Source organism: uncultured Planktomarina sp. (assembly GCA_943788425.1).
Classification (GTDB): Bacteria; Pseudomonadota; Alphaproteobacteria; order Rhodobacterales; family Rhodobacteraceae; genus Planktomarina.
Genome location: CALSQF010000014.1, coordinates 1 through 41,847, shown reverse-complemented (window position 1 = coordinate 41,847; position 41,847 = coordinate 1). Strand labels below are relative to the sequence as shown.

Sequence of the window (41,847 nt, the reverse complement as noted above, 5' to 3'; positions counted from 1 at the left end):
ACAAGGGTTTTAAAATCTTACAGATAAATCTTGCAGCCAATAGGGCAGGTTTTGTACGGCCCAAACCTCAATCTGGTGATGCACACCAAATAAAATCATAGCGCCGACCAAAACGAAGACCGCCCCCAAAATAGGTCGCGCACGATTGGACAAAGCCCGCATCCACTGCACGCGACGTTGCAACAGGTTGCGCGCACCGTAAGCCAAAACACAGATGATCGTGGAAACGCCGAGAGCAAATCCTGTCATAATTGCCCCAGCCCAAAGAAGTGAGCCTCCACCGCTGGCCAGCGCAATCGCCCCGCCTAAAGTTGGACCAATGCAGGGTGACCACACCATTCCCAGCAACAGCCCGCCGATAAATTGCCCCGAGAGCCGGCCACTATCAACCTCATCCAGCTGCGCGTCCACTCGGACCGCAAATCCAGTGGTCAGGCGGGTGAAGACCGTGCCCAAGCCAGGTGACATCAGTGCAAAACCAAAAAGCACCATAACCCCGGCCGCAACCTGCGCCACCACCTGATCGTTGATCCCCAAGGCTGGACCAAAGGCGGCGATGCCGATGCCCAGCGCGATAAACATCACGCTCATCCCCGCCGCCAAGGCCAAAGGCCCCAATCTGCTGGCCAGCAAAGCCGAGGCCAGAACGATCGGCAGAACCGGCAAAACACAAGGGTTGATCAAGGTCAGCAAGCCCGCAAGATATGCAAAAACGATCTCCATTGAGTCTTTATGCGCCACCGCTCCGCCTATGTCACGAGTATATGAAGTCCGCTGCGATCACATTATCGTGCTGTTATTGCAATGTTTGCCGGGCCATTTGCACAGACAAAATGCCAACCATAATGATAACCACCCCAACAATATCCCAAACGCTCAGGGTCTCGCCCAACAACACCGCTGCAATCATCACGCCAAAAAATGGATTTAAAAAGTGGAAGGTTGCCGCCTTGACCGCTCCAATACGCTGAACCAGCCAAAACCAAATAAAGGTGGCCACAAGACCGGGCATCAAGACCGTATAGGAAAAGGCCAGCACCAGTTTCACAGACCATGTGACCACAGGTTGGTCGAACATAAGGCCCGGGATGACCAGAAAGCCCGCCCCCACCAGCATCTGCAAACCGACGATCATCAAAAGGTTGCCCCCCGATGATGCGCCGCGCACCATCAAAGTTGCGACGGTCAGCGAAGCCACCGCAATGAAACACAGAGCAATGCCATAAAAATCAGCCCCCGCCTGCATCCGCGCGCCCATGATGAGCGCAACCCCGCCCGCGCCAGCGCAAAGCCCCAAGACACCCAGCGCAGAAAGGCGCTCGCGAAAGATCACCCAGCCGGCCAAGCCCACCGCCAAAGGCATCGTAGACGCAATGATCGAGGCCAATGAGGCTTCCACCGTCTGCATTGCTACGAAATTCAACCCCAAATACAAAGCATTTTGGCAAAGCCCGAAAACAATGGTGGCGCGCCATTGCCCAGGTGTGAGGCACCATGTTTGCCCCAAAAACCGCGCAAGGGCGATGCCAATCAATCCTGAAATCAAAAATCTAAGGGAAAGAGACAGGATCGGCGGCGCATCTGCCACAATGATCCGCGCTGAGGTGAATGCAGAAGACCAGATCAGCGCGAATGCCAAGCCAGCCAGAATAGCGCGTATGTCCATGGGGTATGTTTCCTTAACTGACCGCAAGGAGCTTGACGCAGTACTGCACCCTGGGCAAGACCATTTTGCGCCAACCAGATCAGATGCACATGCAAAAGCCCGCACCGAGGATCCGGCACGGGCTTTCATAAAACATGTCGGTTTTTTAACCGTTTACGCTGTCTTTCAGCGCTTTTGCGATGGTCATTTTGACCACTTTATCCGCATCTTTCTTGAAGCTTTCACCCGTGGCTGGGTTACGCACCATCCGCTCTGGACGCTCACGGCAATAGATTTTGCCAACGCCTGGCAAAGTCACAGCACCGCCGCCGGAAACTTCGCTGGTAATCAACTCACAGATCGCATCCAATGAGGCTGCTGCGGATTTTTTATCCGTATCCATTTTCTCTGCCAACGCGGCGACCAATTGTGTTTTCGTCATAGGTTTCGACATATATTTTCTCCTAACAAGCCCAACACCTTGGGCACCAATTTCCACCAGTTAACTGCATATTGTAGCGAGACACAACAAATTGTATCGTATAAAATGAAAAAAAAGACCCAAAGTCTCATATTTATAGAAATGCTGTCTCTTCAAAACTCCTTAGTTTACGCGAATGTATTCTTTCAAGCGGCATTTCGCGCAAAAGCTCCATTGCGCGAATACCGATGCGCAGGTGACGAGACACCTGAGTCTTGTAAAAGCTTGTGGCCATACCGGGCAATTTTAACTCCCCATGCAACGGCTTGTCACTGACGCATAGCAAGGTGCCATAGGGCACGCGAAAGCGATACCCATTGGCCGCAATCGTCGCACTTTCCATATCAAGCGCAATGGCGCGCGATTGACTGAGCCGATGCACCGGGCCTGATTGATCGCGCAGCTCCCAGTTGCGATTATCGATGGTCGCCACCGTTCCCGTGCGCATGATCCGCTTCAGATCATACCCTTGTAGGGCTGTGATCTCAGCCACAGCCTGCTCCAGGCTGGTTTGTATTTCAGCCAAAGCAGGGATCGGCACCCAAACCGGCAAGTCATCATCCAACACATGATCTTCCCGCAAATACGCATGGGCCAGTACGAAGTCGCCAAGGCTTTGTGAGTTTCGCAGACCCGCGCAATGCCCCACCATAATCCAGGCATGCGGACGCAACACAGCGATATGATCGGTGGCGGTTTTGGCATTCGAAGGGCCAACGCCGATATTGACCAATGTGATACCACTGCCGTCTGCGCGGGTCAGGTGATAGGTCGGCATTTGCGGCATTTTTTGCGGTGCTTGAAGAGGAGCATCCGCGGCTGTGATATAGTGGTTGTCTGGGCCAACAAAGGTCAGATAACCGCTGTTTGGATCTGCCATTTGCTCACGGGCGAAGGCTTCAAATTCTTCGACATAGAATTGGTAGTTGGTAAATAAAACATGGTTCTGGAAATATTTTGGATCCGTCGCAGTGTAATGGCGCAAACGGGCCAAGGAATAATCCACCCGCTGCGCATCAAACAGGGCCAAGGGCTGACTTCCATCGGGCTGAGCGACATCGGTTCCGTTTACGATATTATCATTGGTCGTGGCCAAATCAGGCACGTCGAAAACATCACGCAACACAAAACCAGCGGCATCCGCCGGAACCACGAGGCTTGGATCATGCGCCACAGCAAAATGGACCGGGATGGGCGTGGTCGAATAGCCGACCTGCACCGCGCAGCCATGATTTGCAATCAACAGCTCCAACTGTTGCTCAAGATAGTTTCGGAACAACCTCGGTTGGGTGATGGTGGTCGAAAAGACGCCCGGCCCATAAACATGACCATAGGACAGGCGACTATCAACCGAGGCATAGCTCGAGGTTGTAATGCGCACCTCCGGGTAAAAAGCCCGATAGCGGGTGCTGCTGTCCCCTGATTCCAAGGCCGAAATAAATTTTTCGCATAAGAACCCAGACGCCCGTTCGTAAAGCGCGATCAAATGGGTAACGGCCTCAGCCGCCTGCGCAAAACTCTGCGGGGCAGCGTCATCGGGGAGGGTGAAAACAGGATCAGGCGTCGGCATCTTGCCCCTCCTTTCGCAGCACCGGCACAAGCTCAAATTTGCGCACATCGACCAGCCCAAGATCTGAAATTCGCAGCTCCGGAATCACCACAAGCGCCAAAAGGGAATGCTGCATATAGGCATTGTTCAAATGGCAGCCACAATCGGCCATGGCCTGCACCATGGCCACGGCCTTTGCCGCAACCTCTTCAGCCGGCGCATCGGACATGAGGCCGGCGATGGGCAATTCCACCAATGCCAGCTCCCGCCGGTCTTTCCAAACGCTTACACCGCCCCCCACCTCCGCCAGGCGATTGGCTGCCAGAGCCATATGCTCGGCGCAAGTGCCCACCACAATCATATGGTGGCTGTCATGGGCCACGGTCGAAGCGATGGCCATCTCGCCCTGATAGCCAAAACCCGACACGAAGCCATTGGTCACACTGCCCCTCGCCCGATGTCGCTCAACCAAAGCAATTCGGCAAATATCACCCTGCCCACAAATGCGCCCCCCGCGTACTGGAAGCTCGGCCTCCAGCGCCTGTGTCGGCGCTTGGTTTTCCACCACGCCAATCACACGCACCTTCACCGCCTCGACGCCATCATCCGGCGCAGAAATGACGAACTCCGCTGCAGATTTTTTTGCGCCTATATGTACCGTATTGCGCGCCTCAGCCGGCCAGTCGATGTGCGGGCACTCAGCCGTGATCTGCCCCGCCAGCGCCACGGTTTTGCCCCGCGCAATCACCCGTTCAATCGGCAGTTCTCGTAAATCAGAGGTGAAAATCACATCCGCCCGGCGGCCCGGCGCGATACTGCCCAATTCCCGCTCAAGACCGAAATGCGTTGCCGTGTTGATCGTGGCCATTTGCAGCGCAACCAACGGGTCACAGCCGCATGCAATGGCATGACGCACCACCCGGTTCATATGGCCGCCCTGCACCAGCGTTCCAGAGTGGCAATCATCGGTGCATAAAATGAAGTTGCGAGGATCCAGTCCTTTCTCAGTGATCGCGGTAACTTGCGTTTCGACATCATACCACGCACTGCCCAGGCGCATCATCGACCGCATTCCTTGACGCACCCGCATGACGGCGTCGGCCTCGCAGGTGCCTTCATGATCATCAGCCGGGCCACCTGCGGCATAGGCATGAAACGCCGGACCTAGATCAGAGCTGGCGTAATGGCCGCCAATGGTCTTGCCCGCGCGGGCTGTGGCCGCCATCTCGGCCAACATCTGCGGATCACCATTCAAAACACCGGGGAAATTCATCATCTCTCCCAGCCCGATGATCCCTGGCCACTGCATGGCCTCAGCCACATCCTCAGCGCCAATCTCGTAGCCGGTGGTCTCCAGACCCGGTGCCGATGGGGCGCAGCTTGGCATTTGAGTAAAAATATTCACGGGCTGCATCAATCCCTCGTCATGCATCAACTTCACCCCAGCCAACCCCATAACGTTGGCAATCTCATGAGGATCAGTGAACATCGTGGTGGTGCCATGAGGGATGACTGCACGGGCAAATTCCGCTGGGGTCAGCATGCCACTTTCCACATGCATATGCCCATCACAAAGGCCGGGGATCAGATAGCCACTCCAACGCAACACCTCTGTTTCAGGCCCGATGCAATGGCTGGCATCCGGGCCAACATAGGCAAAACGTCCCGCCACAACCGCGACATCCCATCGCAAGATTTCGCGTGTGTGCACATTGGCCAATTGGCCGCCTAAAATCACAAGATCTGCTGGCCGGCGTCCCGCAGCCACAGCCACCAGATCGGCAGCACAATCAGACCAAGCCCTTAATGCATTATCCATAAGGTAGATTTTCCGATCTAGACGGGCTGCGCAAGTCCCTATACTGTTTTTTCACGGTAAAATACCTCAAGGTAAAGGGTTTCGTATGAAGATTGTTATTTTCCACAACCCCGATTGCGGCACCTCTCGTAATGTGGTGCAGATTGTTAAAGATGCTGGATTCAGCCCAACTGTGGTTGAATATTTAGATACGGGCTGGACGAAACCACAACTTCAAAGCCTCTTCGCAACCGCAGGTATCAGCGCCCGGGACGCCTTGCGCACGACAAAATCTCCAGCCGAGGAGCTGGGGTTGATGGGCGGAGATGTTACCGAGGAGCACTTGCTCGACGCCATGGTTGCTCATCCCATCTTGGTGAATCGTCCCTTTGTCGCCTGCAAAGGGCACGTGCGCCTCTGCCGCCCATCGGGGCAAGTGCTCGAAATCTTGCCGCAATGGCCCGCCGCCCCCTATGCCAAAGAAGATGGCAGCCCGCTCATCACCGCCGAAGGCGCGGTGGTGCCTGGCGCCTAGACAGAGGCGGGTTATCTCAACAAAAAGCCGGTTTTCGAGCCGCAATGACAAAGGACACTCTCATGGCAGCCTCCAATCTGCGCCCCAATATGAACAATTGGCAGGAACGTGTCGATCTCGCCGCCGCCTTTCGCTGGACGGTGCGATTAAACATGCATGAAGCGGTGGCCAATCACTTTAGCTTAGCCATTAATCCTGAGGGGACCAAATTCTTGATGAACCCCAATCAAATGCATTTCTCTCGTATCAAAGCCTCCGATCTCATCGTCGTAGATGCCAATGACCCGGCCAGTATGGAGGGGCCCGATGCGCCAGATCCCACTGCTTGGGGCTTGCATGGTGGGTTACATCGTAACTGCAAACACGCACGCTGCGCCATGCATGTGCATTCTCCTTATGCCACAGCCTTGGCCTCTCTCGCAGACAGCTCCTTGCCGCCGGTAGATCAAAATGCCTGCATGTTCTACAACCGCTATGTCATCGACAACAATTACGGTGGCTTGGCCTTCGAAGAGGAAGGCGCACGTTGTGCCAGCCTGTTTGAAAATCCGAAAAAGAAGGTCATGATCATGGGCAACCATGGCATTTTGATTATCGGAGAAACGGTAGCAGAAACATTCAACCGCATGTTCTATTTTGAGCGGGCCTGTCAAACTTATCTCCTGGCACTGCAAACCGGCCAGCCGCTGCGCATTCTGGATGCCGATGTAGCGGAAAAAACTGCACAGGAGCTGGAAACCTATCCCGAGCAAGACGCCCGGCACCTGGCCGAACTCAAGGCGATCTTAGACGAAGAGGGCTGCAATTACGCCGCATAGGCCAGACATCCAAGGCGCAACAAGTGCTGCCTAGCCCAGTGCCCGACGCAAGGCCTGCGGTGTGGTGCCATATTCGGAACGAAATGCACGGGTCATGGCGCTGGCGTCTTGATACCCGCAGCGCACGGCAATCTCTGCCACAGAGATGGAGGTTTCCAGCGCAAGCCCCCGCGCCCGCTCCAGCCGAATCCGCCGGTAAATGACCTGTGGCGCGGCACCAAGCCGAGCAAGAGTTTGCTGTTCCAAATGCTTTTGACTGCGTCCCAGCTGCTGCGCCAACTGAGAAATCCGCAGAGGCTCCTCAATATTGGCCCGCATCAGATCCACCGCGCGCGCCGCAATCCCTCCGCGCCGGTCCGGTCGCTGCGCAAATGCACCAGAAAAGAGATGTTCAACCCGCAAACGCAGTGCCGCCCCGTTCTGATTTTCGATCAATTGCATCGCCAGGTCAAAGGCTGTGGACGCCCCGCCGCAAGTGATCCGATCGCGATCATAGATGACCGCCTCTTTTTGCACATCAATCTCCGAAAACCGTTCAGAAAATCGATCCAGCTCGTCCCAATGTATGGTCGCCCGATGCCCATCCAGCAAACCAGCATCCGCCAAAAGCCAACTGCCCGTGTCGAGCCCCGCGAGGATGTCAAACCGCCGCGCCGCCGCCCGCAGCGCCCGGCGACCCATCACATTGGCATGGGTCAAAAACCCATATGACGGCATGACCATCAAGATGTCGCCGCGCATATCAGCAAGCTGCGCATCCGCTTCCAAACGCAGACCCGAGGAGGAGCGCACCGTCGGCCCAGCAAGGACCACAATCTTCCAATCAAAGACCCGTTGGCCCGAAAAATCATTGGCCGCGCGCAGCGGTTCAAGAACATTGGCCAGGCAATGATTTGAGAAGCGATCAAATAGCAGGATCGAAATCTGAGTGACCGTCGCAAGAGGATTTTTCGAATATGGCATGATTTAATCTAATACTGCATGATATAACCTGGCAATAGCCCTAGCGTCACATCAAACAGCCGTGAAGGAGGCCCCTATGCTCTATGGATTATCTGCAGAACAAGACATGATCGCACAAACTGTACGCTCATTTGTTGAAAAAGAAATTTACCCTCATGAAGAGCTGGTGGAGCGCACCGGCGAGGTGCCTGCTGAGATTGCCCAACAGATCAAGCAGAAGACCCTAGAGCTTGGGTTTTATGCCTGCAACTTTCCCGAAAGCGTGGGATGCGCGGGCCTGTCAAATATGGATTTTGCATTGGTCGAGCGTGAATTGGGGCGCGGCTCAATGGCGCTCAATCATTTCTTTGGACGACCACAAAATATTCTCATGGCCTGCGAAGGCGATCAAATTGACCGCTATCTCATGCCTGCGGTGCGCGGCGAGCGCATGGATGCTTTGGCGATGACCGAACCCGGCGCCGGCTCTGACATTCGCGGCATGAAATGCAGCGCCCATCGTAGTGGCGGCGATTGGGTGGTCAACGGCAGCAAACATTTCATCAGCGGCGCAGATCACGCAGATTTTTTCATCGTATTCATCGCCACGGGAGAAGACCAAACGGACAAAGGCCCAAAAAAACGGATCACAGCCTTTCTGGTCGATCGAGGCGCCCCGGGATTTTCTGTGCGCGACGGCTATAAATCCGTCAGCCACCGTGGATATAAAAATATGATCTTAGAATTCGATGACTGTCGCCTGCCAGAAGCGCAAGTGCTCGGAGAAGTGGATGGCGGTTTTGAGGTCATGAATACTTGGCTCTATGCCACACGGATCACAGTGGCCGCCATGAGCGTCGGTCGCGCACGACGGGTCTTTGACTACGCCCTGAACTATGCTGCCGAACGCGAACAATTTGGCCAAATAATTGGGAAATTCCAAGGCGTTAGCTTTCAATTAGCTGATATGATTACTGAAATTGATGCCGCAGATCTTCTCACGCTGGCCGCTGCCGACCGCCTAGACAAGGTGCTACCGGCCAACCGCGAGATTGCCTCCGCAAAGCTCTATGCCAGTGAGATGCTGGCGCGCGTGACCGATGCGGCTATTCAAATCCATGGCGGCATGGGGCTTATGAACGACTACCCGCTCGAACGCTTCTGGCGGGACGCACGGGTCGAGCGCATTTGGGACGGCACCTCCGAAATCCAGCGTCATATCATCAGCCGGGACTTGCTGCGGGCTTTGGGGGCGTGATGTCCAGGGGCCCCAAAGCCTGCCACGCGCAGCTGATTGCATAGGTGAGACATGCGAGACCTCACAAGGCTTTTGAAACCGAAATCGATCGCTGTGATTGGCGGCGGCGCTTGGTGTGCCTCAATCATCTCAGCTGCTGAGCAAATTGGGTTTGACGGTCTGCTGCATCCGGTACACCCCACCGGAAAACGGATTGCAGGCCGGAATTCATTGCCCAGTCTTGACGATTTTCCCGGCCCTATTGACGCGGCTTTCATCGGCGTGAACCGTCACGCCACCCTAGAGGTGGTGGCACAGCTGCGAAGCTTAAAGGCAGGCGGAGCCACCTGTTTTGCGTCTGGTTTCTCCGAAGCGGCCGCCGAGGACGCCGCGGCGCAAGACCTGCAAGCGCAGCTGATTGCGGCCGCGGGGGATATGCCGATATTAGGGCCAAATTGCTATGGGTTTGTCAATGCATTCGATGGCTGCGCAATTTGGCCGGATCAACATGGGTGCCGCCGCGTTCAAAAGGGTGTGGCGATTTTGACTCAAAGCTCGAACATCGCCATCAACCTGACAATGCAGAGCCGCGGCCTTCCAATTGGCTATATGCTCACCTGCGGCAACCAAGCGCAAACCTCTCAAACCGATATTGCGTTGCAGCTATTGGACGATGAACGTGTCTCAGCCATTGGCTTGCACATTGAGGGATTTGGTAATTTGCGCGGGTGGGAGGCCCTCGCCCAGAAAGCCCGGGCCAAAGGGATCGCCTTGATTGCCTTGAAATCTGGAGTATCGCAGCAAGCCCAAGCCGCGGCTGTATCCCATACTGCCTCTTTGACAGGCAGCGATACGGGCGCCGACGCCTTTCTCCGACGTCTGGGAATTCGCCGGGCACGCAGTCTGCCTGTCTTTTTAGAGTCCCTTAAAATCGCCCATCAATTTGGGCAATTGTCCAGCAACCGCATTGCCTCGATTTCCTGTTCGGGCGGTGAGGCCGCCTTGGCTGCCGATACAGCGCAGGACACTGAGCTTGTTTTCCCACCGCTAAACCCGCGGCAAGTCAAGGATCTTAGCGCGGCCTTAGGGCCGATGGTGGCCCTGGCCAACCCGCTGGACTATCACACATATATTTGGCGGGACCAAGCGGCTATGACACAGGCTTGGGCAGCGATGGCAGATGATGACATTGCGATGACCTTGCTGATCAGCGACTACCCGCGAGCGGATCTGTGTGATGCCAGCGATTGGGCCTGTGTCACGCAGGCCGCGATCGCGGCTACCCGGCGAACCGGGCGGCCCTATGCGGTGGTGGCGAGCCTGGCGGAACTGCTGCCCGAGCATATAGCAAAGACCTTGATCGACAATGGCGTTGGCGCCATTCACGGGCTGGATCATGGGCTGCAAGCTTTAGATCTGATGTCCCGACCGATGGCGCCGCTGGCCGAACCGGTGCTTTTGCCGGGCCGTGACCGCGATACGGCGGTTCTCGATGAGCACAGCGCAAAATTGGCACTGGCGACCCATGGTCTGAATATCCCAAAATCGGTTGTTGTTACTGATCGCGCCGCAGCCGAGTTGGCGGCGGCTGAGATAGGCTTTCCGGTCGTGCTGAAAACGCTGGGTCTTGCGCATAAGACCGGCGCCAATGGGTTGGCTTTGGGCTTGAGTACACCCGCCGAGGTCGCGGCCACAGCGCCGCATTTGGCCGATGGGCCGCTCTTGGCCGAACGCATGGTGGCCGGGTCTCTGGCCGAAATTTTGGTGGGCGTCACGCGCGATCCTGCGCATGGGTTTGTCCTGACCCTTGGCGCAGGTGGTACGATGACCGAAGTGTTGCGCGATCGTGCAAGCCTGCTCATTCCTGCAACTCGCTTCGAGGTGACCAACCTGCTGAAAAAATTGAACATCGCGCCGCTCCTGCAAGGGTTTCGCGGCAACCCACCTGTTGACCTGGGCGCGCTCCTCGACGCCATTGACGCGGTGCAGGCCTATGTGCTTGCCAATGCAGATCAGGTGGAGGAAGTTGAGATCAACCCGCTGATCTGCACAGAACAGACAGCGATTGCCGCAGATGCCTTGATAAGGAAAGCCCAATGAGCCCGATCAAAACCTATGTTGAAAATGGAATTCTTCAAGTCACACTGGACCGTCCAAAAGCCAATGCTATTGATTTGGCGACCAGCAAGATTATGGGCGAGACCTTTGCCGCCTTTCGCGACGATCCAAGCCTCCGGGTGGCGATCATCACGGGTGCAGGCGAAAAGTTTTTCTGTCCCGGCTGGGACCTCAAGGCCGCCGCTGATGGCGATGAGGTGGATGGCGATTACGGGGTTGGCGGGTTTGGCGGCTTGCAAGAGCTGCGTGGCCTCAACAAACCGGTGATTGCCGCGGTGAATGGCATTTGCTGCGGTGGCGGGTTAGAATGGGCGCTCTCCGCCGATATTATCCTTGCCGCGGATCACGCCAGCTTTGCCCTGCCTGAAATTCGCTCTGGAACAGTGGCCGATGCGGCCTCGATCAAAGTGCCCAAGCGCATCCCTTACCATATCGCAATGGAATTGCTCCTAACCGGCCGTTGGTTTGATGTGCAGGAAGCAAAATCTTGGGGCTTGATTAACCATTCCTATCCCGCGGAAGACCTGCTGCCACAGGCGTGGGAAATGGCGCGAGTGCTGGCAAGCGGTCCCCCGCTCGTCTATGCGGCGATAAAAGAGATCGTGCGCGATGCCGAGGACAGCAAATTCCAAGACAGCATGAATCGCATCACCCAAAGACAATTGGCCTCTGTCGATATACTCTACGCCTCTGAGGATCAACTTGAGGGCGCAAAAGCCTTCGCGGAAAAACGCGACCCGATCTGGAAAGGCAAGTGACGCAATCGATCTACCCAAGCCGTCGGGTAGATCGAACAATACCTGGTTCATCGAACCGCGACTTACATGCTGCAGCCTTTTTCCATGCTCAATTCCACCAAATATTCTTTGCGCTCCTTCGCCGCGGCCACATTCGTACCAGTAACGCCCTTTTCTTTTTGCGCTTTTCGCTCAAATTCAGTAGCTTCATGAATTTCAGCGGCCAATTGCATGCAACTGAGCTTGGTGTCGCCCATTTGCTTTGTGTCCACCACCTCGGGCGATGCGCAGGCCGTCACAGTTGCCGCCACACCGGCGACGGCAATCCATTTAAAAGTCTGTGTCATAGGCTCTCTCTTTTCTTTGATTGATCGGAACTTCCTCGCCTAAGATCAATTGGTTTAGAAATGATCACCCGTTGCAGCTAAAATCGGATCAATTTTAAGATTATGCTCCACCCAAGTAAAACTGGATCACGAAGACATCCCTCAACACTTGGACGTTGGGGTCATCCGTTGAAATAGATAACATTAAATATATAAATCAGATATTAAGTGCATCCTCCATCAAATTTAATTTCGATGGGACGATCAAAACCCTGGCGCAACGTCACCCGTGAGAATGGACGCGGGTCAGCGCCCCGACAAAATCACCACTTCTCGCAGCCAGTTTTTGCCCCTATGACCACCCTATGACCAAGACACTTCTTTGTATCGGCTATGGGTTTTCCGCCCGGGCCTTGACCCCGCTGCTTCTCCCTCTGGGGTGGAGCATCACCGGCACCACGCGCAACGCCGAAAGGGCAGAGGCGATGCGCGCCGAGGGAGTCACACCAATCATCTGGCCGGGCACAGATCTGGATGACGCGCTCAAAGCGGCATCGCATCTTTTGATCTCTGCCGCACCAAGCCCGGGTGTGGGTGATCCCCTGCTGGCAAGCCTGGACCTTGGCGCCTATGCGTATGACTGGGTGGGATATCTGTCAACCACGGGTGTCTATGGCAATCATGACGGCGCCTGGGTGGATGAATCCACCCCGCTCACCCCCAGCACCGGGCGCGGCGTATTGCGGGTTGCGGCCGAATCTGCTTGGCAAGCCACAGGCCTGCCTCTGCATATCTTCCGCTTGGCCGGCATTTACGGTCCGGGCCGCGGTCCATTTTCCAAAGTCCGCAACGGCACTGCACGCAGGATTATCAAAGCGGGGCAAATGTTCAGCCGCATTCATGCCGATGACATCGCCCAAGTTGTCGCCGCCTCGATCGCGCAACCACGCCCGGGAGCGGTCTATAATTTATGCGATGATGATCCAGCCCCGCCGCAAGATGTGCTGGCCTATGCAGCAGAGCTTTTGGGCCTACCCCTACCACCAGAGGTGGACTTTGACGCCGCCGAGATGACCCCCATGGCCCGAAGTTTTTATGCGGAGAACAAGCGCGTGCGCAATGATTTGATCAAGTCAGAGCTTGGGGTTCTCCTAAAATATCCAAGCTACAAAGAGGGGTTGCAAAGCCTTTTGGAATTGGAAACCTCTCAAACCAGGCGTTAGGCACGGACTTTAAGCGAGGCGATGCCGAGCGTTTGCAAGACTTTGTCGTGAATATCCTGCGCAGAGAGCTTGGCTTCGCGGTACATATCTGCTGGGCTGGCGTGATCGATGAATGTGTCTGGCAAAACCATGGAGCGATATTTCAGCCCGCGATCAAACACCGCCTCCTCTGCCAAAAGCTGGGCCACATGGCTGCCAAAACCACCGATGGCGCCCTCTTCAATGGTGATTAAAACCTCATGATTGGCGGCCAATTCGAGGATCATTTCCCGATCCAAGGGCTTGGCGAAGCGGGCATCGGCAATGGTGGGAACAATCCCTTGAGCCGCCAAATTTTCCACCGCAATACGTACTTCGCCCAAGCGGGTGCCAAATGACAAGATCGCGACTTGACTGCCCTTTTGCACCATGCGGCCCTTACCGATTTCCAGCGGTGTCGGGTTTTGCGGCAGGTCACAGCCAACGCCCTCGCCACGCGGAAACCGAAAGGCGATTGGACCCTCATCATAGGCCGCAGCTGTTGCCACCATATGACACAACTCCGCTTCATCGGCTGCGGCCATGACAACAAAATCAGGCAGATTGGCCAAAAACGCTATGTCAAAGGATCCCGCATGGGTCGCCCCATCGGCGCCCACCAAACCAGCCCGATCAATCGCGAAACGCACGGGCAAGCGTTGAATCGCCACGTCATGGACCACTTGATCATAGCCGCGCTGCAAAAAGGTGGAATACATGGCGCAAAATGGCTTCATGCCACCCGCGGCCAGGGCAGCTGCAAAAGTCACCCCGTGCTGCTCGGCAATCCCCACGTCAAAACATCGGCTGGGATAGCGTTCGGCAAAGAGATTAAGCCCCGTGCCGTCAGGCATGGCGGCCGTCACCGCGCAGATTTTTGGATCTTGTTGCGCCTGCTCAAGCAAAGACTTGGCAAAAACAGATGTATAGGAAGGTGCATTGGAGATGGATTTGGCCTGTGTGCCGGTCACCACGTCAAATTTTCCAACCCCATGACCTTTATCACGCGCAGCTTCCGCCGGGCCGTACCCCTTGCCCTTTTGGGTGATGACATGGATCAACATTGGACCGGTTGCGCGGTCGCGCACCATGCGCAGCACCGGCAGCAATTGCTCAAGATCATGCCCATCAATGGGGCCGAGATAGCTAAAGCCCAGCTGCTCAAACATCGTGCCGCCAACGGTCATGTGTTTCAGCATCTCCCGCGCACGCTTTGCCCCTTCCTGAAATGGACCAGGCAAAAGCGACACCGCCCCTTTGGCTGCCGCCTTAAACTCTTGGAAGGGCGCGCCGGTGTAGAGCTGGCTGAGATAAGACGACAAGGCGCCAACAGGCGGAGCAATCGACATTTCATTGTCATTGAGAATGACAATCATGCGTTTTTTCAAATGGCCCGCATTGTTCATCGCCTCAAAGGCCATGCCGGCACTCATGGACCCGTCACCAATCACGGCAATGGCATCACCAATCCCATGTTCGGGCGCACCACCTAAATCACGCGCCACAGCAAAGCCGAGTGCCGCCGAAATGGAGGTTGAGGAATGTGCGGCACCAAAAGGATCATAGGGGCTTTCACTGCGTTTGGTGAAGCCGCTGAGCCCGCCTTTTTGCCGCAGAGTTCGAATGCGATCGCGCCGCCCCGTCAAGATTTTATGCGGATAGGTTTGGTGCGACACATCCCAAATCAAATGATCTTTTGGCGTATCAAAAACCGCATGCAGCGCAACAGTCAGCTCAACCACCCCGAGACCCGCCCCAAGATGCCCGCCGGTGTCAGAGACCGCAGACACCGTCTCCGCCCGCAGCTCATCTGCCAATAGCCGCAACTCTTTGTCGCTCATGATCTTCAAATCCGCAGGCGTGGAGACCCGATCAAGCAAGGGAGTGTGGGGAGGTGTTTGTTTCACGCGCGCTGCCTTTTCATAGATCTCGCGACACAACAAATCGTGCCGCCGCTTTTAAAATATTGGCGCGATCACCAAAATCGTCCAATGCCACACAGGCTTCATCCACCAAGTCTTGCGCCCGCAGCTTGGCCCCCTCAAGCCCCAATAAGGAGACAAAGGTGGCCTTGCCAGAAGCGCTGTCTTTCCCGGTGGCTTTGCCCACCACATCAATCGTGCCTTCTACATCTAATATGTCATCAGCAATTTGAAAGGCTAGACCCAGAGACTGCGCATAGCGGCGCAGCAGCGCTGGTTCAGCGCTCATCATGACAGCGCCTGCTGTGGCGGACCATTCAATCAGCGCGCCGGTCTTATTGTTTTGCAAATGTGCAATTTCGCCCAAGGTCAAAGGCACGGCGGAGGTCTCGGCCGCCATATCCTGCGCTTGCCCCAGAACCATGCCCTCGGCCCCGCTGGCCTTTGCTAACCCTGTGATCAGATCCAATTGTCGCTGTGCACCCAAGCACGAACCAGGCCGGGCCAGCAGCTCAAAGGCCAGGGTTTGCAACGCGTCGCCGACCAATACCGCAGTGGCCTCATCCCATTTTTTGTGCACAGTCGGCTGACCGCGCCGAAGATCATCATCATCCATACAGGGCAGATCATCATGCACCAAAGAATAGGCATGCAAAGCTTCCACCGCCGCGCCAGCATAGACTGCTTCTTGCTCTGGTGCGCCCATGAGCCGGGCGCTCTCAATCACCAAAAATCCGCGCAGGCCCTTGCCACCCGTCACCGCATGCCGCATGCCTTGAGCGATCGGCAAATCACCAAAGGGGCGCATGGCCGTTGCAAGACAGGACTGCGTTGCATCGGCCGCAGCCTTGAGATGAGTGGAAAAATCAGACAGCATAAGTGGCCTTGGCGCGCCCAAAGGCTCAACCCGCGTCCAAAGGAGCAACGCCCGCAGGCTGCCCATCGCCATTCAAGGTTATGGCTGCGACCTTCTCCTCGGCAGATTTCAACTTGGCTTCGCAATGCGCTTTCAGAGCCGCACCCCGTTCATAAAGGGTAATGGAGGCATCTAAAGCCACATCACCCCGTTCCAATTGCGTCACAACCTGCTCCAACTCGGCCATTGCGGTTTCAAAACTCATTTGCGCAATCTGTGCATCAGCCATGGGTTTGCTCCTTCAAAATACTCACATGCGCCGCAGCACTCGCGGCCAACGCATCCAGATCGTACCCGCCTTCGAGGCAGGATACCACCCGGCCTTTGCAATGTTTGGCCGCCAAGTCGCACAGACGCTGGGTGATCCACGAAAAATCATCTTCCGTCAAATTTATCCCCGCCAGCGGATCGTCAACATGGGCATCAAACCCGGCTGAAATGAACAATAATTCAGGGGCAAACCGCTCCACCGCTGGCAGAACCTCTGCCTCCATCACCTTGCGAAACGCCGCGCTGCCCGCCCCATCCGGCAAGGGGCAATTCAGCACATTGCCATAGCCGCCCGTCTCATGGGCATGACCTGTCCCAGGATAGAGGGGCATCTGATGAGTGCTGGCGAAAAAAATGCGACCATCCCCTTCCACCAAGTCCTGCGTGCCATTGCCATGGTGCACGTCGAAATCCACGATCGCAACGCGCGACAGCTCGTGATGGACCAGCGCATGTTTGGCGGCCAAGGCCACATTGCCAAAAAAACAAAAGCCCATCGGCGTTTCACGCTCGCAGTGATGCCCCGGAGGCCGGGTGGCGACGAAAACGTTGGCCGCCTCACCGCTCATCACCATATCCACCGCCCGAAGCGCACCACCCGCCGCCCTCAAAGCCGCTGTCAGCGTGCCAGGGGACATATGGGTGTCCGCATCCAAACGGCTCCAGCCATCTTGCGGGACCGCGGCGCGCAAAGCGTTGATGTGAGTTTGCGGATGGCATCGCAGCAGATCATTATCGGGTGCAAGCGGTGCGGTTAAGGTCTCCAAACCCAAAGGCGCAAGTGCTTTCAATACATGTTCTAGACGCGCCACCTGCTCGGGATGACCAGACGGCGTCACGTGGTCCAAGCACTCATCATGGGTGATTATTTTTGTGCTCACAACGCATACCTCTGTTCCAGAACCAACATATATCCCGCACCGCGTACGGTCTGCAAATAGCGCGGCTGTTTCGGATCCTTTTCAATTTTCCGCCGCAACCTTGTGATTTGCACATCGACTGCGCGCTCTTGTGCTTGGCCACCATCACGCCCGAGCTGTTCAACCAAATTGCTGCGGCTGAGCGGCACGCCAGGCTTGCTGGAAAAAATCCGCATCAACTGGCTCTCCGTTGCGGTCAAACGCAACCGATCCTCACCCTGCCACATCTCACCGCGGTCGACATCATAATGCACCTGACCCAGATGCATGACCTTGGGCAAAGGCGCGGCCTCATCTTGCGCGGGCACTCTGCGCAAAATTGCATTGAGACGCAGCAATAGCTCCTTGGGCTCAAAAGGCTTAGCCAGATAGTCATCCGCGCCAGCCTCAAGCCCCAAGATTCGATCCTGGGTCTCGCCCTTGGCGGTCAATAACAAAATAGGCGTGTCACTATTTTTTCGCACCTCTTTGGTCAAAGAGATTCCATCCTCGCCCGGCATCATCACATCCAAAATGATTAAATCGAAGTCAAGACCAGATAATATCCGCCGTGCATGCGCTGAATCACGGGCCGCAGATACTAAAAAACCATTTCTAATAAGAAATTTTTGTAACAATGTCCGAATGCGCTCATCATCATCGACGATAAGCAAATGCGAATCTGGAGTCATACGGTCTCTCCGCTGGTCAGCTGATCATAATGTTTTTTCAACTCTGGATCCATCATAGCCTCAAGCACGGTGCAAAAGCCATAGACAGCTTCCGCCCCCGCTTGGCGATAGGCAGTGCGCATACGATCACGTTGGGCATTAGAAAGCGCCTGCTCCAATTCTCTGCCTGCATCGGTCAAAGACAAATGCCGTTGGCGCTTGTCGTCGGTGCCCACTTTATTGAGCACCAAACCATCCTCAATCAAGGTTCGTAGCACACGGTTAAGGCTTTGCTTGGTCACCCCGAGCGTGGACAGTAAATTATTGACAGTTGTGCCAGGGCTGCGCTGGATGAAATGCAACGCCCGGTGATGCGCGCGGCCATAGGATTTTTCCGCCAATATGCGATCGGGGTCGGCTGTAAATCCACGATAGGCAAAAAACATGGCCTCAATGCCTTTGCGCAGCTGTTCATCCGTTAAAAACAGCAAACCATGGGTATGTTCTGATCTATTTTGCCCCTGCGCCATGATATGCCTTTCTGATTAAATCAATATCAACAATATGTCAGTGTTATTGACATTCCAAGAATCAATTGTTAGCGATTATAACATTTTGCGCAATATTATGTCCGAAACGGACGTAATATGCGACACAATTGAAAATATAGCCGACCAAAAGGAGAATTACACATGGCTGGCGCATATGACGACCGTGACGGTGTCATCTGGATGGATGGCGAATTGGTAAACTGGCGCGACGCTAAGGTTCACATCCTGACCCATGGCTTGCATTACGGCAGCTCTGTGTTTGAAGGTGAGCGCGCCTATAACGGAAAGATTTTCAAATCTCGTGAACATTCCGAGCGCCTATTGAAATCTGGCGAATATATGGACATTCCAATCCCATATACTGTGGACAAGATTGAAACGGCGAAAGAGGAGGTCTTGAGCGCCTCTGGCCTGCAGGATGCATATGTCCGCGCAGTTTGCTGGCGCGGGTCTGGTGACGATATGGGAGTTGCCTCAGCGCGCAACCCAGTCCGCATGGCCGTGGCCGCTTGGGAATGGGGTGCCTATTATGGCGACGCTAAATTCAAGGGCGCAAAGCTCGATATCGCCAAATGGAAACGCCCAAGCCCCGAAACAATTCCATGCTTTGCCAAGGCCGCCGGGCTTTATATGATCTGCACCATGTCCAAACATGCGGCCGAAGCCAAAGGCTGTTCCGATGCGATGATGCTAGATTATCGCGGCTATGTGGCCGAAGCTACCGGCGCCAACCTGTTCTTTGTCAAAGACGGAGACGTGCACACGCCGAAACCCGATTGTTTCCTCAATGGTATTACGCGGCAGACTGTCGTAAGCATGTTGCAAGAGCGCGGCATCAAGGTGATCGAACGCCATATCATGCCCGAGGAGCTTGAAGGCTTTGAACAATGTTGGTTGACCGGCACCGCGGCGGAAGTGACACCCGTGGGTTACATCGGCGATTATACATTTGAAGTGGGCGCCCTGGCGCGCGACATCGCCGAAAGCTACGAAAAACTCGTTCGCACATAAACCCTTGGCGCTATGTCAAACACGATGACCTCAACCCTAGGGTTGAGGCCTTTTTTAAGTCCGCAGAGCACGTTGCGCCGAACCGCCGCCCCGGTTCTACATAAAACTGCGCTCAAATGCCCACCATAGGCCCACGAAAGCAATGGCAATAGAGCCAGGGATCACTACCACGCGGCGATACATTGCGCTGCGCCCCAACGGCAGGGCAAAGAGGACAAAGGCCGCCGCAATCACCGACAATTGGCCAAACTCGACACCGATGTTGAAGGCAATCAGCGACAGAATGAATTGCCCCTGCGCCAAACCAAGATCGCCCAATACGGAGGCAAACCCCAGACCGTGCAAAAGGCCAAACCCAAAGACCACAAGGATCCGCCACCACCCCAGTTTCGGGCGCAAAATATTCTCAACCGCTACATAGGCAATGGAGATGGCAATCAAAGCCTCCACCAACCACATCTGCGCTGCCGGAATGGTGATAATGCTTAAAGTAGCAAGGCCAAGCGTGACCGTATGGGCGAGCGTAAAGGCCGTGACCTGCGCCAAGAGGGGACGCCAGGCAAGGGAGAAGAAAAACAATCCTAAGACAAAGAGAATATGATCCAGACCCTTTGGAATAATATGCTCAAAGCCTTCCACAACAAACCGCAGGAACACCGCGCCAGTGCTTTCCTCGACAGCACCAGACCGCGGCAACGGAGCGCTGACCTCTCCACCCTGCAAAAAGGCCGCGTAGGCCTCTGGACCTTCCCCATGGCGCACTACCAGCCCGCCATTTCGCGCAGCCCACCCAAAAGAGACCGGAGCCGTCCCGGGTGGCAGCTCCGCGGACATTGTAACGACGGTATCGCGGGGCAGTTCGAGATCCATCTCAGCGATTACCTCCACCGACATCAAGCTCAATGGTCCGGCCCCTTCAAGCGTGATCCCGCCAGAAATATTGGCAAATTGGGTTTCAACCATTTGCGCCAATGCGCGATCAGGCAGGGCGCGCAACCGGTCATAAATCTCCGCTTCGGGCGCATCATCAGTATCTGCGATTTGAGACTGATTAATCCCAGCCAGAAGAGTTTCAACGGCGAGGCGGAGAGAGATTTCAATTCTATCTTCCCGAACAGAAATTTCCGCCACTGCTGGCCGCAATTCATGAGCACGGGCCGGCCCGACCGAACTGAGAGACCCCAAAAGTGCACTTGACATCAATAGGAAACACCACACAATCGTGGGGAGGGTTTTCCGGAAAGGTCTCAACATGTTTCAGCGCTCCTTAATATTACTTGTCGCTCTTATTTTTTCTGGGCCTATTTATGCGCATGAATTTTGGATTTCTCCAGTGGAATTTCAGGTTAGAGTAAATAGCCCGATCGCGGCGCATTTCCGGGTTGGACAAGACTTCAAAGGGGGCAGCCATTCCTATCTCAGCCGCTATACAACCCGCCATGAGCTGCATCATTCAGGCGCAGTCCTTGAGATGAGCGCCCGGGAGGGCGACCGGCCCGCTATGCAGCATCCCGGGTTAGAAAACGGGCTGGCTGTTTTGGTGCATGAAACCACCGACAGCACCCTCACCTATCGGGAATTTGAAAAATTTATCAACTTTATCGAACATAAAGATTTTGAGGGACTGCCCGAAGCGCATATCGCCCGCGGTTTGCCAGATGTCGGTTTCATCGAGAGTTATCGCCGCTTTGCAAAATCTCTGGTTTCTGTCGGCTACGGGGCTGGGCAAGATCGGCAGATCGGGCTGGAGATTGAGATCGTAGCACTGTCCAACCCCTATACCGACGAACTCTCAGAGGGCATGGCGGTACAGGTGTTCTTGAACGGCACACGCCGCGCAGATGTGCAGATCGAAGTCTTCTCGCGCCGTGCCGGCACGAAAGAGCCGGCTTTGATCCAACTCTATCGCACAGATGCTCTTGGAATTGCCCGGTTCCCGGTCATCAGCGGTCACGAGTATATGGTCGACAATGTCGCGCTGCGCCCCGTCGAAGCTGCCAGTGCAGATGATCCCGTCTGGCACAGCCTATGGGCCAATCTCACCTTTGCCGTTCCAAAAAATTAGGGCGTGATACACGCCAAGGCCCAGCCAGCAGCCTCCGCCACCGCCGGATCTGTATCCGCTATCAACGGTTGCACCAGCGGCACATAGGACGGATCTCCCGAATTTCCGATGGCATAGAGCACGTTGCGGACAAATCGGTCGCGGCCGATCCTTTTAATCGGAGAGCCTGCGAATTTCGCACGAAACCCAGCATCATCTAGGACCACCAGGTCGCGCAGGGGCGGCGTGGCTAGATCCCCCTTAGCACTGTAGCGCGCATCCGAGGCTGCAACGGCAAATTTGTTCCACGGACAAACAGCCAAACAATCATCACAGCCATAGATATGATTGCCGAGGCCCGGCCGCAGAGCGAGATCAATCGGACCCTTGTGTTCAATGGTCAGATAGGAAATGCAGCGCCGCGCATCCATTTTATAGGGCGCAATAAATGCCTTCGTTGGACAAATATCCAAGCATTTGCGGCATGACCCGCAGTGATCCACCTCCGGCGCATCAGCTTCCAACTCCAGCGTGGTAAATATCGCGCCCAAAAACATCCAATTACCAGTTGTGCGGCTCACCAGATTGGTATGTTTGCCCTGCCATCCCAAGCCAGCGGCCTGCCCCAAGGGCTTTTCCGCAACCGGGGCCGTATCAACAAAGACTTTCACCTCACCGCCCCCCTCGGCAATCAACCAGCGGGCCAGGCGTTTCAGCCGTTTTTTTACGATATCGTGATAGTCTTTGCCCTGGGCATAGACGCTGATATTACCAATATCAGGCCGATCAAGATTGGCCAAAGGATTGCTTTGTGGGCCATAGCTTTCCGCCAGCATCACCACAGATCGGGCCGCAGGCCACAAGGCCTGCGGCGCAGCGCGCCATTCTTTGCGCGTCTCCATCCATGTCATTTGCCCATGATAGCCCGCCTGCAAAAACGCCTCCAACTGTGCCGGCACCTGCGGCACGGCATCAGGCGTGGTGATCTTGGCATTGCTAAAGCCCTCGGCCAAAGCCTGTGCCAAAAGTCGGGATTTCAGATCAGAAGTCAAGATTGGCATAATGGTGCGGAGGTGGAAACCCCGGCACATTATCAGCGAGAATCGACCGGAAAGCCGGGCGCGACTTCATGATTGCATACCAATCTTTCACCGCCGCTGATCTATTCCAATCCACATCACAAATGTAATCCAACGCCGACAGCTGCGCGGCGGCTGCAAAATCAGCAAGGCTCATTTCATCACCCGCAAGCCAGCGGCGATTGTCCAAGAGCCACGTCATATAATCGAGATGAAATTTTATGGCCTTGGCCCCCGCCTTCACATTGGCAGCGACCGGATAACCTGATCCATGTATTTTTCGATTAACCCGCTCATATAATAGATTTGCGGTCACCTCATGGTGAAACTTATCGTCAAACCAGCAGACCAAACGGCGCACCTCACAGCGGGCTTGCGCATCTCGGGGCAACAAGCGCGGCTCTGGAAAACATTCCTCAAGATATTCGCAGATGGCGGAAGACTCCGAATAAATCTCCCCGCCCATTTTAAGCACCGGGACTTTGCCAGCTGGATTGCGGCGCAGAAAATCCGCATCCCCTTCCCAATAGCGCTCTTCAACCAGTTGCACTTCGATTTTCTTTTCTGCCAGGCTCAGGCGCACTTTGCGGCAGAACGGAGATAGGGGAACGTGATATAAGATATTCATTGGGCTTCACTTTACTCGGGTCACTCTGTCTTACCCCCGCTTTGTCGGCGCAATCAATCCTCAAAACACTCCGCACGCCCATCCTTTCGGATCATATCAGCCCCCGCAATCACCGATGCCGCGCGTTTCCTGGTGTCTTTGTTCGGACGAATTGCGCTGCGGCCTTTGGGATCGGGCAGAACAACCGCAAGGCGACCGGCTTGAACGCGGTTCAAATCTTTGGCCGCAACCCCAAAATGATGCCAGGCTCCCGCCTCAATACCAAACACCCCCGTGTCAAACTCGGCAATGTTGAGATAAATTTCCAATAGGCGCCGTTTGCTCCAGACCATTTCGATATAGGGGGTCAACAGCGCTTCCACCGCTTTGCGCAGCCAGTTTCGTCCAGGCCAGAGAAAAGCATTCTTGACAGTTTGCTGGCTAATAGTCGAACCGCCGCGCAACGCCCCCTCGCGCAGCGCTTGACGCACCGCTGCGCTATCAATCCCCCAATGGGTGCAGAAATTGGCATCTTCGGCTGCCACCACCGCGCGGCGCAACATCGGAGCCACCTGCTCAATATCGACCCATTGATATTGTATCTCACCAAGTCGCGCGCGCTCTTGCATCATGTAAAAAGTGATCGGAGGGTTGACCCATCGGTAGATCAACCCCCAAGCAAGAAAGACCAGCGCAACTGCCAGCAAACTCCAAAGCAGGACCCGGCGCAGGCCTTGCAGCATAGGCCCCAAGCGCCCAGGCCACCACTGGGGGGTGTCATCGGCGCGATCAAGAGGATCCTCACTTGGCTCAGTCATATATATGCCACATCATATCAGAAGCATTTCGTCAACGTATCAGAGTTCAAGCCAAGAGCTACCGGCGGGCGTGCCATGTGGCGGGTCAAAGACGACTGCACCTTATGCGAGACCCGCCCAGAAGTGCCGGATGTTATGAACTCCCCGATCTCTAGCCGCGCTTCTTTGTTAAAAAGTTTGCGAAACATAATGCTGCAAACTAATCAAATATTTCGTAAATAGTCGCGATATGAGTCTTGGCACATTCTTACCAGCAAAAAAGAGCGTCCTTCCGGCACTACCGCCGGGCAAACCATTTCGATACCAAGTCTTATGACGCAATCGCAGCCCGGGCTATTCTGCCGGTACCGATTGGGATTGACCATCTTGCAAAGGCGCGGGCAAATGCACCAACATTTCTTTTGGGCAGACCTGCACAAAGTTGTGCTTTTCCTCATCCCAATGCTGCAAAATATCCGCGCCTTTGACCGAATTGGTCTCCTCGACATGGCGGGCGATCAGCACCTTCAGCTCCTCCTGCCAATGGGCAACCGAGACCGGGCAAGTCACCAGAGTTTCCATATTCATCATTGGAGCCGTTGCTCCGGTCGGATCATAAAGATAGGCCATGCCACCCGTCATCCCTGCGCCAAAGTTGGCCCCAATGGAGCCTAGAACCACAGCAACACCGCCGGTCATATATTCACAGCCATTTGAGCCACAGCCTTCAATCACGGTTTTTGCGCCCGAGTTGCGCACCGCAAAACGTTCACCGGCGCAGCCAGAAGCGAAGAGCAAACCATCGGTCGCGCCATATAGCACGGTGTTGCCGATAATTGTATTGTCCGAGGCTATCAAAGGGCTGATCTGTGCAGGCCGCACAACGATCACACCGCCCGACAGACCTTTGCCCACATAGTCATTGGCCTCTCCGGCCACTTCTAACTTCAAGCCCGGTGCCGCAAAAGCGCCAAGGGCCTGCCCGGCCGAGCCTTGCAACTTAATCGTCAAGTGATCGGATTGCAGATTGTTGCGCATGCCAAATTTGGTCACAATATGGCTAGACACCCTTGTGCCAATCGAACGGGAGGTGTTTTGCACCGCATATTGCAGTTGCATCTTCTCACCATCTTGCAAGAAGCGCGCCGCGTCTGTGACGATCTGCGCATCCAATGTATCTGGTACAGCGTTGCGCGGCTTATGGCGATCATAGGTAATCTGATCGGCACCATCGACCGTAATCAATAGCGGATTAAGATCCAAATCGTCCAAATGCGCAGATCCGCGCGACACTTGGCTGAGCAAATCAGCACGGCCAATCACCTCGTCCATTGAACGCGCGCCAATGCTGGCCAAAATCTCACGCACTTCTTGCGCGTAGAAGGTGATCAAATTGACAACTTTATCGGCCGACCCGGTAAACTTGTCCCGCAGAGCTTCATCTTGCGTGCAAACCCCCACAGGGCAGGTATTGGATTGGCATTGCCGCACCATGATGCAGCCCATCGCGATCAGAGCGGCTGTACCGATGCCATATTCTTCCGCACCCATCATCGCCGCCATCACTATGTCGCGGCCCGTGCGCAAACCGCCATCGGTGCGCAATGTCACCCGCTCGCGCAGGTTGTTCATCGCCAAAACCTGATGTGCCTCAGTCAGACCCATTTCCCAAGGCAGCCCCGCAAATTTGATCGATGTCGCCGGAGAAGCGCCGGTGCCGCCATTATGGCCAGAGATCAAAATCACATCGGCCTCAGCCTTCGCCACACCGGCGGCAATGGTGCCGACCCCAGAGGCGGCCACCAATTTCACAGTCACCTTACAGCGCGGGTTGATTTGCTTGAGATCATAAATCAGCTGCGCCAAATCTTCGATGGAATAGATATCGTGATGGGGCGGTGGGCTGATCAAAGTCACACCTTTGGTCGAATGACGCAAACGCGCAATAAGATCCGTAACCTTCATCCCAGGCAGTTGTCCACCCTCGCCGGGCTTGGCGCCCTGCGCCACTTTAATTTCCAATTCTTCGCAATGGTTGAGATATTCTGCCGTGACCCCAAAGCGGCCTGAAGCCACCTGTTTGATCTTCGCAGAAGGATTATCCCCATTGGGTTCCGGCAGGAAATGCGCAGGATCTTCTCCACCCTCACCACTGTCAGACTTGGCGCCGATCCGGTTCATTGCCACATTGAGTGTCTTATGAGCCTCTGGGCTCAGAGCACCAAGGGACATGCCAGGAGTAACAAACCGCTTGCGGATTGAGGTGATGCTTTCCACCTCATCCACAGAAATTGCTGCCCCCAAGGGTTTAATTGCCAGCAGATCCCGCAGGTGGATCGGCGGGTTGGCTTGCAATTTAGCTGAATAATTTTTCCACATCTCAAAGCTGCCGCGGTCACAGGCCGATTGCAGCAAATGCATGGTTTGCGCTTCCCACGCATGTTTTTCGCCTGAGCGGCGCGCCTTGTAAAATCCGCCAATTGGCAGAACATCTGAGGCCGCAGTATAGGCTGATGCGTGAATAGACTCTGCTTTGCGCTGAATGCCCACCACACCAATACCGGAAATTCGCGATGTCATTCCGGGAAAATACTCAGCGCACATGGCACGCGACAGGCCAACAGCCTCAAAGTTCAGACCGCCCCGGTAAGAGGAAATTACCGAGATCCCCATCTTCGCCATGATTTTCAACAGACCCTGATCAATTGCCGAGCGATATCGCGCCACAGCCTCAGTCAAAGAACACTCAAGCAGGCCGCGATCAATGCGATCGGCCAGGCTGTCTTCGGCCAAATAGGCATTCACGACCGTCGCACCACAGCCAATCAATACGGCAAAATAATGCGGGTCAATACACTCTGCAGACCGTACATTGAGCGAGGTGAAGGTGCGGAGCCCCTTACGGGTCAACCATGAATGCACCGCACTGGTCGCCAAAATCATCGGCATGGCAACGGAGGTTTCTGAAGCATGCTGATCCGTCAAAACCAAATGCCCAGCCCCCGAGCGTACAGCATCTTCGGCTTCTGACCGAATACGGTTGAGGGCCTTTTGCAATTCCCCCTGAGCGCCATCGGTAGGGAAGGTACAATCTATCTCTACCATCGGCGCGTTGAAATTTTCCAACAACCGATCGAATTGCACATTGCCGACAAAGGGCGAGTCTAGAACCAAAATCTCGGTCTGCGCACTGCTCTCATCCAACACATTTTTCAGATTGCCAAAGCGTGTTTTCAAGCTCATGACCCGAAATTCGCGCAGGCTATCAATCGGGGGATTGGTCACCTGGCTAAAGTTTTGCCGAAAGAAGTGTGATAGCGGACGATATTTTTCACTCAGAACCGCCGAGGGCGTGTCATCGCCCATCGAGGCCAAGGTCTCTTTGCCATCCTCGGCCATGGGCGCCAAGATTTGTTCGAGCTCCTCAATGGTGTAGCCCGCTGCAATCTGGCGCTGGCGCAAATCTGCGCCCTTAAACATCGGTTTTTCCACCGCTTTGGCCAGGTCGTCGTCCAGCTCATTGATCTTGCCAACCCATGCGCTGAAATCTTGGCTGGCGGCCAGCATATCTTTCATTTCAGTGTCATGATACAAACGGCCCTCAACGATATCGACCGCCAAAAGCTGGCCTGGGCCCAGCGCGCCTTTTTCTTTCACATTGGCTTCATCAACGGTGACCATCCCGGCTTCCGAGCCCGCGATCAGCAAATCATCACCCGTCACCAAATAGCGCATGGGCCTTAGACCATTGCGGTCCAATCCAGCGCAGACCCAGCGGCCATCTGTCATTGCAAGGGCGGCCGGTCCATCCCATGGCTCCATAACGGAATTGCAGTAAGAATACATATCCCGCCAAGATTTCGGCAGGTCCACCGCTTGCTTTGACCAGCTTTCCGGCACCAGCATGGTCTTGGCCATCGGCGCATTGCGCCCCGCGCGCACCAACATTTCAAACACCGCATCCAGCGCCGCCGAATCCGAAGACCCGCTTGGAATCACTGGCTTGATATCTTCGGCCGTATCTCCAAAAGCATCAGAAGACATGCGGATCTCATGGCTCTTCATCCAATTTTTGTTGCCTTTCAGCGTATTGATTTCGCCATTATGGGCCAACATGCGGAAGGGCTGAGCCAGCCACCACTGTGGGAAAGTATTGGTCGAATAGCGCTGGTGATACAAAGCAAAGGCGGACTCGAATCGTTTATCTTTCAAATCAGGATAGAATTCCGACATATCCTCCGCCAGAAACATGCCTTTATAGATAATCGAACGGCACGACAGGCTGGCCAGGTAAAGACCATAAATTCCTGCAGCTTGTGCAGCTTTTTCAATCCGGCGACGAATTACATAAAGCTCGCGCTCAAACGTCTCTTCATCGACACCTTTGGAATTGGACACCAAGATCTGTTCAATTTCAGGTCGCGTGGCATTGGCCTTTTCACCCAAACAGGCGACATTCACCGGCACATGGCGCCAGCCATAGATATAATACCCCATGCGCAAAACTTCTGTTTCCACAATCGTCCTACAGGTTTCTTGGGCCCCAAAATCAGTACGCGGCAAGAACACCTGGCCGACGGCCATCAGCTCATCCATGCGCGGCGTATGACCAGTGCGTTCAATTTGGTCATAGAAGAATGGCACAGGGATTTGCACATGGATGCCAGCCCCGTCGCCAGTCTTGCCATCTGCATCGACAGCACCGCGGTGCCAAACCGCTTTTAGCGCGTCGATACCGGCCTGAACCACTTTGCGACTTGGCGTCCCGTCGATGGACACCACAAGTCCCACGCCGCAGCTGGCGTGCTCTTCCGCCTCAGAGTAAAGGCCATTTTCAGCCATATGCTTGCGCTTGGCTTCTTCCGCTTTCACCCAGTTTGCATCAAATTTTGTCATGCTCATCTCCTTAAATGCCCAGGCAGGACATCGTAATGTCGTAAAGCTCCAGATCCACGCAGACGCTTATTCAGCGGCTATGGATTGGGCCTTGTCAAACTGTGCTAGAATCGCGGCTGCGCAGTCGCGGCCGTCGCGAATGGCCCAAACCACAAGCGAGGCGCCGCGGACAATATCACCCACCGCATAAACACCCGGTAGCTTGGTTTGGCCGGTTTCAAAATCCGCCCGGATTGTACCCCAGCGCGTCACCTCGAGACCCTCTGCGCCCCAAAGCTGTGGTAAAGCTTCGGGCTCAAACCCCAAAGCTTTGACCACCAAATCCGCAGGTTCCACATAATCGGCCCCGTCAATCACCTCTGGGCTTTGACGTCCTGTCGCATCCGGCAGGCCCAAACGCATTTTTTGCACGTTAACCCCAGTCACAGGATTGCCAACGAACCCATTGGGCGCCGTCAGCCAAACAAATTCAATGCCCTCTTCCTCAGCGTTTTGAGTCTCCCGCAGAGATCCCGGCATGTTCGCTTTGTCGCGGCGGTATAGGCATTTAACAGAGGTGGCGCCTTGCCGGATTGCTGTCCGCACGCAATCCATGGCCGTATCTCCGCCGCCAATTACCACAACCCGCTTGCCGGCCGCATTCAATCTGCCATCTTCAAATTCAGGTACATTGTCGCCAAAACCATGGCGGTTGCTGGCGGTCAAATAGTCAATGGCTTTCACAATGCCATCTGCTCCCGAGCCCGGCCCTACCAAATCGCGGGACTTATAAACACCCGTGGCGACAATCACCGCATCATGTTTGCTGCGGATCTCCTCAAAGCTGATGTCAACGCCGACATTGCAGTTGGTGACGATTTCGATGCCGCCCTCCTCAAGCTGGGCCACGCGCTGCATCACCACATCTTTTTCAAGCTTAAAACCAGGTATACCATAGGTCAAAAGCCCTCCCGCGCGGTCATAGCGATCATAGACTGTGACCTGCACACCAGCGCGGCGCAGCATATCGGCCGCGGCCAATCCTCCTGGACCCGCGCCGATGATGCCGACAGATTCTCCGCGGGTCGCGGCGGGTGTGATCGGTTGCACCCACCCTTCAGCCCATGCGGTATCGGTGATATATTTCTCAACAGAACCAATGGTCACCGTTTCATGACCCGACTGCTCGATCACGCAATTGCCCTCGCACAAGCGATCTTGAGGGCAAATACGGCCGCAAATCTCTGGGAATGTGTTGGTGGCCTGACTGATTTCATAGGCCTCGCGCAGCCGCCCCTCAGCGGTCAGGCGCAGCCAATCTGGGATATTGTTGTGCAGCGGGCAATGGGTTTGGCAATATGGCACGCCACATTGGCTGCACCGGCTCGCCTGCTCTGCGGCCTTGGCCTCCGAAAATTCCGCATAAATCTCGCCGAAATCATCCGTCCGATCTAACGCATCACGCTTTTGAGGCATGAGCCGTGGGATCTTCACAAATTTAAGCATCGGATTATCAGCCATACCATCCTCGATTCGCGACGTCGCTATATTTTTAAGTTGTTTTGACCTTATAATGTCAGCACGGGTGACCTATAAAGTGGGAAAATGCATATGGCGACATTTTTTCGCAATTTTCAAGCTATTTTTAGATCCGAATCGGACCTATATTTCTGCTAGCGCTTAAATATCATGGGTATATGGTCACTTTAATCGCAGAGGACCACAAAACATGCCGCTTTATCATTTGATATTAATCGCGCTTATTCAGGGCATAACGGAATTTTTGCCAGTCTCCTCCTCTGGACATTTGATCCTCTTGCCGGGGCTGACAGGGCTCCCCGATCAAGGCCCAGTTATTGATGTCGCCGCCCATATCGGAACTTTATTTGCCGTCATCGTCTATTTCTGGCCAGATGTGCGCCACATTGCGCAAGGCATCCCGCAGGTTGTGCGCGGCCAGTTTGAGAGCCCCTCTGCCCGGCTGCTCATCGCGCTCAGTCTGGCTACGCTGCCTGTCATGGGACTCGGCTTAATCTTAAAACTCACCGGACTGTCGGACACTCTGCGCTCCATCACCGTCATCGGCTGGAGCATGCTGGTATTTGGCATTTTGCTCTACTGGATGGATCAACGCGCGCGAACGACGCGTCACATCCAAGACCTGACGCTACGAGACGCTTGGATCCTTGGGCTGTGGCAAGCCGTGGCACTCATCCCGGGCACCTCTCGCTCAGGCATCACCATCACCGGCGCCCTGAATGCGGGTTTTACACGCAAAGAGGCTGCCCGCATCGCCATGCTGATGTCGATCCCGACGATTATCGCCTCCGGGGCGCTCACCGCTTTGGATTTGATCGGCGGCGCCGTGCCGCTGCGCGACGCGTCTGTTGTTGCTGCCTTCAGCTTCGCCGCAGCCCTTTTGGCCCTAGGGCTGATGATGCGCTTGCTCAACAGCCTCACTTACACGCCCTACGTGGTTTACCGCATAGGGCTCGGCCTCACGCTGCTCACCATCGGCTACAGCGGCGGTCTCGGGTTTTAATGCCTTCAGGCTTTTAGGTTTTTCGCAGAGGCCTTGATGTCCGCATATTGGCCTGACACGCGGAAGGGCCACAGATAATCCGGCAACACGCTTTCCAATGCCGTTGGCTCGATCTGCAAATCCGCCAGGCCCAGACAATCACCGCTTGGCACATTGTCCACGCTTAGACTGTGTATTTGGTCGCGGGTGATCGGCATAGGCGCTAAGCCAAGGCTCAGTTTATTTGCAAGCGCAAAGCCAGTGGCCATGAGACGCGCAACGAACATCGGTAAGCCCATGATCAAGCGCCGACGTTGGATGACATCCAACATACGCTGCATCAGGCCGCGAAAACTGTCCTTCTCAGACCCAGCTAGCTCATAGATACCGCCCGCAGCAGCTCCAGTCACGCCAAGAATTACGGCCCGCGCGACATCATCGACAAACACAGGCTGAAACTGCGTCTCAGCCCCAACGATGGGCAAAATCGGACCGAAGCGCGCCATGCCGGCAAATCTGTTGAAAAATTGATCCTCTGCTCCAAAGACGATGGAGGGTCGCAGGATCATTGCGCCCGGCATATGCGCCAAGACCTCCGCCTCGCCTGCCGCCTTTGACCGGGAATAGGCACTCTCGCTGTTCAGATCCGCTCCCATGGCCGAGATATGCACCATTTGCGCGATCCCAGCTTCAGCCGCCAACCGAGCTATGCGCCCAGCCCCTCCTGTTTGCACAGCATCGAAACGATTGCGCCCCGATTCTTGTAATATGCCAACGCAATTGACCACAGCATCGGCTCCCAGCAATGATTGCCGCACCGATGCATCATCGCGAATGTTGCAAAACACCGGCTCCACCTGACCGACAACCCCATAAGGCTTGACGAAAATCGCCTCATTGGGCCGCCGAACGGCCACCCGGACCCGCCAACCCGCCTTTGCCATGCGCCGCGCGACATAGCGCCCAATGAAACCTGACCCACCGAATATAGTTACAAGCTTAGACATGATGACATCCCAAGTATTTCTCTCCGGAAGGGAGGTACTCCGTGCACCGCCTCATGACAAGTCTATTCCCCATTTGAAGGCTACCACACCGCAAAATACCACAAGCGAAACTTGCACGCCAAGGGGTCGCCACAAGGCAATTACCCTCTTGACCCACCCCTCTCAGACGCTTAAACGCCCCCCATCGACATCAGCCCAGATGGCGGAATGGTAGACGCGCTAGCTTCAGGTGCTAGTGTCCGTATGGACGTGGAGGTTCGAGTCCTCTTCTGGGCACCAAATTATCATCCAAAGCATTGTAATACCTTACTAATTCGACTTAGTAAGTGAGCCGTAGACCATGCTGGCAACCAAATCTAATAGTTATACGTTCCAAAAGGACGGCATTTGGTATTTCTCCCGTAGAGTTCCTGCTGATTTACGTCGGCATTATCGGAAGGGCAGGATTGCTTATTCTTTGAGGACTAAATCCATTAGGGATGCTCGTGTTAGGGCAATGAGTGATGCTGCTAAGTTAGACAGGCATTTCGCTGGGATCTAAGTGCAATGATCGTAATCGATCCGTTAATTCTTTTGAATATTGAGATTGTGGACGGTCCATACTCGATGGCAGTGCGATTGGCTCCTTAGAAGGCGAAGTATGTGTCAGCGCCCAAGCTGACATATCCAATAAAATTGGTACAAGATCTATTGCAGCTGGGCTTAAACAATAAATCTTTCGTTGTGAATGTGCAGGATCATCCTTGAATGATAACAATCCAATGTCAGTTAACCGTTTCAAACGGCCAGCTAGTACGCCAGTAGAAATTCTTTCATTATTATTTGCTAAAATTGATCGAAAGGTTCGTTGATTGCATATGGCAATGTCTCGCAGAACGATTATCGACCAATGGTCAGCTATTACCTCGGCGCATGTTGAAAGTGGACAATAGTTTTGCGCTTTTGCAGTAATATTGGATCTAATAGTTTGGTTCATTTTTTGCCTTCCAAATGATCACCAAGAGTAAAAGTTGATGTAATATCCTCCCAAACCATACGAAGATCAAGAGCGGTTCAAGCCGTATGGTAGTTATTATTTTTGACGTGTTTCTTCTTTTACTAGCCGGATGAATCTCTTGCTGAACAATCTAGATTCAGGAAAGATTTCATGAAAAACATCATTTTGGCAGCAGCCATTTCACTACTTCCAGTTACAGCTTTTGCTGGTGGTCACTTAAAAGTTTGGAACATGGCAGACATTAGCCAACGAAGCAGCAGCTATGATGATTAAGTAGATTTTTGTGGTTCGGTTCTGTATGGCAGAGCTTAACACAGTTGAACCCTCAGCCAACCAGCAAGAAAGCTTTGCTGTACTTATTGTTTAAGGATCGTTAGCGTTAACAAATAACTTTCTGACTTATAGTACATTTATCTGAATACCGCATTTACCTGTACCACAAAAAAGACCAATAAACTGGGATGATATACGATGGATACGCATGAAGAGTTTCTGAGGTTTTCAGCAGTTCTTAGCCACTGCTACCAAAAAGCTAAGGCTCACAAGCTTGGCCTTACCGTTGAGTATGGAAAAAAGGCAGGCTTGCTAAACAATCATAACAGGCTGTCGCCACTGGGGGTTCTGGTGGGCAATGTCTTAATGCTCAAGCAATCATAAGCCCTGCAGATTAGCCACCAATACCAGCCCAGCGCCTCACTAAACTATCATACTCAATGTGATAGCTCAGATGCCGCCACTTTGGATTGTGTCACTGTTGGAAATGTACTGTATATCCTCACAGCAGCGGATGATGCGATATCTGCCGCACTCTGATTGACCTTCCCCCCTAAATTAGTGCGACGAATTTGGCAAAACTCTCTTAAGTAGGAATTTGAATGGCACGAAAGAGATACGATGAAGAAGACATTTTGAGATCACTGCGTGAGATTGAAGTTCATCTTCACTCCATGAAGGTTACGATGAACCAGAAATCCTCCTCAATCAAATCGTCAAATCTGCCCCAAAGACGCTGACGTTAGATACGCCAACCCCGACATTTCTCTCAGGGTCAAGCCGATCAACACCAAGTCCAATCTGCAAAACCCCGCCCTCGATCTGTCGATCTTCTGGTGCGACCCTGCGGTCGAGGACATGGACGTTGAGGTTCTGTTCAACTCCAACACCAGGCCGTTGGCCAGCCCGGAAACCGCAGCCCGGGTCCATGCACTTGGTCTTGAAAACGCCGCTCGGGAAATCCCGCTCCTGCCGGATGCATCCGGCATGGCCGCCTGGCGCGACTGGCATGATCTCGCGGGACTAACATTCGCGCCAAGAAAGAACGCACTTTCGCTGCCTGACGCCAACAGCCGCCTTCAGGCGGTCATCGCCGGAAATGGATTGGGGATGCAGGATGCGTTTGCAGAGCCGGAGATCGAAAGTGGCCAGCTCGTCTGGATCTCGGAACTTGGGCTGACAAACTTCGCTTACTGTATCTCGCTTCCAACAAAGCGGAATGTAACGGAGGCCGAAGAACACTTCAGAAACTGGATAAGGGCGCAGGATTTCTGAAACCTGAACGAACGCTCACGGCTATAGAAACTCCGAGCGTTCAGTGCCTGTCGGACAAGGTATGGCACTACAAAAGCAGTAGTCGGATCACTTCGCAGAAATGCAACCCTCGCGAATGACCGGTCTGATGACATCCGCCGCGCCCCAACGATATGAGTAATGCAAATGCATGCAAATGCCGCGTCAGCAATAGCTGCATCTGCATAGGGCGGCTTTGTCCGCAAAGCAGGCCTCAGGTGTTGCCACGGTCAATGTACAGTGCTGGGTGCACGCCACAAAGTCACCGCGATATAGCGCTCAAATCAGGACCGCTTTCAGGACCGCTTTTATATTTTAGAACCAAAATAAATATCTGTAATTAAATATAAATACTGAAAGTTCGACGTCCTCTTCTCGGCACCACAAATAAAATTTAAGTTTTTGTATTTATAATATAAAAATAAATTTCGCGCGTACAGAACCTACCCGTAGGACCACTTTATGAAGTTATGACGATGTGGAGAGTGTTTTGTCATCCGACGCTATAAATGAGCCCTGCCCGCTTCAAGCGAGTTTACTCTGACAACTGATCTCACGGAGTGGTTCAGTTTCTGTACTGCATGATGATTGACTTGAGGAACCTTTTACGGGTGTTCAAGTTTGTCTGACAACACAGTTTGGTGTCTCAGGCCTTTAATACTGACGACCAGCTGACAAGCACATTAAATCAAAGCATGGACTATTCGCGGGTAGCCCCGCATAATTAAATCTTAAAGTGAGCAATATTGTTTAACAAAATGGGAGAAAGTAATGAAAATACTAAAACTAGTCTTCATTGGTGGCGCGATGAGCTTAACCGCATTTAGCGCTTCCGCCGAAACATTTCGCTGGGCATCGAATACCGATCCACAAACTATGGACCCACATGCAGTAAACTCTGCTCCCGTTCTTTCGTTTCTAAACAATATCTATGAAGGTCTTGTACGCCGGAATCAGGGTATGTCTATTGAAGGCTCACTAGCTCAATCGTGGGAACCTCTAACCAATGAAAATGGGTGGCGTTTCAACCTGCGCGAAGGTGTGACTTTCCAGGACGGGTCTCTCTTCAATTCGGAGGATGTCATGTTTTCCTATGAGCGCGCATCGAGCGAAGCAGCTGATGTGAGATCTTGGTTCGCACCAGTAAAAGAGGTTCGCGTGCTCGATGATTACACCATTGATTTCGTGACCAATGCTCCAAACCCATTATTTCCAGATTCTATCGCTAACTTTATGATTCTCGACAAAGGTTGGGCCGAAGCGAATGGCGCAGAACTGCCTGCTCGCGATGCCGAAAACTTTGCCACCATTAACGTGAACGGCACAGGCCCGTTTACAGTCGCCAGCCGCGATCCCGGAATCAAAACTGTTTTGGCCCCGAATGCCGGATGGTGGGGCGCAGCGGAGCACAATATTACCGAAGCAATATTCACTCCAATTGGAAACGCAGCAACTGGCCTTGCTGCCTTGTTGTCGGGCGAGATTGATTTTATACAGCCGATTCCTTTGCAGGACGTCGCGCAGGTCGAAGGCCGTAACGGGTTTAAAGTTCTTGAGGGCGAAGAAACTCGGGTAATAATGTTTGGTTTTGGGCATGAACACAAAGAACTGCTTTATTCGTCCGACGTCACTGGGGCGAACCCATTTCAGGATGTTCGCGTTCGTCAAGCGGCCGCCCATGCTATAGATATAGCGTCCATTGACCGGGTGCTTTTCAGGGGTAAGATCGACGGCGCCTCGCAATTGGTTCCAGCGGGAATATCAGGCTATTCCGAAGCCAATTCAACTCGCTCAGCCTACGACCCGGAGCGCGCTAAGGCCCTTTTGACCGAGGCGGGTTATCCGAATGGGTTCAGCTTTGGCCTGAAATGCCCAAATGATCGTTACATCAACGATGAGGCACTATGTCGTGCAGCGGCGTCGATGTTTGCAGCTGTGGGTCTGAATGCTGAACTTAGTACGGGCCCCGTTCGCGATTACTGGCCGCAGCTGCGTGAAGATGCATTTGATATGTATCTTCTAGGGTGGTCGCCTGGCACCTTTGACATGGAGCATCCAATCCGTTTTCTGTTATCGACACCAAATTCTGAAAAGAAACTTGGGTCGTGGAACTTTGGTGGTTATTCTAACCAACGCGTTGATGCGTTGCTGCCCAGCATCCAACAGGAAATAGATCCAGCTAAACGTCAGGCTATGGTTGATGAGGTCGTTGCAATCACTCAGGCAGAGGCCGCGTATATTCCGCTTTATACCCAGCCGCTCATTTGGGCTGCTAAGGATAATATTGATCTGACGCAACGCGCTGACAACTTCTTCATGTTGCGCTGGGTTACAGTAAACTGATCCAAGGTTAGGGCAAAAGGGCGATGGTTTATTTTATCCTGAAGCGGATGATTCAATCCGTCTTTGTGATGCTAGCCGTCGCCTTTTTGGCCTTTTCCCTATTTCGGTTCGTTGGGGACCCGATCACGCAGATGACAGGGGTGGAAACCTCAGTTGCAGATCAAGAACGCCTGCGTGAAGAACTCGGATTGAACGACCCGTTCGTTTCCCAATTTATACGTTTTACCGGCGATATGTTGCAGGGCGATTTTGGCTATTCTTATCGGACCCGCCAACCCGTCGCAGATATGATAACCGAACGTGTTCCTGCAACCTTGGAATTGGGCGTCGTGGCGTTGATAATTTCTCTTTTGTTTGGAGTGCCTGCGGGTGTATATACCGCGTTAAAACCGCGCGGCATCTGGACCCAAACCATTTTGATGACCACTCTTGTTGGGGTCTCGATCCCAACCTTTGTGATAGGGATCATGCTGATATTTTTATTTGGCGTCCAACTGGGCTGGCTGCCCACGTTTGGTCGCGGTGGCACCGTGCAAATTGGCAACTGGGAAAGTTCATTCTTCACTATCAGTGGATGGCGTGCGTTACTCTTACCTGCGATTACTCTTGGCGTTTATCAACTGACCCTCACCATGCGTTTGGTGCGTGCCGAAATGATGGAGGTCATGCGATCCGATTACATCCGCTTTGCCATGGCGCGAGGTGTGCCAATGACGGAAACTTCATTACAAACATGCATTGGTGAACACAATGGTGCCTGTGATTACGATTATTGGGCTGCAGTTTGGCGGTGTCATTGCGTTTTCCATCGTCACTGAAAGCGTATTTCAATGGCCCGGAATGGGCTTGTTGTTTCTTGAATCGATCCGCTTCGTTGATATCCCTGTGATGGGTGTCTACCTTGTGGTGATTGCATTTTTCTTCGTGTTGGTGAACCTTGTGGTCGACTTGCTCTACGTTGCCATCGACCCGCGCCTGCGACTCAGGGACGTGGAATGATTGCCTTTTTGAAGAAGTATGAAGGTCTGTGGCTGTTCGTCCATTCCCCATCGTCGATTGTCGCGGCAATGGTTGCTACACTCATCATTTTAGGTGCAATATTCGCACCTTGGATCGCACTGGTGAACCCCTATGACCTGGCATCGTTTAGCCTATTTGACGGGTTATTACCCCCTGTATGGCAAGACGGGGCAAACCCGAAATACCTGTTAGGCACCGACGATCAAGGTCGCGATATGATCTCGGCAATCTTGTACGGCGCACGGCTGTCACTGATTATTGGCCTGTCTGCTTTGACGATTGCGGCCGTTATAGGCGTAGGTCTTGGTCTTGCCGCTGGATATTATGGCGGACGATTTGATGCTGTCGTGATGCGTATCGCAGATGTGCAACTGGCACTGCCCGCGATCCTAACAGCGCTGCTGATTGACGGGATTGCACGAGGCATTCTGCCGGCTGCCATTCAACAAGATTTACGCGTTGCAGTTTTGACCCTCGCCATTGCGCTGTCGCTTTGGGTGAACTTCGCCCGTACAGCGCGCGCCACGACTTTCGTCCAGATGAATAAAGAATACGTGCAGGCCGCAATCATGATGGGCCAACGCCCCTCGCGGGTGATGTTTGTGCATATCCTGCCCAACATCCTTGGTCCACTTTTAGTGATCATGACAGTCGATCTGGCCTCCGCCATTTTGCTTGAGGCAACCTTATCCTTCCTCGGCATCGGCCTGCCCGCCGACAGCCCCAGCCTTGGCACGCTAATCCGCATTGGCATGCAATTCCTGCTGTCAGGTGAATGGTGGATTTTGTGGATCCCCACGTTGTTCCTCATCGCCTTGGTTGTGTCCATCAATATCCTTGGCGATTTCCTACGTGACATCTTCAACCCGAGGCTGCGCTAGATGCTGACGATCAAAGACCTTACCGTCAAATTCCCGTCCCGCTTTGGCGATTTTAGTGCCATCGAGGGCGTGGATATGACGATCAAGCCGGGTGAAATTCACGGGTTGGTTGGCGAAAGTGGTGCAGGAAAATCCACCGTAGGCGCAGCAGTTATTGGCCTACTGCAAGCACCGGGCTATGTCACCAAGGGAACACTGACGCTGGGCGATACAGACCTTCGTGAGCTAACACCCGCCCAAGCGCATGAGGTCCGCGGGGATCGCATTTCGATGATCTTTCAGGACCCGCAAACCAGTTTGAACCCGCTGATGACGATTGAGGATCAGCTGGTTGAGACCATTCAGGCCCATTCAGATGCCAGCAAAACCGAAGCCCGCAGACGCGCCGTTGATCTCCTCGAAGATATCGGAATTCAAAACGCATCCCAACGGATAAAGGCCTACCCACATCAATTTTCCGGCGGGATGCGCCAGCGGGTTGTCATTGCATTAGCAATCTGTACCGATCCGGAGTTGATCATTGCCGATGAGCCCACAACAGCATTGGATGTTGCTGTGCAATCGCAGGTCCTAGACTTGATCCAACAGTTGGCCAAGGAACGGCAGATTGCCTTTATGTTGATCACCCATGACATTGGCGTGATAGCCCAAGTGGCTGACCGCGTGACGGTCATGCGCAAGGGGCGTGTAGTGGAAACAGGTGACACTGCGCAGGTCTTAGGCGCTCCCAAACATCCCTACACGCGCGCGCTGATGGATGCTGTGCCTCCATTGGATCAAAAAATAGATCGCTTCCGCGTTCCTGCTGCGGACGACACTGCGGTGATGCAGGGTGACACAGCAGAGCGCTGGTTGCTTGAAGGACAACAACACTGCCTCACAGGGCTTACCTTGGAAAACCTCACAGTGACGTTTGCCGGGCCAGCGCACATCCTTGTTTCGCAAACCATCCTCCCTATGTCGCGCTGGAAGATGTGACTCTGACCATTAGACCCGGTTCTATCATGGGGTTGGTAGGTGAGAGCGGGTCCGGAAAATCCACGCTGGCGAAAGCCATCACTGGCCTTGTGACACCCACATATGGGACGATGATCTTGGGCGACACGGTGCTGCCATTCGGATCATCTCGAAGTCGGCACCATCCGTCGCGGCAACTGGTTCAAATGGTGTTTCAAGATCCCTACTCAAGTCTGAATCCCCGACACCGTATCGGGGATATTCTGACCGAACCATTATGGTTTTACGGTTTTGTCAAAGACCCAGCCGAGCGCACGAGTTTGGCGGCCTCCATGTTATCACTCGTGGGGATGCAGCCAGACGCTATCACCAAATACCCGCACCAATTCTCAGGCGGCCAACGTCAGCGCATTGCGGTGGCACGGGCGTTACTCGCGCGGCCACGGTTCTTGATCTGTGACGAGCCGACGTCGGCGCTGGATGTGTCGATTCAGGCTGAAATCTTGAACTTGCTCAAAGAACTACAAGCAAGGTTTGGACTAACCATCCTGTTTATCAGCCACAATCTTGCTGTGGTGCGTCAAATGGCCGATGACACGGCCGTTTTACGCGATGGCAAGATCGAAGAGGTCAATACGACCGAGGCAGTCTATCAGAGTCCCCAAGCCGAATATACAAAATCACTCCTGGCACAAACGCCTGTGATGCCAAAATCTTGGAGACAGTAGGCTCATGATTACATTATACGGATATGACACCATCAATACTTTAAAGGTGCTGATGTTCTTGTGTGAAGCCGGGCTGAATTATGAATTTAAGCCCATCAATATTCGCGCTGGAGAGCAACACTCTGCCGAATTTCGCGCCATAAACCCAGCCGGAAAGGTGCCTGTGATTTGGGATGGTGATATGCACCAAACAGAATCAAATTCGATCCTACTTAGCTTGGCGCAAAAAACAGGCTGGGGGCTGATGGAGGGCTCTTCGTTGAATGCGAAATTGATCGCTTGGCTCTTCTATCAGGCATCGACTCAAGGGCCATATTTCGGACAGATCGAATATTGGTCCAGACTGGCAAAGTCGCCCAATTCCGACGCGCTGGCCCAATACAGCGCTATCGCAAATCGCTCGATTGAATATCTGAATGAACAGTTAAACTCCCAAAAATATATCTGTGGGGATACATATAGCATCGCTGACATCGCGCTGTACCCTTGGCTGCGTATACATAAACACCTTGGATTATCCATTGAACACGCCGAAAATTTGTCGCGTTGGTGTGACTGTATTTTGGCAAGAGCAGCTACCCAAAAAGCCCTAACATTTTTTAATGACATTCCATCACAGAAATAAGTGTTTTAGACAAATGAAGAACACGCTTCCAGTTGCTGGTTGCTGTCAAACTAATGAGAACTACGCAATCGGATTGCTGGCTAAGCCTGAATCTATGCGCTCAATAAGTGACGCCACTCAGTAAGAGCGGCGG

Annotated in this window: 37 protein-coding genes, 1 tRNA gene and 1 pseudogene; 18 read left to right on the top strand and 21 right to left on the bottom strand. The window is 53.9% G+C overall.

The window, feature by feature from the left end; all coding sequences use genetic code 11:
* Positions 1-9: 9 nt before the first annotated feature.
* The 5 genes from ABLW18_RS11675 to ABLW18_RS11655 all read right to left on the bottom strand — a co-directional run bounded on the left by ABLW18_RS11675 (position 10) and on the right by ABLW18_RS11655 (position 5,494).
* Entirely contained in the window at positions 10-741 is a 732-nt protein-coding gene (locus ABLW18_RS11675) for a cytochrome c biogenesis CcdA family protein (RefSeq protein WP_347824964.1), read from the bottom strand.
* 55 nt (positions 742-796) lie between these two features.
* A complete protein-coding gene (locus ABLW18_RS11670; RefSeq protein ID WP_347824963.1) occupies positions 797-1,666 on the bottom strand; it encodes a DMT family transporter in 870 nt (289 codons plus the stop codon).
* Between the two features lie 145 nt (positions 1,667-1,811).
* Positions 1,812-2,099 carry an HU family DNA-binding protein gene (locus ABLW18_RS11665; protein ID WP_347815738.1) on the bottom strand — a complete coding sequence of 96 codons (288 nt, stop codon included), beginning with the start codon at positions 2,097-2,099 and terminating at the stop codon, positions 1,812-1,814.
* A 121-nt stretch (positions 2,100-2,220) separates the two neighbouring features.
* Positions 2,221-3,696 carry an AMP nucleosidase gene (locus ABLW18_RS11660; RefSeq protein ID WP_347824962.1) on the bottom strand — a complete coding sequence of 492 codons (1,476 nt, stop codon included), beginning with the start codon at positions 3,694-3,696 and terminating at the stop codon, positions 2,221-2,223.
* Entirely contained in the window at positions 3,683-5,494 is a 1,812-nt protein-coding gene (locus ABLW18_RS11655; RefSeq protein WP_347824961.1) for an adenine deaminase, read from the bottom strand. The genes ABLW18_RS11660 and ABLW18_RS11655 overlap by 14 nt, the downstream gene beginning before the upstream one ends.
* Positions 5,495-5,579: 85 nt before the next feature.
* Between ABLW18_RS11655 and arsC the strand changes: the two genes are divergently transcribed.
* Together arsC and ABLW18_RS11645 are read left to right on the top strand one after the other, a co-directional pair.
* On the top strand, positions 5,580-6,008 hold the full coding sequence (gene arsC / locus ABLW18_RS11650) for an arsenate reductase (glutaredoxin) (RefSeq protein ID WP_347824960.1): 429 nt from the start codon (positions 5,580-5,582) through the stop codon (positions 6,006-6,008).
* A 62-nt stretch (positions 6,009-6,070) separates the two neighbouring features.
* Positions 6,071-6,826, top strand: a complete 756-nt coding sequence (locus tag ABLW18_RS11645) for a class II aldolase and adducin N-terminal domain-containing protein (RefSeq protein WP_347824959.1) — start codon at positions 6,071-6,073, stop codon at positions 6,824-6,826.
* A gap of 30 nt (positions 6,827-6,856) precedes the next feature.
* Here ABLW18_RS11645 and ABLW18_RS11640 read toward each other — a convergent pair whose 3' ends face one another.
* Positions 6,857-7,789, bottom strand: a complete 933-nt coding sequence (locus tag ABLW18_RS11640) for a helix-turn-helix domain-containing protein (protein WP_347824958.1) — start codon at positions 7,787-7,789, stop codon at positions 6,857-6,859.
* A gap of 76 nt (positions 7,790-7,865) precedes the next feature.
* Here ABLW18_RS11640 and ABLW18_RS11635 point away from each other — a divergent pair, with 76 nt between their 5' ends.
* From ABLW18_RS11635 to ABLW18_RS11625, 3 genes are read left to right on the top strand one after another with little or no spacing between them, the layout of a single operon-like run.
* Positions 7,866-9,026 (top strand): acyl-CoA dehydrogenase family protein, encoded by a 1,161-nt coding sequence (locus tag ABLW18_RS11635; RefSeq protein ID WP_347824957.1) that lies wholly within the window; start codon positions 7,866-7,868, stop codon positions 9,024-9,026.
* A gap of 51 nt (positions 9,027-9,077) precedes the next feature.
* Complete coding sequence (locus ABLW18_RS11630; RefSeq protein ID WP_347824956.1) at positions 9,078-11,105, top strand: acetate--CoA ligase family protein; 2,028 nt, start codon at positions 9,078-9,080, stop codon at positions 11,103-11,105.
* Positions 11,102-11,881, top strand: coding sequence for a carnitinyl-CoA dehydratase (locus tag ABLW18_RS11625; protein WP_347824955.1), 780 nt, complete (start codon positions 11,102-11,104; stop codon positions 11,879-11,881). The genes ABLW18_RS11630 and ABLW18_RS11625 overlap by 4 nt, the downstream gene beginning before the upstream one ends.
* 62 nt (positions 11,882-11,943) lie before the next feature.
* On the opposite strand, the gene ABLW18_RS11620 is transcribed toward ABLW18_RS11625, so the two are convergent.
* Complete coding sequence (locus tag ABLW18_RS11620) at positions 11,944-12,207, bottom strand: hypothetical protein (RefSeq protein ID WP_347824954.1); 264 nt, start codon at positions 12,205-12,207, stop codon at positions 11,944-11,946.
* 344 nt (positions 12,208-12,551) lie between these two features.
* Here ABLW18_RS11620 and ABLW18_RS11615 point away from each other — a divergent pair, with 344 nt between their 5' ends.
* Entirely contained in the window at positions 12,552-13,409 is an 858-nt protein-coding gene (locus ABLW18_RS11615) for an SDR family oxidoreductase (RefSeq protein WP_347824953.1), read from the top strand.
* On the opposite strand, the gene dxs is transcribed toward ABLW18_RS11615, so the two are convergent.
* From dxs to ABLW18_RS11585, 6 genes are all read right to left on the bottom strand, one after another.
* The gene (dxs, locus tag ABLW18_RS11610) at positions 13,406-15,334 is read right to left on the bottom strand and encodes a 1-deoxy-D-xylulose-5-phosphate synthase (RefSeq protein ID WP_347824952.1); all 1,929 of its coding nucleotides are present in this window, start codon (positions 15,332-15,334) and stop codon (positions 13,406-13,408) included. The genes ABLW18_RS11615 and dxs overlap by 4 nt on opposite strands.
* Before the next feature lie 13 nt (positions 15,335-15,347).
* Positions 15,348-16,157 (bottom strand): farnesyl diphosphate synthase, encoded by an 810-nt coding sequence (locus tag ABLW18_RS11605; protein WP_347824966.1) that lies wholly within the window; start codon positions 16,155-16,157, stop codon positions 15,348-15,350.
* A 94-nt stretch (positions 16,158-16,251) separates the two neighbouring features.
* Entirely contained in the window at positions 16,252-16,494 is a 243-nt protein-coding gene (locus ABLW18_RS11600; protein ID WP_347824951.1) for an exodeoxyribonuclease VII small subunit, read from the bottom strand.
* Positions 16,487-17,416, bottom strand: a complete 930-nt coding sequence (locus ABLW18_RS11595) for a histone deacetylase family protein (RefSeq protein WP_347824950.1) — start codon at positions 17,414-17,416, stop codon at positions 16,487-16,489. Before ABLW18_RS11595 ends, ABLW18_RS11600 begins: the two co-directional genes overlap by 8 nt.
* A complete protein-coding gene (locus ABLW18_RS11590; protein WP_347824949.1) occupies positions 17,413-18,126 on the bottom strand; it encodes a response regulator in 714 nt (237 codons plus the stop codon). The genes ABLW18_RS11595 and ABLW18_RS11590 overlap by 4 nt, the downstream gene beginning before the upstream one ends.
* Positions 18,123-18,635, bottom strand: a complete 513-nt coding sequence (locus ABLW18_RS11585) for a MarR family transcriptional regulator (RefSeq protein WP_347824948.1) — start codon at positions 18,633-18,635, stop codon at positions 18,123-18,125. Before ABLW18_RS11585 ends, ABLW18_RS11590 begins: the two co-directional genes overlap by 4 nt.
* Before the next feature lie 162 nt (positions 18,636-18,797).
* On the opposite strand from ABLW18_RS11585, the gene ABLW18_RS11580 reads away from it, so the two are divergent.
* Positions 18,798-19,667 carry a branched-chain amino acid aminotransferase gene (locus ABLW18_RS11580; protein WP_347824947.1) on the top strand — a complete coding sequence of 290 codons (870 nt, stop codon included), beginning with the start codon at positions 18,798-18,800 and terminating at the stop codon, positions 19,665-19,667.
* Between the two features lie 96 nt (positions 19,668-19,763).
* Here the strand turns inward: ABLW18_RS11580 and ABLW18_RS11575 are convergent, their stop codons facing one another.
* The gene (locus ABLW18_RS11575; protein WP_347824946.1) at positions 19,764-20,921 is read right to left on the bottom strand and encodes a HupE/UreJ family protein; all 1,158 of its coding nucleotides are present in this window, start codon (positions 20,919-20,921) and stop codon (positions 19,764-19,766) included.
* Here ABLW18_RS11575 and ABLW18_RS11570 point away from each other — a divergent pair.
* Entirely contained in the window at positions 20,920-21,732 is an 813-nt protein-coding gene (locus ABLW18_RS11570; RefSeq protein WP_347824945.1) for a DUF4198 domain-containing protein, read from the top strand. The genes ABLW18_RS11575 and ABLW18_RS11570 overlap by 2 nt on opposite strands.
* Here ABLW18_RS11570 and queG read toward each other — a convergent pair.
* The 5 genes from queG to ABLW18_RS11545 form a co-directional block, all read right to left on the bottom strand.
* A complete protein-coding gene (gene queG / locus ABLW18_RS11565; RefSeq protein WP_347824944.1) occupies positions 21,729-22,772 on the bottom strand; it encodes a tRNA epoxyqueuosine(34) reductase QueG in 1,044 nt (347 codons plus the stop codon). The two genes, ABLW18_RS11570 and queG, sit on opposite strands and share 4 nt — an antisense overlap.
* Positions 22,753-23,418 (bottom strand): glutathione S-transferase family protein, encoded by a 666-nt coding sequence (locus ABLW18_RS11560; RefSeq protein ID WP_347824943.1) that lies wholly within the window; start codon positions 23,416-23,418, stop codon positions 22,753-22,755. The genes queG and ABLW18_RS11560 overlap by 20 nt, the downstream gene beginning before the upstream one ends.
* 53 nt (positions 23,419-23,471) lie before the next feature.
* The gene (gene mtgA, locus ABLW18_RS11555) at positions 23,472-24,215 is read right to left on the bottom strand and encodes a monofunctional biosynthetic peptidoglycan transglycosylase (RefSeq protein ID WP_347824942.1); all 744 of its coding nucleotides are present in this window, start codon (positions 24,213-24,215) and stop codon (positions 23,472-23,474) included.
* A gap of 333 nt (positions 24,216-24,548) precedes the next feature.
* Positions 24,549-29,090, bottom strand: coding sequence for a glutamate synthase large subunit (gene gltB / locus ABLW18_RS11550; protein ID WP_347824941.1), 4,542 nt, complete (start codon positions 29,088-29,090; stop codon positions 24,549-24,551).
* A gap of 66 nt (positions 29,091-29,156) precedes the next feature.
* A complete protein-coding gene (locus ABLW18_RS11545; RefSeq protein ID WP_347824940.1) occupies positions 29,157-30,590 on the bottom strand; it encodes an NAD(P)-dependent oxidoreductase in 1,434 nt (477 codons plus the stop codon).
* Between the two features lie 208 nt (positions 30,591-30,798).
* Between ABLW18_RS11545 and ABLW18_RS11540 the strand changes: the two genes are divergently transcribed.
* Entirely contained in the window at positions 30,799-31,611 is an 813-nt protein-coding gene (locus tag ABLW18_RS11540) for an undecaprenyl-diphosphate phosphatase (RefSeq protein WP_347824939.1), read from the top strand.
* A 5-nt stretch (positions 31,612-31,616) separates the two neighbouring features.
* On the opposite strand, the gene ABLW18_RS11535 is transcribed toward ABLW18_RS11540, so the two are convergent.
* Entirely contained in the window at positions 31,617-32,597 is a 981-nt protein-coding gene (locus ABLW18_RS11535) for a complex I NDUFA9 subunit family protein (protein ID WP_347824938.1), read from the bottom strand.
* A 193-nt stretch (positions 32,598-32,790) separates the two neighbouring features.
* Here ABLW18_RS11535 and ABLW18_RS11530 point away from each other — a divergent pair.
* Positions 32,791-32,876: transfer RNA gene (locus ABLW18_RS11530), tRNA-Leu, on the top strand.
* 235 nt (positions 32,877-33,111) lie between these two features.
* On the opposite strand, the gene ABLW18_RS11525 is transcribed toward ABLW18_RS11530, so the two are convergent.
* On the bottom strand, positions 33,112-33,573 hold the full coding sequence (locus ABLW18_RS11525; RefSeq protein ID WP_347824937.1) for a helix-turn-helix domain-containing protein: 462 nt from the start codon (positions 33,571-33,573) through the stop codon (positions 33,112-33,114).
* 171 nt (positions 33,574-33,744) lie between these two features.
* Here ABLW18_RS11525 and ABLW18_RS11520 point away from each other — a divergent pair, with 171 nt between their 5' ends.
* From ABLW18_RS11520 to ABLW18_RS11485, 8 genes and pseudogenes are all read left to right on the top strand, one after another.
* On the top strand, positions 33,745-33,867 hold the full coding sequence (locus ABLW18_RS11520) for a hypothetical protein (protein WP_347824936.1): 123 nt from the start codon (positions 33,745-33,747) through the stop codon (positions 33,865-33,867).
* Positions 33,868-34,587: 720 nt separating this feature from the next.
* Positions 34,588-35,142 (top strand): LysR substrate-binding domain-containing protein, encoded by a 555-nt coding sequence (locus tag ABLW18_RS11515; protein WP_347824965.1) that lies wholly within the window; start codon positions 34,588-34,590, stop codon positions 35,140-35,142.
* A 789-nt stretch (positions 35,143-35,931) separates the two neighbouring features.
* Positions 35,932-37,503: an ABC transporter substrate-binding protein gene (locus ABLW18_RS11510; RefSeq protein ID WP_347824935.1), complete on the top strand. Its 1,572-nt coding sequence runs from the start codon at positions 35,932-35,934 to the stop codon at positions 37,501-37,503.
* Positions 37,504-37,526: 23 nt separating this feature from the next.
* Positions 37,527-38,502 (top strand): annotated as a pseudogene (locus tag ABLW18_RS11505) (ABC transporter permease).
* Positions 38,499-39,404, top strand: coding sequence for an ABC transporter permease (locus ABLW18_RS11500; protein WP_347824934.1), 906 nt, complete (start codon positions 38,499-38,501; stop codon positions 39,402-39,404). The pseudogene ABLW18_RS11505 and the gene ABLW18_RS11500 overlap by 4 nt, the downstream one beginning before the upstream one ends.
* The gene (locus ABLW18_RS11495; RefSeq protein WP_347824933.1) at positions 39,405-40,382 is read left to right on the top strand and encodes an ABC transporter ATP-binding protein; all 978 of its coding nucleotides are present in this window, start codon (positions 39,405-39,407) and stop codon (positions 40,380-40,382) included.
* A complete protein-coding gene (locus ABLW18_RS11490; protein ID WP_347824932.1) occupies positions 40,379-41,089 on the top strand; it encodes an ATP-binding cassette domain-containing protein in 711 nt (236 codons plus the stop codon). Before ABLW18_RS11495 ends, ABLW18_RS11490 begins: the two co-directional genes overlap by 4 nt.
* Positions 41,090-41,093: 4 nt before the next feature.
* The gene (locus tag ABLW18_RS11485; protein WP_347824931.1) at positions 41,094-41,714 is read left to right on the top strand and encodes a glutathione S-transferase family protein; all 621 of its coding nucleotides are present in this window, start codon (positions 41,094-41,096) and stop codon (positions 41,712-41,714) included.
* Positions 41,715-41,847 lie beyond the last annotated feature (133 nt).

Bases quoted from the DNA above. Each gene is read 5' to 3' on its own strand.
- ABLW18_RS11670 (WP_347824963.1), bottom strand. From the start codon at position 1,666: ATGGACATACGCGCTATTCTGGCTGGCTTGGCATTCGCGCTGATCTGG.
- ABLW18_RS11665 (WP_347815738.1), bottom strand. From the start codon at position 2,099: ATGTCGAAACCTATGACGAAAACACAATTGGTCGCCGCGTTGGCAGAG.
- ABLW18_RS11660 (WP_347824962.1), bottom strand. From the start codon at position 3,696: ATGCCGACGCCTGATCCTGTTTTCACCCTCCCCGATGACGCTGCCCCG.
- ABLW18_RS11655 (WP_347824961.1), bottom strand. From the start codon at position 5,494: ATGGATAATGCATTAAGGGCTTGGTCTGATTGTGCTGCCGATCTGGTG.
- arsC (WP_347824960.1), top strand. From the start codon at position 5,580: ATGAAGATTGTTATTTTCCACAACCCCGATTGCGGCACCTCTCGTAAT.
- ABLW18_RS11645 (WP_347824959.1), top strand. From the start codon at position 6,071: ATGGCAGCCTCCAATCTGCGCCCCAATATGAACAATTGGCAGGAACGT.
- ABLW18_RS11640 (WP_347824958.1), bottom strand. From the start codon at position 7,789: ATGCCATATTCGAAAAATCCTCTTGCGACGGTCACTCAGATTTCGATC.
- ABLW18_RS11635 (WP_347824957.1), top strand. From the start codon at position 7,866: ATGCTCTATGGATTATCTGCAGAACAAGACATGATCGCACAAACTGTA.
- ABLW18_RS11630 (WP_347824956.1), top strand. From the start codon at position 9,078: ATGCGAGACCTCACAAGGCTTTTGAAACCGAAATCGATCGCTGTGATT.
- ABLW18_RS11625 (WP_347824955.1), top strand. From the start codon at position 11,102: ATGAGCCCGATCAAAACCTATGTTGAAAATGGAATTCTTCAAGTCACA.
- ABLW18_RS11620 (WP_347824954.1), bottom strand. From the start codon at position 12,207: ATGACACAGACTTTTAAATGGATTGCCGTCGCCGGTGTGGCGGCAACT.
- ABLW18_RS11615 (WP_347824953.1), top strand. From the start codon at position 12,552: ATGACCAAGACACTTCTTTGTATCGGCTATGGGTTTTCCGCCCGGGCC.
- ABLW18_RS11605 (WP_347824966.1), bottom strand. From the start codon at position 16,157: ATGCGCCCCTTTGGTGATTTGCCGATCGCTCAAGGCATGCGGCATGCG.
- ABLW18_RS11600 (WP_347824951.1), bottom strand. From the start codon at position 16,494: ATGGCTGATGCACAGATTGCGCAAATGAGTTTTGAAACCGCAATGGCC.
- ABLW18_RS11590 (WP_347824949.1), bottom strand. From the start codon at position 18,126: ATGACTCCAGATTCGCATTTGCTTATCGTCGATGATGATGAGCGCATT.
- ABLW18_RS11585 (WP_347824948.1), bottom strand. From the start codon at position 18,635: ATGGCGCAGGGGCAAAATAGATCAGAACATACCCATGGTTTGCTGTTT.
- ABLW18_RS11580 (WP_347824947.1), top strand. From the start codon at position 18,798: ATGGCTGGCGCATATGACGACCGTGACGGTGTCATCTGGATGGATGGC.
- ABLW18_RS11570 (WP_347824945.1), top strand. From the start codon at position 20,920: ATGTTTCAGCGCTCCTTAATATTACTTGTCGCTCTTATTTTTTCTGGG.
- ABLW18_RS11575 (WP_347824946.1), bottom strand. From the start codon at position 20,921: ATGTTGAGACCTTTCCGGAAAACCCTCCCCACGATTGTGTGGTGTTTC.
- queG (WP_347824944.1), bottom strand. From the start codon at position 22,772: ATGCCAATCTTGACTTCTGATCTGAAATCCCGACTTTTGGCACAGGCT.
- ABLW18_RS11560 (WP_347824943.1), bottom strand. From the start codon at position 23,418: ATGAATATCTTATATCACGTTCCCCTATCTCCGTTCTGCCGCAAAGTG.
- mtgA (WP_347824942.1), bottom strand. From the start codon at position 24,215: ATGACTGAGCCAAGTGAGGATCCTCTTGATCGCGCCGATGACACCCCC.
- gltB (WP_347824941.1), bottom strand. From the start codon at position 29,090: ATGACAAAATTTGATGCAAACTGGGTGAAAGCGGAAGAAGCCAAGCGC.
- ABLW18_RS11545 (WP_347824940.1), bottom strand. From the start codon at position 30,590: ATGGCTGATAATCCGATGCTTAAATTTGTGAAGATCCCACGGCTCATG.
- ABLW18_RS11540 (WP_347824939.1), top strand. From the start codon at position 30,799: ATGCCGCTTTATCATTTGATATTAATCGCGCTTATTCAGGGCATAACG.
- ABLW18_RS11535 (WP_347824938.1), bottom strand. From the start codon at position 32,597: ATGTCTAAGCTTGTAACTATATTCGGTGGGTCAGGTTTCATTGGGCGC.
- ABLW18_RS11525 (WP_347824937.1), bottom strand. From the start codon at position 33,573: ATGAACCAAACTATTAGATCCAATATTACTGCAAAAGCGCAAAACTAT.
- ABLW18_RS11520 (WP_347824936.1), top strand. From the start codon at position 33,745: ATGAAAAACATCATTTTGGCAGCAGCCATTTCACTACTTCCAGTTACA.
- ABLW18_RS11510 (WP_347824935.1), top strand. From the start codon at position 35,932: ATGAAAATACTAAAACTAGTCTTCATTGGTGGCGCGATGAGCTTAACC.
- ABLW18_RS11500 (WP_347824934.1), top strand. From the start codon at position 38,499: ATGATTGCCTTTTTGAAGAAGTATGAAGGTCTGTGGCTGTTCGTCCAT.
- ABLW18_RS11495 (WP_347824933.1), top strand. From the start codon at position 39,405: ATGCTGACGATCAAAGACCTTACCGTCAAATTCCCGTCCCGCTTTGGC.
- ABLW18_RS11485 (WP_347824931.1), top strand. From the start codon at position 41,094: ATGATTACATTATACGGATATGACACCATCAATACTTTAAAGGTGCTG.